General features: G+C 62.9%; 53 protein-coding genes and 1 pseudogene. 29 read left to right on the plus strand and 25 right to left on the minus strand.

All coding sequences use genetic code 11. The features are described from left to right. Positions 1–18: 18 nt before the first annotated feature. From M5C98_RS11780 to msrA, 9 genes are all read right to left on the minus strand, one after another. Complete coding sequence (locus M5C98_RS11780) at positions 19–552, minus strand: DUF3299 domain-containing protein (RefSeq protein WP_272552958.1); 534 nt, start codon at positions 550–552, stop codon at positions 19–21. 97 nt (positions 553–649) lie between these two features. Next, positions 650–910, minus strand: a complete 261-nt coding sequence (locus M5C98_RS11785) for a hypothetical protein (protein WP_272552959.1) — start codon at positions 908–910, stop codon at positions 650–652. A 95-nt stretch (positions 911–1,005) separates the two neighbouring features. Beyond that, complete coding sequence (locus M5C98_RS11790; protein WP_272552960.1) at positions 1,006–2,256, minus strand: FtsX-like permease family protein; 1,251 nt, start codon at positions 2,254–2,256, stop codon at positions 1,006–1,008. Between the two features lie 11 nt (positions 2,257–2,267). Beyond that, positions 2,268–2,939 carry an ABC transporter ATP-binding protein gene (locus M5C98_RS11795; protein ID WP_272552961.1) on the minus strand — a complete coding sequence of 224 codons (672 nt, stop codon included), beginning with the start codon at positions 2,937–2,939 and terminating at the stop codon, positions 2,268–2,270. Beyond that, positions 2,936–3,418 (minus strand): Fur family transcriptional regulator, encoded by a 483-nt coding sequence (locus M5C98_RS11800; RefSeq protein WP_272552963.1) that lies wholly within the window; start codon positions 3,416–3,418, stop codon positions 2,936–2,938. The genes M5C98_RS11795 and M5C98_RS11800 overlap by 4 nt, the downstream gene beginning before the upstream one ends. A gap of 119 nt (positions 3,419–3,537) precedes the next feature. After that, entirely contained in the window at positions 3,538–3,744 is a 207-nt protein-coding gene (locus M5C98_RS11805) for a hypothetical protein (RefSeq protein ID WP_272552964.1), read from the minus strand. Positions 3,745–3,749: 5 nt separating this feature from the next. Further along, positions 3,750–4,208, minus strand: coding sequence for a hypothetical protein (locus M5C98_RS11810; protein ID WP_272552965.1), 459 nt, complete (start codon positions 4,206–4,208; stop codon positions 3,750–3,752). Between the two features lie 207 nt (positions 4,209–4,415). After that, a complete protein-coding gene (locus M5C98_RS11815; RefSeq protein ID WP_272547916.1) occupies positions 4,416–5,399 on the minus strand; it encodes an IS5 family transposase in 984 nt (327 codons plus the stop codon). 157 nt (positions 5,400–5,556) lie between these two features. Further along, a complete protein-coding gene (msrA, locus tag M5C98_RS11820) occupies positions 5,557–6,129 on the minus strand; it encodes a peptide-methionine (S)-S-oxide reductase MsrA (RefSeq protein WP_272552966.1) in 573 nt (190 codons plus the stop codon). Positions 6,130–6,207: 78 nt separating this feature from the next. On the opposite strand from msrA, the gene M5C98_RS11825 reads away from it, so the two are divergent. The 3 genes from M5C98_RS11825 (at position 6,208) to M5C98_RS11835 (ending at position 9,501) form a co-directional block, all read left to right on the plus strand. Next, positions 6,208–7,473 carry a site-specific integrase gene (locus tag M5C98_RS11825; RefSeq protein WP_272552967.1) on the plus strand — a complete coding sequence of 422 codons (1,266 nt, stop codon included), beginning with the start codon at positions 6,208–6,210 and terminating at the stop codon, positions 7,471–7,473. Positions 7,474–7,525: 52 nt separating this feature from the next. Next, complete coding sequence (locus M5C98_RS11830) at positions 7,526–7,939, plus strand: hypothetical protein (RefSeq protein WP_272552968.1); 414 nt, start codon at positions 7,526–7,528, stop codon at positions 7,937–7,939. A gap of 1,007 nt (positions 7,940–8,946) precedes the next feature. Then, positions 8,947–9,501 carry a hypothetical protein gene (locus M5C98_RS11835; protein WP_272552970.1) on the plus strand — a complete coding sequence of 185 codons (555 nt, stop codon included), beginning with the start codon at positions 8,947–8,949 and terminating at the stop codon, positions 9,499–9,501. Between the two features lie 304 nt (positions 9,502–9,805). Here the strand turns inward: M5C98_RS11835 and M5C98_RS11840 are convergent, their stop codons facing one another. Beyond that, positions 9,806–10,135, minus strand: coding sequence for a hypothetical protein (locus M5C98_RS11840; protein WP_272552971.1), 330 nt, complete (start codon positions 10,133–10,135; stop codon positions 9,806–9,808). A gap of 175 nt (positions 10,136–10,310) precedes the next feature. Here M5C98_RS11840 and M5C98_RS11845 point away from each other — a divergent pair, with 175 nt between their 5' ends. From M5C98_RS11845 to M5C98_RS11890, 10 genes are all read left to right on the plus strand, one after another. Beyond that, the gene (locus M5C98_RS11845; protein WP_272552972.1) at positions 10,311–10,838 is read left to right on the plus strand and encodes a hypothetical protein; all 528 of its coding nucleotides are present in this window, start codon (positions 10,311–10,313) and stop codon (positions 10,836–10,838) included. Next, a complete protein-coding gene (locus M5C98_RS11850; RefSeq protein WP_272552973.1) occupies positions 10,835–11,041 on the plus strand; it encodes a hypothetical protein in 207 nt (68 codons plus the stop codon). Before M5C98_RS11845 ends, M5C98_RS11850 begins: the two co-directional genes overlap by 4 nt. After that, entirely contained in the window at positions 11,016–11,357 is a 342-nt protein-coding gene (locus M5C98_RS11855) for a plasmid mobilization protein (RefSeq protein WP_272552974.1), read from the plus strand. Before M5C98_RS11850 ends, M5C98_RS11855 begins: the two co-directional genes overlap by 26 nt. Then, entirely contained in the window at positions 11,354–12,451 is a 1,098-nt protein-coding gene (locus tag M5C98_RS11860) for a relaxase/mobilization nuclease domain-containing protein (protein ID WP_272552975.1), read from the plus strand. Before M5C98_RS11855 ends, M5C98_RS11860 begins: the two co-directional genes overlap by 4 nt. Further along, positions 12,405–12,950: a hypothetical protein gene (locus tag M5C98_RS11865; protein WP_272552976.1), complete on the plus strand. Its 546-nt coding sequence runs from the start codon at positions 12,405–12,407 to the stop codon at positions 12,948–12,950. The genes M5C98_RS11860 and M5C98_RS11865 overlap by 47 nt, the downstream gene beginning before the upstream one ends. A 217-nt stretch (positions 12,951–13,167) precedes the next feature. Continuing rightward, positions 13,168–13,887 (plus strand): TetR/AcrR family transcriptional regulator, encoded by a 720-nt coding sequence (locus M5C98_RS11870; RefSeq protein WP_272552978.1) that lies wholly within the window; start codon positions 13,168–13,170, stop codon positions 13,885–13,887. 31 nt (positions 13,888–13,918) lie between these two features. Next, positions 13,919–14,629, plus strand: coding sequence for a protein-L-isoaspartate O-methyltransferase family protein (locus M5C98_RS11875; RefSeq protein ID WP_272552980.1), 711 nt, complete (start codon positions 13,919–13,921; stop codon positions 14,627–14,629). Positions 14,630–14,657: 28 nt separating this feature from the next. Continuing rightward, on the plus strand, positions 14,658–15,002 hold the full coding sequence (locus M5C98_RS11880) for a rhodanese-like domain-containing protein (RefSeq protein ID WP_272552981.1): 345 nt from the start codon (positions 14,658–14,660) through the stop codon (positions 15,000–15,002). Between the two features lie 73 nt (positions 15,003–15,075). Continuing rightward, a complete protein-coding gene (locus M5C98_RS11885) occupies positions 15,076–16,407 on the plus strand; it encodes a TolC family outer membrane protein (protein WP_272552983.1) in 1,332 nt (443 codons plus the stop codon). 272 nt (positions 16,408–16,679) lie between these two features. Next, entirely contained in the window at positions 16,680–18,275 is a 1,596-nt protein-coding gene (locus tag M5C98_RS11890) for a hypothetical protein (protein ID WP_272552985.1), read from the plus strand. Positions 18,276–18,351: 76 nt separating this feature from the next. Here the strand turns inward: M5C98_RS11890 and xopAU are convergent, their stop codons facing one another. From xopAU to M5C98_RS11905, 3 genes are all read right to left on the minus strand, one after another. Next, a complete protein-coding gene (gene xopAU, locus M5C98_RS11895) occupies positions 18,352–19,896 on the minus strand; it encodes a XopAU family type III secretion system effector serine/threonine kinase (RefSeq protein WP_272552986.1) in 1,545 nt (514 codons plus the stop codon). A gap of 164 nt (positions 19,897–20,060) precedes the next feature. Further along, entirely contained in the window at positions 20,061–20,561 is a 501-nt protein-coding gene (locus M5C98_RS11900; protein WP_272552987.1) for a nuclear transport factor 2 family protein, read from the minus strand. A gap of 88 nt (positions 20,562–20,649) precedes the next feature. Beyond that, positions 20,650–23,343 carry a bifunctional acetate--CoA ligase family protein/GNAT family N-acetyltransferase gene (locus M5C98_RS11905; RefSeq protein WP_272552988.1) on the minus strand — a complete coding sequence of 898 codons (2,694 nt, stop codon included), beginning with the start codon at positions 23,341–23,343 and terminating at the stop codon, positions 20,650–20,652. 427 nt (positions 23,344–23,770) lie between these two features. On the opposite strand from M5C98_RS11905, the gene M5C98_RS11910 reads away from it, so the two are divergent. Further along, complete coding sequence (locus M5C98_RS11910) at positions 23,771–25,420, plus strand: methyl-accepting chemotaxis protein (protein ID WP_272552990.1); 1,650 nt, start codon at positions 23,771–23,773, stop codon at positions 25,418–25,420. Between the two features lie 112 nt (positions 25,421–25,532). On the opposite strand, the gene M5C98_RS11915 is transcribed toward M5C98_RS11910, so the two are convergent. From M5C98_RS11915 to M5C98_RS11925, 3 genes are read right to left on the minus strand one after another with little or no spacing between them, the layout of a single operon-like run. Further along, entirely contained in the window at positions 25,533–26,270 is a 738-nt protein-coding gene (locus tag M5C98_RS11915; protein WP_272552992.1) for a diguanylate cyclase domain-containing protein, read from the minus strand. 40 nt (positions 26,271–26,310) lie between these two features. Continuing rightward, complete coding sequence (locus M5C98_RS11920) at positions 26,311–27,810, minus strand: ATPase domain-containing protein (protein WP_272552994.1); 1,500 nt, start codon at positions 27,808–27,810, stop codon at positions 26,311–26,313. Then, positions 27,807–28,205: a hypothetical protein gene (locus M5C98_RS11925; RefSeq protein WP_272552995.1), complete on the minus strand. Its 399-nt coding sequence runs from the start codon at positions 28,203–28,205 to the stop codon at positions 27,807–27,809. The genes M5C98_RS11920 and M5C98_RS11925 overlap by 4 nt, the downstream gene beginning before the upstream one ends. Before the next feature lie 346 nt (positions 28,206–28,551). Here M5C98_RS11925 and M5C98_RS11930 point away from each other — a divergent pair, with 346 nt between their 5' ends. Then, positions 28,552–29,265 (plus strand): Crp/Fnr family transcriptional regulator, encoded by a 714-nt coding sequence (locus M5C98_RS11930; protein ID WP_442867266.1) that lies wholly within the window; start codon positions 28,552–28,554, stop codon positions 29,263–29,265. 149 nt (positions 29,266–29,414) lie between these two features. Continuing rightward, positions 29,415–30,158, plus strand: coding sequence for a Crp/Fnr family transcriptional regulator (locus tag M5C98_RS11935; protein ID WP_272553258.1), 744 nt, complete (start codon positions 29,415–29,417; stop codon positions 30,156–30,158). A gap of 112 nt (positions 30,159–30,270) precedes the next feature. Here M5C98_RS11935 and M5C98_RS11940 read toward each other — a convergent pair whose 3' ends face one another. The 3 genes from M5C98_RS11940 to M5C98_RS11950 are packed head-to-tail and all read right to left on the minus strand — an operon-like array spanning position 30,271 to position 33,942. Further along, positions 30,271–31,686 carry a 3-deoxy-D-manno-octulosonic acid transferase gene (locus tag M5C98_RS11940; protein ID WP_272552997.1) on the minus strand — a complete coding sequence of 472 codons (1,416 nt, stop codon included), beginning with the start codon at positions 31,684–31,686 and terminating at the stop codon, positions 30,271–30,273. Beyond that, positions 31,683–32,498: a carbon-nitrogen hydrolase family protein gene (locus M5C98_RS11945; protein ID WP_272552998.1), complete on the minus strand. Its 816-nt coding sequence runs from the start codon at positions 32,496–32,498 to the stop codon at positions 31,683–31,685. The genes M5C98_RS11940 and M5C98_RS11945 overlap by 4 nt, the downstream gene beginning before the upstream one ends. A 55-nt stretch (positions 32,499–32,553) precedes the next feature. After that, positions 32,554–33,942 carry a phosphomannomutase/phosphoglucomutase gene (locus M5C98_RS11950; protein ID WP_272552999.1) on the minus strand — a complete coding sequence of 463 codons (1,389 nt, stop codon included), beginning with the start codon at positions 33,940–33,942 and terminating at the stop codon, positions 32,554–32,556. Positions 33,943–34,181: 239 nt separating this feature from the next. Between M5C98_RS11950 and M5C98_RS11955 the strand changes: the two genes are divergently transcribed. The 9 genes from M5C98_RS11955 to M5C98_RS11995 all read left to right on the plus strand — a co-directional run bounded on the left by M5C98_RS11955 (position 34,182) and on the right by M5C98_RS11995 (position 46,301). Then, complete coding sequence (locus M5C98_RS11955) at positions 34,182–35,726, plus strand: DNA-3-methyladenine glycosylase 2 family protein (RefSeq protein WP_272553000.1); 1,545 nt, start codon at positions 34,182–34,184, stop codon at positions 35,724–35,726. 63 nt (positions 35,727–35,789) lie between these two features. Then, a complete protein-coding gene (locus M5C98_RS11960; RefSeq protein WP_272553001.1) occupies positions 35,790–36,389 on the plus strand; it encodes a methylated-DNA--[protein]-cysteine S-methyltransferase in 600 nt (199 codons plus the stop codon). After that, the gene (locus M5C98_RS11965) at positions 36,386–37,324 is read left to right on the plus strand and encodes a DMT family transporter (protein WP_272553002.1); all 939 of its coding nucleotides are present in this window, start codon (positions 36,386–36,388) and stop codon (positions 37,322–37,324) included. Before M5C98_RS11960 ends, M5C98_RS11965 begins: the two co-directional genes overlap by 4 nt. A gap of 231 nt (positions 37,325–37,555) precedes the next feature. Next, positions 37,556–41,407 (plus strand): sensor domain-containing protein, encoded by a 3,852-nt coding sequence (locus tag M5C98_RS11970; protein WP_272553003.1) that lies wholly within the window; start codon positions 37,556–37,558, stop codon positions 41,405–41,407. A gap of 676 nt (positions 41,408–42,083) precedes the next feature. Further along, on the plus strand, positions 42,084–43,103 hold the full coding sequence (locus M5C98_RS11975; protein ID WP_272553004.1) for a zinc-dependent alcohol dehydrogenase: 1,020 nt from the start codon (positions 42,084–42,086) through the stop codon (positions 43,101–43,103). Further along, positions 43,072–43,818, plus strand: a complete 747-nt coding sequence (locus tag M5C98_RS11980; protein ID WP_272553005.1) for a dihydrofolate reductase family protein — start codon at positions 43,072–43,074, stop codon at positions 43,816–43,818. Before M5C98_RS11975 ends, M5C98_RS11980 begins: the two co-directional genes overlap by 32 nt. Continuing rightward, positions 43,818–44,471, plus strand: a complete 654-nt coding sequence (locus tag M5C98_RS11985) for an HAD family hydrolase (protein ID WP_272553007.1) — start codon at positions 43,818–43,820, stop codon at positions 44,469–44,471. Before M5C98_RS11980 ends, M5C98_RS11985 begins: the two co-directional genes overlap by 1 nt. Positions 44,472–44,473: 2 nt before the next feature. Continuing rightward, complete coding sequence (locus tag M5C98_RS11990; protein WP_272553008.1) at positions 44,474–45,076, plus strand: DUF1349 domain-containing protein; 603 nt, start codon at positions 44,474–44,476, stop codon at positions 45,074–45,076. Positions 45,077–45,107: 31 nt separating this feature from the next. Next, a complete protein-coding gene (locus tag M5C98_RS11995) occupies positions 45,108–46,301 on the plus strand; it encodes an MFS transporter (RefSeq protein WP_272553009.1) in 1,194 nt (397 codons plus the stop codon). Between the two features lie 34 nt (positions 46,302–46,335). On the opposite strand, the gene M5C98_RS12000 is transcribed toward M5C98_RS11995, so the two are convergent. Continuing rightward, positions 46,336–48,273, minus strand: a complete 1,938-nt coding sequence (locus M5C98_RS12000) for a propionate--CoA ligase (protein WP_272553011.1) — start codon at positions 48,271–48,273, stop codon at positions 46,336–46,338. Between the two features lie 254 nt (positions 48,274–48,527). Here M5C98_RS12000 and M5C98_RS12005 point away from each other — a divergent pair, with 254 nt between their 5' ends. Beyond that, positions 48,528–50,147 carry a methyl-accepting chemotaxis protein gene (locus M5C98_RS12005; RefSeq protein WP_272553012.1) on the plus strand — a complete coding sequence of 540 codons (1,620 nt, stop codon included), beginning with the start codon at positions 48,528–48,530 and terminating at the stop codon, positions 50,145–50,147. Positions 50,148–50,232: 85 nt separating this feature from the next. On the opposite strand, the gene M5C98_RS12010 is transcribed toward M5C98_RS12005, so the two are convergent. Both M5C98_RS12010 and M5C98_RS12015 read right to left on the minus strand, forming a co-directional pair. Continuing rightward, entirely contained in the window at positions 50,233–50,562 is a 330-nt protein-coding gene (locus tag M5C98_RS12010) for a sulfotransferase (RefSeq protein ID WP_272553014.1), read from the minus strand. A gap of 8 nt (positions 50,563–50,570) precedes the next feature. Beyond that, complete coding sequence (locus M5C98_RS12015) at positions 50,571–50,822, minus strand: sulfotransferase (protein WP_272553015.1); 252 nt, start codon at positions 50,820–50,822, stop codon at positions 50,571–50,573. A gap of 56 nt (positions 50,823–50,878) precedes the next feature. On the opposite strand from M5C98_RS12015, the pseudogene M5C98_RS12020 reads away from it, so the two are divergent. Both M5C98_RS12020 and M5C98_RS12025 read left to right on the plus strand, forming a co-directional pair. Next, positions 50,879–51,827 (plus strand): annotated as a pseudogene (locus tag M5C98_RS12020) (IS5 family transposase). Continuing rightward, complete coding sequence (locus M5C98_RS12025; RefSeq protein WP_272553016.1) at positions 51,751–52,725, plus strand: sulfotransferase domain-containing protein; 975 nt, start codon at positions 51,751–51,753, stop codon at positions 52,723–52,725. Before M5C98_RS12020 ends, M5C98_RS12025 begins: the two are co-directional and overlap by 77 nt. 72 nt (positions 52,726–52,797) lie before the next feature. Here M5C98_RS12025 and M5C98_RS12030 read toward each other — a convergent pair whose 3' ends face one another. After that, complete coding sequence (locus tag M5C98_RS12030; RefSeq protein ID WP_272553260.1) at positions 52,798–53,400, minus strand: isochorismatase family protein; 603 nt, start codon at positions 53,398–53,400, stop codon at positions 52,798–52,800. 104 nt (positions 53,401–53,504) lie between these two features. Further along, the gene (locus M5C98_RS12035; RefSeq protein WP_272553017.1) at positions 53,505–54,611 is read right to left on the minus strand and encodes a PQQ-dependent sugar dehydrogenase; all 1,107 of its coding nucleotides are present in this window, start codon (positions 54,609–54,611) and stop codon (positions 53,505–53,507) included. 260 nt (positions 54,612–54,871) lie between these two features. On the opposite strand from M5C98_RS12035, the gene M5C98_RS12040 reads away from it, so the two are divergent. Further along, the gene (locus M5C98_RS12040) at positions 54,872–55,423 is read left to right on the plus strand and encodes a C40 family peptidase (protein ID WP_272553018.1); all 552 of its coding nucleotides are present in this window, start codon (positions 54,872–54,874) and stop codon (positions 55,421–55,423) included. A 48-nt stretch (positions 55,424–55,471) separates the two neighbouring features. Here the strand turns inward: M5C98_RS12040 and M5C98_RS12045 are convergent, their stop codons facing one another. Beyond that, positions 55,472–55,858, minus strand: coding sequence for a hypothetical protein (locus tag M5C98_RS12045; RefSeq protein WP_272553019.1), 387 nt, complete (start codon positions 55,856–55,858; stop codon positions 55,472–55,474). Positions 55,859–56,109: the final 251 nt, after the last annotated feature.

Consider the following 56,109-nt stretch of genomic DNA (forward strand, 5'->3'; position numbering starts at 1 on the left):
TTCAGCGAAGCGCCCGCATCACTGGACGGGCCTGGCGTCGACCATGCGGTAGAACAGGCCGTACTCGTCGTTGCGCAGCGTCTCGAAGCGGCCCTCGACCACCACGGGTTCGAGCGAATACGTGACGGGCGACGAGGCCTTCACCTCGACCATGCTCTCCGGCCCGCCGGGAATGCAGAAGGCGCAGGTGAGCGGCACCGAGGTGAGCAGAAAGTGCCGCTGCTGCGGCTTGGCCGTCATGGGCACCATGAAGCCCTGCACGCGCTGCACCGTCTGGTCCAGCGCCTTCTGCTCGGGGTTGAAGACGGGCTCGATGCGGGTCTTGAGGGTTTTCTTCTGCAGGTTGGTCAGCGTGGACCAAGGCACCACGTCGCTGCGCGTGGGCAGCGGCTTGATCGGGCTTTGCGGGCTGTGGTAGCCGGCGCCGTTGCCCGGCGGCAGCCCGCCGCCGCCCAGCGGGGACGACAGCGCGGCACCGGCACCGTCCGGCGCCTGCGCCCCGGCCACGCCGCAGGCCAGCAGGCCGGCGAATGCGAAGGGGATGGCTTTCATGCGGGGTCCTCAAAAAAGGCGGCGAACGGCGGCTGGGCGCCCTGCCCGGCCGGTGCGATTGTCGCAGCGCCCGGCGGGTGTCGGGCCCGGGGATGGATCAATGCTGGTGCTTCATGCCGCAGAACTTGCCGATGGCCAGGCCCTTGCACGCGGCCTGCAATTCCTTCTCGCAGGTGTCGTGGCCCTTGCCGGATTCCAGGCACTTGGCGGCGGCCTCGTGCGCGGCGGCCATGGCGCGGTGGCGCTGGATGTCGGCCTGGGTGTCGGCGTCGGAATGCGGCTGCGCCTGGGCCGCGGCGGCGGCCAGCAGGAAGAGCGGCGCGAGCGCCAGGGCGCGGAGTCGGGAGGTGGCGGTCATGGAAAAAGTCCTTTCAGGAAGGGGGGTGACGAAACAGGGGAAAGGGTTCGGGGCTGTCCGCACATCCAGGCGTCATGCATCCAGGCATTCAAGATTCAAGGCCGCGCCAGCAGGTCGGCCACGTCCACCCGGTACGCCTGCACGGCCGGCAGCAGCGCCGCCACCACCGCCACGGCCACCGCGAGGCCGGGCACGGCCCATTCCTCGGGCAGCCACAGCGCGCCGGTGACGGGCATGGCGTTCTGCGCCTGCAGCATCCAGCCCACCACCGCCGCCAGCGCATGGCCGCCCGCCAGGCCCAGGGCCGAGGCGATCAGCGCCAGCCACAGCGCCTCGGCCAGCAGCAGGCCACCCACGCGCGCGGGCGAGGCGCCCAGCATGCGCAGCATGGCCAGGTCGGCCCGGCGCTCGCGCACGGCGTTCCACAGCGCGATGAACACGCTCAGCGCCGCCACGCCCAGCAGCACCGCGCCGAAGGCCTGCAGCACGTCGGCGCCCACGCCCAGCAGCCGCAGCAGGCGCGTCACCTCGACGGCGGGCGCGGCCGCCTGCATGGGCGTGTCGGCATTGATGGTGCGCGGCAGGGTCACGGCGGCGAGCGGGCTGCGGTAGCGCACCAGCGCCAGCGTCACCTCGCGCTCCTGGCGCAGCGCCTCCAGGTCGTCGGGGTCGTCGGCCTGCGCGGTCTCGTGCACCGTCCACACCGATTCGGTGGCGGTGAGCACCAGCCGGTCCAGCACGCAGCCGCAGGGCGCGAGCACGCCCGCCACGGTGTAGGGGTGGTCGCCGTGCGCGTGCCCGCCACCTGCCAGGCCATGGCTGCCCACGAACCGCCGGCCCAGCAACGCATCGCCCTGCCCTGGCGCGGTATCCTGCGCGGCGCTGGCCATGGCGCGCGCCACTGTGGCGCCCAGCACGGCCTCCATGGGCTGCTGCCACAGGCGGCCCTGGGCCAGCGCGGCGCCGTAGTGCGCCGGGTACTGCGGCGTGGTGCCCACGATGCGGTAGCCCGAGAAGCTGTCGCCCAGGCTCAGCGGAATGGCCTCGGCCACCAGCGGCTGGCGGGCCAGCGCCTCGAAGTCGGCCAGGGCGATGTTGCCGGGCGGCACATCAATGTGGAACACGCCCGCCAGGATCAACTGCAGCGGGCTGCCCTTGGCGCCCACCACCAGGTCGATCCCCTGCACGTCGCGCTCGAACGCCTGGTCGATCTGGCGGCTGACCAGCAGCACCAGCGTGACTGCGGCCAGCCCGAGCGCGAGCAGCAGCAGGTTGAGCGCGGCCGGCAGCGGGCGCGACCACAGGTAGCGCCACGAAAGGCCCAGGACGTTTGCTATATTTTTCATAGCGGCATGCCCTAGGGTTTATTGCGCTGGAGGCCGATTTCATTCAGATCCAGCCGCTGGCTCCCCGGCCGGTCCGCCAGGGCCTGCGCTGCGCGACGGTCGTGCGTGGCGACCACCAGGCTGGCGCCGCAGGCCTCGGCGCAGGCCGTGAGCAGCGCCAGCGCATCGGCGGCGGCCTCGTCGTCCAGGCTGGCGGTGGGCTCGTCGGCCAGCAGCACCCGGGGCGACAGCAGCACGGCGCGCGCCAGGGCCACGCGCTGCGCCTGACCGCCCGACAGTTGATGCGGCCGGCGCGCCGCCAGCCCGGCGACGCCCAGGCGGTCGAGTGCGCCGTGGATGGCGGCGGCATCGCGCGGCAGCCCGGCGGCGAAGTACGGCAGCGCGAGGTTCTCGGCCACGGTGAGCGCGGCGCTCAGGTGCAGTGTCTGCGGCACGAAGCCGATTTGGCGCGCACGCCAGGCATCGTGCGCCGCACCGCCCAGGCGGTCCAGCGCCTGGCCGGCCACCTCGGCCGTGCCGGCGCTCGCGCGGCGCAGCCCGGCCACCAGGGCCAGCCAAGTCGATTTGCCCGAGCCGGAGCGGCCCTGCAGCAGCAGGCACCCGCCCTGCGGCAGGTCCACATCCGGAAACCGCAGCGGTGCGATGCCGGCGTGGGCGAATGCCAGCGCCTGTGTGCGAATCACTCGCCGTCCCCGGGATGCGCGGACTGCGCGCACACCGCGCACCGGCCGCGCACGGCGACGTCCAGCGACAGCAGGTCGTGGCCGGCGGAGGCCAGGGCCTTCAGCATCTGGCGCGCGGCCGCCTGCAGCGGCGCTGCGCCCTCGGTGACGGGAAACTGCCGGTGGCAGTCATTGCATTCGAAATGCGGCGCGGCCGGCTCGCTCTTGTGGCCCACCAGGGTGTAGCGGGCCACGCGCTGGGCATCGATGTGCCGGCGCATCAGCCCGGCGCTGGCCAGCCGGTCCAGCAGCCGGTAGACCGTGACGCGGTTGACCACCACGCCCCGGCGCGCCAGGGCGGATTCCACCTCCGCGCCGGACACCGCGACGGAGGGCTGCGAGGACATCAACGCCAGCAGCGCGCGCGTGGCGCGGGTGGAGCGCAGGCCGGGCGGCAGCGCGCGGGGCGCGGAGGGATCGGAGTGGGGAGAACGGGGCATGGCGGGCGGCCCGCGGCGCAGGCGATGGCGCCGGGAACGGGCTTTGCAAAGGGTTTGGTAACGCAAACGGGTTGCATTATGGCAGCTTTGCGCGGCCCCGCCCGCCCCGGCCCTGGCCTTTACGGGGGCGGCTGCTTTTCTTCCTGCAGCCGCTTCAGCTTGCGCCGCAGCCTGGCGTTGTCCAGGCCCAGCGCCAGCCAGGACAGCCCGAACAGCCCGTAGAACACCGCCTGCCCGAAATACGCGAATGCCAGCCACGATGCGCCCGCGCACGCCAATGCCGTGACCAGCAAGTACGTTCCGTCTTTGAAGGGGGATGGAGCCATGGGATTCACCTCAGCCGCGACAGGCTTTGCGGAGACAGCGCCAGGGTGAGCCGCCCCGCGTGCTGGCGCTGGTAGATCTGCGGGTGGGTCTGCAGCACCGTGCCCACCTGCGGGTTGAGAAAGCCGTGGCGCGACGCATAGAACAGCACGTCCGACAGGCCGGTGCCGCCCGAGATCACCCGGCCGGTGGCCACGGCCGCGCTGCCCACCGCCGCCCCGGCGAAGTAGGCCACGCCCAGCGCGCCCAGCATGGCCAGCCGCTCGGGCAGCGTGCCGGCAACGACCAGTTCGCCCACCGTCACCCGCGGCCCATGCACCCGGGCGGCGTCCACCAGGGTCTTGATGGTGCCCACGATCAACGCGTAATTCGGGAACGCGGTGGCGGGCACGGGAATACCGAGCGCCTCCATGTTCTCCCGCCAATATTCCAGCCACCGGGGTTCATTCTCTGCACCTGCCGACACGGTTCGACCTCCGCTTCGTTTTGTTTTGTTTCGACAGGCGGAAGTCTAGGGAAGGTCTGCAAAACCCCATTCGTCAGCCCGGCACAGCCTGATGTTGAACGGAAGGTCCGCCTGATTCCTGCGCAATCCGCTGCTTAGGCCCGATTGGCACGGTTTACAGGCCCGTTTCAGCCCTTGCGGCGCCACCTCGGCACCCCGCAGACGCACCTATCCCTGCAGCGCCAGGATCCGCTTCCTGGCCATCCACAGATTGCCCAGCGCAAACAGCATCATGAGGCGCGCCGTGTTCTTTTCCAGACCTCGGTAGCGCACCTTGGCGTAGCCGAACTGCTGCTTGATCACGCGGAACGGGTGTTCGACCTTGGCTCGCACGCTGGCCTTCAGGCGCTCGGCTTTGTCCAGCAGCTTGTGAAGTTCCCGCTCGGGATCAAGTGCCTTGCGTTTGCCCGGGCGCATGGCCACGTGCCACTTGATCTTGGCCTTGGCTTTGCTCCCTTGCATCTCCTGGCGCTTGTCCACGCCCTGGTAGCCTGCATCGCCCCAGGCATGCTTTTCTTTGCCATTCAGCAGGCCTGCTGCCTGCGTCACGTCGTTGACGTTGGCGGCTGTGCCGATGACGGTGTGCACCAGTCCCGAGTCGGCATCCACGCCAATGTGCGCCTTCATGCCGAAGTGCCACTGGTTGCCTTTCTTGGTCTGATGCATCTCGGGGTCTCGCTCACCCTCTTTGTTCTTGGTCGAACTGGGCGCTGCAATGATGGTGGCGTCCACGATGGTGCCTGTCTTGAGCATCAGGCCCTGCTGGGCCAGACCGGTGTTGATGGCAGCCAGCACCTGCGGAGCCAGTTGGTGCTTCTCCAACAGATGGCGGAAACGCAAGATGGTGGTCTCATCGGGCATGCGCGCTGCACCATCGAGGCCGGCGAAGCGGCGGTACAGGGGCCGCTCGTGCAGTTCTTCTTCCATGGCCGGATCGCTCAGGTTCCACCACAGCTGCAGGCAGTGGATGCGCAGCATGGTTTCGATGGGGAATGGAGGGCGGCCACCCAGGGCCTGGTGCGCGCCCCGGGCGAACGGAGCAATGAGGGCCACCAGCGTTGCCCAGGGCACAACCTGGTTCATCTCTTCGAGGAAGATCTCCTTGCGGGTCTTCTTGGGCAGTGGGTCCAGGCCCAGGGTGTATTGATCCATGGCGCCATTGTCTTGAATGCTTGGCGCTGGGGGAGGATCAGGCGGGGAGGTTTTGCAGACCTTCCCTAGACAAAAACACCGGGGTTTTGCCGATGATTTACGTAACTTTCGGTTGATTCGATGGTGTCCTGCCAGGGGCCGTGCTGGCGCCGCCGCATCAGTCCGGCTTCAGGAAACGCGTGAACGTCTTGCGGAATTTCTCCACCTTCGGGCCCACCACGAAGGCGCAATAGCCCTGGCCGGGGTGGTTCAGAAAGTAGTCCTGGTGGTAGTCCTCGGCCGGCCAGTAGCCTTTGAGCGGCACCACCTCGGTCACGATCGGGGCGCCGAACAGCTTGTCCTGCGACATCTGCCGCACCATCGCCTCGGCTTCGCTTTGGTGCTCGGGGGTCTCGGTGTAGATGCCGCTGCGGTACTGCGTGCCCACGTCGTTGCCCTGGCGGTTCAGCGTGGTGGGGTCGTGCGTGGCGAAGAAGATCTCCAGCAGGTCGCGCAGCGCGATCACGGCGGGGTCGAACGTCAGCCGCACCACCTCGGCATGGCCGGTGGTGCCCGTGCAGACGTCCTCGTAGGTGGGGTTGGGTGCGCGGCCGTTGGCGTAGCCGCTTTCCACGTCGGTCACGCCGCGAACGCGGTCGAACACGGCTTCGGTGCACCAGAAGCAGCCGCTTCCTAAAGTGATAGCAGACAATTGAGTATTTCCGCCGTCTAGCGTCGAATTTTGCGACATATGAGCTACTCCGATAAGATGTGTTTTTTGCCAAAAAATCACCAAATGACTACTACCCTACCCCGAGGCATTCAGGCCGTGGCTTGGAAGAACCAGGACGGCACCAAGTCTCTACGTTATAGAGTCAGGATACAGCGCAAGGATTTCAAGTCTGACGAGCTGTTTAAAGACATTACAGAGGCTCAACAATTCTTGTTGAACTCCAAAACGAAATCAGGTCGTGCAATGCTTCAAAGCAAGCATGAAGTGATGCAAGCGCACGAAAAAGAATTGCTTGAAAAATGGATGGAAACGCAACTTTTAAAGTCGTTCATTCGCACTTTTGTCTATCGCTATCAAAGAGATGTTGTTGAAACAATCGACACATCAACAGAGTCTCAAAAGAGAAAAAAGTCTAATCTTTTATCATTCTTGAAGACAATTAGAACAACAAAAATTGAGAGAGTTATCAACGCAAAAGTCCCGAGCATGATGCAAAACATGACTGGAGACAAAAAGGAGCTGAAAGACTTCGGAAGTATTGAAATTGAAGATTTCAGCGAGTATGACGTTAATGCTTATATAGTTGCAAGACTGAAAGAGAAAAAGAAAAGCTCAACGATCAATAGAGAGCTATCAATCATTTCTCAAATTTTTGAGCATTGCAGACACTCAACACCTGCGCTCAAAGGTTTGATGAACCCCGTTCAGCTACGAAATAAAAAGTTACTAAGTGGTAAGCGTGATCAGAAGCCAAAACGCCGCTTGACTGACCAAGACAAAGAACGCTTGTTCTTAGCTCTTGATAGTTATAGCAATCCTGAGTTAAAAACGATTTGCTTACTCAGCTTAGCTACGGCAATGCGCCGCAGTGAGATCGTTAATTTGAAGTGGTGGCAAGTAGGCCAGGGGCACATCCATTTACCAACGACGAAAAGCAACCGCCCGAGGGACGTATATCTAACGCAAGAAGCTCAGGAGCTTCTAAGCGCCCTGCCCCGAAGTGCCGATACCTCGAAGGTGTTCGGCAGCTACTCAACAGTTGCAGGATTCGAGGGCTCCTTCACTAAGCTAATGCACACGCACAGCTTAGAACACATTACTTTCCACATTTTTAGAAAAGAGGCTTTTTCAATCTTCTTTGAGCGCCTAGGGGCTGACAATGCAACGTTGTTGAGTGAATTTTTGGGAGTTAGTAGCGTGCGAAAGTTCAAAGAACTACACGCCCCGAAAGTCGTTAAAGACCTTGCAAGCGAAAAAAACATCTTGCAAAGCGGCGGGCATATGAATGCACAGACAACCAAAGATCATTATTTGACATTGAAAAAAGAAGAACAAAAACTCTTGACTAAAGAAAAAGTGTGATAGATGATGACACTAATTTAACAAAGCCCCGAGGGGCTCAGGAGTGGGAAAAATGGCAACTGCGAAGACTGATGAAAAGAAAGAACTGACACGCGAAGAGATCGAGCAAAAGCGCGAGGCGCTCTTGCAAGCTCAACGTGAACTTGATAAGCAGCTTTACGAGCTTGACAACAAGAACTTCATTGAAGCTTTTAAGTATCTTGAAAGTAACAAAATCAGCTTTTCAGACCTCGAAAAATACTATTCAGAAAATTTGGCACCTGTCATTTTTCATATTAATTTTGAAGACGGCACCGAATTCATTCGTCGCCAAGGTCAAATTGGTCAAATGTCTAACGTGATGAAAGCTAAGCTTCAAGCACTGGGTCGCCCTGCCCTGGCGCTGGGCAAGCAAAAAGGATTTGACACAGAAGGCGCAAAGGTTATTGAGTCAATCTTTAAAGCTCGCAAAACTCGCGGTAGCTAACCCACAGCTACCAAAGAAAAAAGGCCCTTTGGGGCCTTTTTCTTTTTATATCTGCAAAACGTGATAACCGATATTCTTCATTTTCATCTTAAACGAATCAGCAATATTTAAGATATATAAACTGCATCTGTGCAATAACTGCGTAGATAACAAAGTTAAAAGACACGTTCATTATGAACTTAGCAGATAGAAAAAAGACCCTCTCCCTGGGCCTTTTTCTTTTTCTCAAACAATTTTCTCTACACAAATAATCAAGCGAATTACAAACTTTCAGTAACTACAAAGAAAGATGCAGCTTGACTTGTTCTTATATTAACGATTTTTATTTAAAAGTCAAGTCTATTGATAACTAAATTATCAACAGCTTAAAGCTATTGATAAAAGCTTACGCTTACTTTAGTTCTCAACAGACAACAGCCCTGACGCGCTCATTGTGCATATGTGCACAAGTCTACGACTTGCACACATACACACAACCGCTTGCCGTTCCCATTCTTTTTAATTTCTCTTCAAGACAGAGAAAACCAAGCCACCAGAACGAGCCGCAAGGCCCGTTCTCTACGCTGTTGAGGGGTAGCCCTCACCTTTGAGCCCTAGCCCCTTGGAGGGGCTAAAAACGGCTCCTAGAAGTGCTCTTGACACTTCGCACTTTTCCTTTTAACCCTGACACCACCTTGTGACACCACCGAAACCCGCGCCAGTATTGGCTTAGCGGGGAGTGCTGACACTAGAGCGTGACAACTGGGTTTTTGACTTTGACACCACCGAAACCTAAGCCCAGCTTGGCTTAGCGGGGAGTGCTGACACCTTTTTTTTGTATTAATGACAAGATCATTGATTACAACCCTCTTTAGAGAAAAATCAATAGTATTCTATTGATATTAATAAATACTATTCAATATAAAACAAAGAAATAAAAAAGGCGCAACACGAAAAACGCAAAATATATTTGACTTTAAATAATTCTTCTGCTACTTTGTATATACAACTACAAAGAAAGAATAATTATGACAACTTCAAATAAAGAGCAATTTTTAAACGTAGATAAAAAACATTTCTATGTTTTGTTTTCAAAAAATCTCAACTGCTACGATAGATTAGTTTATTTCACAATATGCGCAAGAGCTACGTTTAAATATCAAATTTTCGGCATTTACAAAGAAGAGACTTTTACAACTCTCAAAAACTCAGTTTTTGCACAATCAAATAGTAATGACGATTTTTATAAAGACATTACAGCTTTAAAGCGCTCGCTTGCAAAACTAGAAAAAAACAATTTAATTAAAGTTTTGTCAAATAAAAACTTGATTATTTCACTCGATACAAAACAAACTATTGAGCAAGTTTTTAGAGCTATCGCATTAAACGTAAACGACTTCAACATATATGCAAAGCGTATTGCAGAATTAGAAAAAGCTTTTAATTTAAAGATATATGTAAAAACGATAGAGCAAGAAAAAGAAGACTCAAAAGAAATCGCAGAAATATTTTATAAAGAAAAGCAAGAAGAAGAAGACTTTTTCGAAGAAGCAGCAAAAGAATTTTTTAAAGGAGATAGATGATGACTAAGAAAACAATAGAAAGCATAGACGTTGACAATGTCAACAAGGTGCGCGAGGGCGCAGGTTTGCCCCCATGGGGCACTAGCACGGGCACGCAGGGCCAGGGCTCCAATAGCTCCGGCAGTTCCGGCACCCAGGGCCAGGGCTCAGGTGGAGGCCACAAGCCGCCACCAAAAAATACAACAACGGGGATCAAACACAAATGAACTACGAAGAGCTAATCGAGCGCGAACGCGCACGAAGGAAAAGAGATAAAGAAGAAGTTATCGCATACTTAAAACACACTGGAGATATGTATCACATACTAGCAATATTTATGTTTACGATGTGTCTTATAAGTATAGTTTTCATTATTTTGATAGCTAAGAGCCATCTGCATTAGTAAGTCAATGAAAACTTCCAGAAAGAGGGAGCCGGTAGGCTCTTTTTTTTCGTCTAAAACTTTGTTTTGACACGCTAAAAGTTCACGTTCGCAGCGTTCAAGCTCTCTCGTTTCAATCTCGCAAGACGCGAGATTTTCAACTTCAATAGCTTTTCTTCTTCTTTTTGTTGCTTCTAGATAAGCAACAAAAGCAGTGCGTGAAGCTTTGATTTTCCTAAAATCTCTATATTTGTATTTATTTTTGTAGTTCATATTGACTTTTAATATTCATTCTGCTATTAATAGTATATATGAAGTTTAAGAAAAAGCAAGCATACACAAATGAACTACAAAGTAGTTAATTTGTGGCTTGAAAGGGGTGACCCCTTTACCCCTCGAACTTCAAAAATTCACAACATAAAGAAAGGTATTTATTATGAGGATTATAGTGAAAGCGTATATAAAAAGTTGCATAAATTATGCAAACGATTTGGCAAATAATTCTATTTTTTACACAGATGAAGATCATAGTGATAAATTAGAAATATGCGGGGCTTTAAAATACTTGTTTATTTTTAATAAATCATTTAAACGAGAAATAGAAGTTGATATTCTATACAAATTAATTGAAGACGATGAAGCTAACGATTTAAAAGAGTTTGTTAAATATGTTGAAGAAAATCAATTTAACAAAGAAAAAATAGATGCAGCAAAAAGAAAATTCTTTGAATTTGAAGACGAAGAGTTCGAAGGGCTATTGAATGATTTTATATTTGCAGCAAAAACAATCAGCAAAGAATATTTGCAAGACTATCAACTTGACTACTTCGATTTAGACAAACGTCACTTGATAGATATAAAAACATATGACGCACAACCAGAAATTTTTTCTCTGCTTACAACGAGAGAAGCAATCGAAAAGCGTGACTTAGAAAAAATGCTTTTAGAAAAGCCAAAGAAAAAGTTCAAGCTATGACAGAAAACGACTACAAATTTTTGTCAGTCGAATTCGAGAAGCTCGCGACAGAGTGCGAGTTTCTATTAGGTGACAGACTGAACAAAGAACTAATGACACTTGAACTTTACAACGAACATATGCTGAGAATCGAAGTGTTAAGAGAGTTTATTAATAACAAAAAGAAAGAAGACAACAATGCAAGAAAAGAAAAAAGAGAGTGATTTAAGAAGAAGTCAAATACTAAATTTGCGTTTGTCAAAAGAGGAAATTGAACGCATAGACGATTTACGTCAATCGACAAATCGCAGTAGATACATACGAAGCAAAGCTCTTGACATAGAGATTAAAGACAAAAGCTACATTGCTTTAATCAGTCAATTCAAACGCTTTAACGCAAACTTCAATCAAGTTGCGCAAGCACTCAATATTATAAAAAGCAGTGCTGACAAAAGCTTTTATAACTTCTCTTTAATCGAAAAACGATTAGAAGAATGTGCGCAAGAAGTCAAACACCTCAGCGAAGAGGTGGACAAGTGATTTTAGGTTTCTCCAGCCACGGCACAGGCCCGGGAAAAGGCCCAACTTACTACATTAGCTCAGGCACGAAGTGGAATGGCGAACGCCGCTCAATAGCTCCCGTGCTCTTGCACGGCAACAGCAGAAGAACGGAAAGACTTATCGACTCTATCAGTCGTAAGCATAAATACACTTCTTGTGTAATTTCTTTTACGAAAGAAGAATACTCAAAAGAACTCGCTCAAAAAGTTTTAGCTGATTTTTTAAAATCAGCTTTTGGAAATTTAGAGAGTTCAAGCTATGACTATCTCGCTTATCTTCACTTAGACACCGAAAACCCGCATATTCATATCGTAGTCCCGCGTGTCAATTTAGAAACGGGAACTGATTTAAACATTGCGCCCCCCGGCAGTCAAAAAAACATCTGGAACTTATGGGGAATAGTCACACGCGACAAGTTCAATCTTGAACACATAGAAGAAAACAATATTGACAATCTGCCAATTTCTAGAAAAGAAAAAAGAATGATAGATCAGGGTCTTTTAAGAAAAATGTCTCACACACAGCTAAAACTACAAATTGACGAAGTGATAAGAGAAAACATTGCTAACGACTTACTGCAAAACCGTCAAGAAGTTATTGACTTTTTAAAATTCAACGGTTTTGAAATTGCACGAGTGACAGACAGTTCAATCAGTATAAAAACTGAGAGTAGAAATATAAGACTAGAGAAAGGTATATATGAAAGAAGAACAAATGACAACGAAAACACTTACACAGAGAATGCAAGACAATCAGCAATACCTCAGAGACGAGATCGCTCTGATTACGAAGCTTGGATTAATAGAATTAAAGAGCGATACAACGAAGCTCTTTACAGAAAGCTTGCTTACTTTGCGAGTAGATACAAAAGCAGAAGTGAGAAAGACAAGACAAGAGATGAAAGAGAGCTTGTTAAAACTAAGACAACAAGTGTTTGTATTGACAATCACAGCAGTAGTCACAAATCTAGCTCTTTTGACAGTTTTAGCAATAACAATATTAAAATGAAAGATAACAATAAAAATGATGAAACTCAAGCACAAAACAGAAGAAGAGCTTTTAAATTTCCATAACAAAATAAATAAACTTTACTTCAACGATGAAGCAAAGATTAAATTTGTTCGTGATAAATTTGAAGACTTCAAATTTTGGGGTCAAGCAACGTGCAAAGAAAATTTGATTACGTATCGCATAGATAGCGTTAGAGATTTAAATCAAATTTGCTTGCACGAATTCGCGCATTTATTGCAATACAAATACTTGAATTATTCAAAACACGATTTGACTTTTTCTTTAATATTTAATGCGTTGGGCTATAAAGAATTGAAATACGTCTTTATTAGTAGCTATGACATACACGAAGACAAAATTGCAAAGAATGCTTTGTATAAGTTCGCAGACTTTGAAAAGATAGTTTGTCATCTAAGCAGCTTGCCCATTGCGCAAGCCTGCCAGGACGCCCAGCGCTGGGCGATCTGGCTATGTGGTGGCATGTGGATACCCAACGACTTCGACACCCCCACGCCTGAGCCTGTGAGCGCTCAGGAGCTGGCCCAGGTGCTGGGCTATTAAGATTTGCCAAAAATTTGCCAAAGAGTGCAATTTGCACTCTCTCTTATAGCTAACGTGTTTTTGTGCACCAGAAGCAGCCTCCGCCCAAGGTGATGGTTTGCAGGGTCATGGGGTGGTCTTACAGAGAAAGAAGTGGCGATCGGGCCATTATGGAAGTCCCGCCGCGTTGACGCTCCCTTGCGGGATTGCTACATTACTAACCAGTCAGTCATTAATTATGAAGTCGTCCTCCTCCCCCGCCCCCACACTGTCCACCGAGGCCTCCAAGCGCGAGCGCCGCAAGGAGGCGCGGCCGGGCGAGCTGCTGGATGCGGCGCTGGAACTCTTCGTCGAGAAGGGCTACGCCGCCACCAAGGTGGACGAGGTGGCCGCCCGCGCCGGAGTGTCCAAAGGCACGCTGTTCCTGTACTTCCCGAGCAAGGAAGACCTTTTCAAAGAGGTGGTGCGCCAGAACATCGGCCGCCATTTCCCCGAATGGGACCTGGAGATCGACCAGTACCCCCACAGCACCGCCGAGCTGCTGCGCTATGCCTACCAGCTGTGGTGGGAACGCATCGGTGCCACGTCCGCCTCCGGCATCACCAAGCTGATGCTCGGCGAATCCAACAACTTTCCCGACATCGTGGCGTTCTACCGCAATGAAGTGGTCGAGCCCGGCCAGCGGCTCATCGGCCGCATCCTGCAGCGCGGCGTGGACCGGGGCGAGTTCCGCGTGCCCGACATGGATTGCGGCATCCACGTCGTGCTGGCGCCGCTCATCTTCATGACGATGTGGAAGCACTCCACGGCCTGCATGCCTGATCTGGAACGCCTCACGCCCGAGCGCTTTATCGCCGCGCAGGTGGACAACCTGCTGTGCGGGCTCTCCGTGCCGGGCGCTGCCGCCCCTGTCTGCGCGCCGCCCTCGCCGTCCGCGGCCCCTAAAATCGAGGGTTGACCCGATCCACGATCCCGCCCGGAGTAACCCCATGAACATGCCCCTGAACACGTCCGCCAACATCAGCGATCCCATCCTGCAGGCCCGCTACAACATGATCGAGCAGCAGATCCGCCCATGGAACGTGCTGGACATCGACGTGCTGGGCCTGCTGTCCGTGGTGCGCCGCGAAGAATTCGTGCCGCCCGCCTACCGCAGCATGGCGTTCATGGACATGGAGATCCCGCTCAATGCCTCCAACGAGCAGGCACAGCGCCTGGGCCAGTGCATGCTGGCGCCCCGTGTGGAGGCCCGCCTGCTGCAGGACCTGCAGGTCAAGCCGACCGACCGGGTGCTGGAGATCGGCGCCGGCTCGGGCTACATGGCGGCCTTGCTGGCCCACCGTGCCGAACACGTTCTGTCGCTTGAAATCGAACCCGATCTGGTCGAATTCGCCCGCGAGAACCTGCGCAGCGCTGGCGTGCTGAACGCCGAAGTGCGCCAGGCCGACGGCGCCCAGGGCGCGGCGGCGGACGGCCCCTTCGATGTGATCCTGCTCAGCGGCTCGGTCAATGAAGTGCCGCAGGCCTTGCTGTCCCAGCTGCGCGAAGGTGGCCGGATCGCCGCCATCGCCGGCCAGGAGCCCATGATGCGCGCCACATTCATCCGCCGCACCGGCGATCGTTTCGAGACCACGCAGCCGTGGGACACCATCGCGCCGCGCCTGCTGCACTTCCCCGAGCCTTCGCGCTTCACCTTCTGATCCCTTTCCGTCTTTCTCAGGAATCCGCATGATCGACCACGTCCGCCCCGCACAGCTCACCGAGTGGCTTGCCGCCACCCCCGTCGGTGCCCGACCGCTGGTGCTGGACGTGCGCGAGCCGTGGGAGCTTCAGACCGCGAGCGTCACCGCCGAGGACGGGTTCGATGTGGCCGCCATCCCGATGGGCGAGCTGCCCTCGCGCCTGGCCGAACTGGACCGCGACCGCCCCACCGCCTGCCTGTGCCATCACGGCGTGCGCAGCCTGCGCGTGGCGAACTTCCTCGACCAGCAGGGCTTCGACCGCGTGGCCAACATCAGCGGCGGCATCGATGCGTGGTCGCACGAGCGCGACGCGGCGGTCCCCCGGTACTGATCGATTCACCCGGCCGTGGCCTGGTGGCCCGGCAACGCGTGGCGCCACGCCTCCTTTTTCCTGAAAGACGTTCATGACGACCTTGCTTCGGTGCATTCCCTTGTCCCTGGCCGTGGCCGCTGCGCTGGCCAGCTTCGGCGCGCAGGCCCAGAGCCTGTCCCAACTGGTGGAGATGGCGCGCAGCTATGACGCGCCCTTCCAGGCCGCCAAGGCGCAGTACGACGCCGCCGGCAGCCGTGCCGAGCAGGCGCGGGCCGGCCTCCTGCCGAGTGCCGGCCTCTCCGCCGGGGCCAACTACGCCAACACCGAGGTCAACCGCCCGCCCGTGGACCTGAGTGCGCCGAGCCAGAGCGTGGGCCTCACCGCCTCGCAGCCGCTGTACCGGCCAGCCAACCGCATCACCTTCGAGCAGGGCCAGCGCGGCATCGATATCGCACGGGCGCAATTGGAAGGCGTGGCGCAGGACTTGATCGTGCGGGTCAGCCAGGCGTATTTCGATGTGCTGGCCGCGCGCGACACCCTCACCTTCGTGCAGGCGCAGAAAGCCGCCGTGGCCGAGCAGCTGGCCTCGGCCAAGCGCAATTTCGAGGTGGGCACCTCCACGGTGACCGATTCGCGCGAGGCGCAGGCGCGTTTCGACCTGGTCGTCGCCCAGGAGATCGCGGCCGACAACGACCTGCGCGTGAAGCAACTGGCGCTCGACCAGGTCGTGGGCCGCACGGGCGTGGCGCCGCAGCCGCTGGCCCAGCCGGTGCAATTGCCCGAGGTGATTCCAGCCGATGTCGGCACCTGGGTGCGCTCCGCCGAAGAACTGCAGCCGCAGGTGCGGCAAGCCGCCATCGCGCTCGACGTGGCGCGCCTGGAAACCAAAAAGGCCGAAACCGGCCACCTGCCCACGGTGGACCTGCAAGCCGGCTACAGCGTGTCGCGCAACCCCAAGGGCACGCCGACCATTCCCAACGTGAACTCACGCACCAACAACGCGACCGTGGGCGTGCAACTCACGCTGCCGCTGTTCGCCGGTTTCTCGGTGCAAAACCGCGTGAAGGAAACCCTGTCGCTCGAAGACAAGGCGCTGGCCGACCTGGACAACGCCCGCCGCACCGTGGCACAGGCCACGCGCGCTGCGTTCTACGGCGTGCAGTCCGGCCAGGGCCAGGTGCGCGCCCTGGAGGCCGCCGAAGCGTCCAGCCAGAGCGCGCTGGAGGCCAACCAGTTGGGCTACCAGGTGGGCGTGCGCATCAACATCGACGTGCTCAACTCCCAGAGCCAGCTCTATCAGACCAAGCGCGACCTCGCGCAGGCCCGCTACAACGTGCTGCTGGGCGCGCTCAAGCTGCGCCAGGCGGCGGGTACGCTGTCGCAGGATGATCTGCTGGCGATTGATGCGCTGATGGTGCGCTGAGAGTGCGACTGTTTTAAAAGGCAGCTGCCGAGCCTGGGACCCTTGCGTTCGAAGGCATTGGCGGTGCCGCCCCGCCATTGAAAGAAATATGACTTTTCTGCTCCCATGCAACGCCGCGTGCTGCGGCATCGACCGCGCTGCGCATCGGCAATGTGCCTGTCGGAACGCACCATGGGTGCATCCCCGGCGTTTGAAAGGTCTGCATGTCCGTTCACCGGGCGGTCGGCGGTCCTGCCCACCACTGACGTGTGGGTGCGTGACGAATGCAGACCGTGGCTGAGCCGTTCGCCGCCACACACCGCTGGTGGCTGGGCGCGTTGCTGGCCGTCTCACTGGCGGTGCTGGCGCTGTGCGCCACCCATCCGCCGCGCTGGGAGACCAATGACGACGTCGGCATGGCGATGGTGGCGCACGGCTACGGCATGGCCGCCAGCGGCTCGCCGAACCTGATTTTTTCCAATGTGGTCTGGGGCCACATCGTGCGCCTCGTTCCTTCGCTGGGCGGCATCAGCGGCTATGCGGTGGCGACGTTCGCGGTGCTCGTGGCGGTCGGCACGGCCCTGCTGTACGGCCTGCGGCGCCTCGGACACGGCTGGTGGCTGGGGGGATGCGTGGTCGCTTTCCTGCTGGTCCGGCCGGTGCTGCTTCCCCAGTTCACGGTCAACGCGGGCTTGATGGCGGTCGCCGCCGTCATCTGCTTGAACGTGTACGCTCAGGCTAGGCAGATGCAGTGGCTGTGGCTGGGCGTCGGGCTGCTGTTTCTCAGCGCGATGGTGCGCAGCCATGAATGCATGCTGGTCATGCTGGTCGCCCTGCCCCTGCTGCCCTGGCGTGCCCTCGCACGAGGGCACGCGCCACGCTGGGCTTTCGCCGTGCTCGCCCTGGCCCTGCTGGCTGCTGCATGGCTGGACTGGCAGGCCTACAGGGCGCCGGAGTGGAAGGATTTCAACGACCTGAACCTGGTGCGGGCCGCATTCACCGATTTCGGCGCCGGACAACATCTCATCGCCCGTCCCGAGATCCTGGACCGGTACGGCTACACCGCCAACGACCTGGCCTTGTTGGGCAACTGGTTCTTCTCAGACCCGCGCCTGGCCGATCCCATGAGCTTGAAAGCGATGCTGGCCGATGTCGGCTTTTTGGCGCTGCGCACCAATGCGCTGGCCTCGGGCTGGGAAGGCGTCCGCGCGCTGTGGCAGCCGGATCTTCGGGTCTCGCTGGCCGCAGCGTTATCGCTGGGCCTGCTGCTGCCCAATCGCAAGGTGGCCGCCACCTGGTTGCTGTGCATCGCGGCCGTGTTCATGATGGGGCTGCTCGGCCGGCCTGGCGTCCTGCGCGTGTATGTGCCGCTGATGGCACTGCTGGCCGTCGCGCCGTTGCTCTTCAACGATGCTGAGCGCCATCGGCGGCGCCCCGTCGTCTTCGCCACGGTGGTGCTGGCTGCCGTGGTGGGCGCCTGGATGGCCGTCGGCTTGTGGCAAGCCTTGCAGCACAAGGACGAACAGGCGCGCAGAGAACTGGATTCGATGCCGTCGGGATCGATTGTGGTCTGGGGCGCCGCCTTCCCGTTCGAGGCGGTCTACCCGCCGTTCAGCAATGCCGCCGTGCGCGAGCGATACCGGTTGTATTCGCTGGGTGCTTTCACCTTGGTTCCCGGTACCGTCGCGCGGCAGGAGGACCAGGCTGGACGCGGTTTCGTCAGCCTGCTGCAGCGCAAGGAAGGAGTGGCCATCTTTGCCTTCGAGTCGCATCTGCGATGGCTGGACGTGTACTGCAGCCAGCGTCTGCATGGCGTGCCGGAGCAATTGCAGACATGGCGGGCCGGCAACCAACTGGCCAGCCGCCGCCGGTGTACCGCCGTGCCATGACCGCAGGCGTTGCCATCCCGTATCGGGGCCCACGTTGGCGCAGTGAATCTGCCGAAATGCGCTCGGCAGTGCGCTTTCAAGCCGGGCTGCTCAACCGTTTATAGATCGCATGGACGTCATCGCGGGGCGGCAGCTCGCCGAAAAATGGGTCTTGCAGCAATGCTTCGGCGCTAGCGCGCTCTTCAGGATCTCGGGCAATCATTCGGTTGATGAGCTGGACAATGTCGGCTTTGTGGCCTGCCGGCAGCGCCTGCAACGCTTCCATGAACGGAAAGGTCTCAGCCGACGAGGCGCTGCTGAGGCCGACCAGGCCCATTGCGCGGGCGGGCGTTTTCAGGAAGTGCACGAGCAACTGGGCCACGCTGTAGACATCGCGCTTGTGGTGGCTGGCCGATGGCCGCATTTCAAAGTAGCCCGCCGTGCCAAATTGGCTGGGTTCGCCCTCCTCGCAGCCCAGACCCATGTCGATCAGCCGGAACATCTTCTGGTGTTCGTCGTAGATAACGTTGTTGTGCGAGATGTCCTGGTGCACCAGGCCTTCGTCGGCAAACCGGGAAGCGCCGATCAGGACGTCCGCCACCATCTGCCGCCCGAGGGCCAGGTAGTCCAGCGGTTGGATGGTGCCTTGGTCCAGCGCGTGGCGGGACTGTCCGATCACCTGGAGGACCGTGGGCCCCTCGATTTTCTCCAGGAGGATTCCGAACAGGGCATCGATCTGCACCAACCCATACACGCGCATGATCTGGGCGGTGTCTCCGAGCGAAGCCGCTACCTGGTATTCCTTGCAGATCTTGGCTTTCTCCTGTTCGATCGCATCGGACAGGCTGTTCTCGCCTGCGGGCAGCGTGTGGAAAAACTTCTTGAACACCGGGTTTTCAGGGTCGGTGCACAGCATCGCCTTGAAGACGAAGTCTCTCCCGCAATCCTTGCCATCGCGCCAGAAGTTCTCGGCCAGACTCACCGCGTACGCCGATGCGAAGGCACCCGAGCCGAGTCGGCGCATGCCCTGGGCGGAGTCGGAAGAGCCTTCCCACGAACGGTCCAGTGCAACCGCAGTGAATCCATTGCTGATTTCCGCTGCGCCCGGTTTTAACGCGGCCAGTCTTTCCGCCAGGTCCGGAATGTTCGATTGCAGGCTGAGCCTTCGCACCAGGCGCGGGCTGATCACCACGCCCGGGCTGGTCGAACGCATGATGCTGTGCAGCCGCCGCTCGTTCCCCAGTGCCATGGGCGCATTCCACGAATCCGACGGCTTGTGCCGGGACACCGGCGTGGGCGGGTCCAAAAGCGCAGCGAGCATCGAAGGCGGACTGGGAAACGCTTTCGCGCCCGGGCTGAAGCGCGGCGTCGACAACGGACTTGCCCCACCCGGCAAGGAGCGTGGACTGAATGCCCCCGCCATGCGATCGGCCAGCGATGGAAGCTGCGCATTGAACCGCAGGCCCTCGCCCGCCTGCTCGCCCAGTCGGAGGCGCCGCCGCTTCAGCAGGGGCGCAGGCGGGTCGTCCGCTTCCGCTTCAGGCGGGCGGGGATTCGCCGCGGGACCAGGTTCCGGGCTGGCAGGCGTTCGACTCTCTTGCGCGCCCGGTCGGGGACTGGCCGAAAGCGGGTGAGAAATCATGGTGGCTGGGCGGGCTCCAAGGGCCGTACGACAGGAGGACGCCCACTAGACCCCAATTGGGACCATTTCGTACGCGCAGACCCGAAGCGCCGAGCGATCTTCCGAACCCGGCAGCAACCGGCAGGTACCAGCAAAGGATGACCCGCCGCCGCCAGCGCAAGCGTTCAGGGATTGACCGGTTTCACCGCGCCGTCCCAGTGCTCGGCGATCTTGCCGTTCTCGATGCGGAACATGTCGAACCAGGTGGTCGTGTATTTGCGGTCAGGGTCCTTGGGCTCGGGGTATTCGCGAACGAAGCTCAGGATCACCATGTCGCGCTCGGCGACGATCGAAACCAGCGGCGCCTTGATGCGTTCTTCCACCGGCTGGGGCGAGGGATTCCTGCGCTGCACGAAACCGACCATGGCGGCGCGGCCAGTCGGCACGTTCGGGTTGTGCTGCACATAGGACTCGGCCACGTATTTTTCGGCCTGCGCCACCTGCCCGGCCTCGAACACCTCGCGCCAGAAGTCGTAGACCAGCCGTTTGTTCGCGCGCAGCACCGGGTCCGCGCTGGCCAGCAGCGCCTGCTGATCGGCGGCCGGCTGAACGGGAACCTGTGCGAATCCGGCCAGGGGCAGCGCGACGCCGAGGGCGAAGATCCAATGGGCGAGGTGTTTTTTCATGAAGGGCCGTGCGGTGCAGTGCGGTTGAAGATCAAAGGTTTGCCGAGCCATGGCGGGATGGCGAAAGAAGACCCGCTCGAGGCCAGGCTCAAAGCTGGTGCGTCACCAGCTTGAAATCCGGATCGTCCGGGTACGCCTTCACCTCGAACCCCAGGCGCCGCATCAGCTTGAGCATGCTGGGGTTGTTGGCCAGCACCAGCCCGTCAATCTCGGACAGGCCACGGTCGCGGGCCACGTCCATGATGCTGAGCATCAGGCGCGAGCCCAGGCCGCGGCCGTTGAAGTCGTCGGCCACCACCAGCGCGAATTCGCAGCTGGACTGGTCGGGGTTGGTCACGTAGCGCGACACGCCCACGATGCGCTCGGTGCCGATGATCTCGCCGTCCTCGCCCGCGCTGCGCTCGCGGTACACCGCCACCAGCGCCATCTCGCGGTCGTAGTCGATGAGCGTGAAGCGCGCCAGCATCGAGGCCGGCAGCTCGGCGATCTGCGAGATGAAGCGAAAGTACCGGCTCTCGGGCGACAGCTCCTTGACCAGCTTTTGCAGCATCTGCGCGTCGTCGGGGCGCACCGGGCGCACCAGGTATTCGCCGCCGCCGCGCAGGGGCCACACCTGCTCGTAGCGCGCCGGGTACGGCAGGATGGACAGGTGGCTGTAATGGTCGCTGCGCCCGCCCATGGACTGCGCGGCGTGGCCGACCACGATGCGGGCATCCACCGCGACGGCGCCCTGCTCGTCCACGATCAGCGGGTTGATGTCCATCTCGCGCAGTTGCGGCAGCGCGCACACCATTTCTGACACGCGCAGCAGCACCTGCTCCAGCGCTTCGCGGTTGGCCGCGCTGGCGCCGCGCCACTCGCCCAGCGTTTCGGCCACGCGCGAGCGCTCGATGAGCCGGCGCGCCAGGAACTGGTTGAGCGGCGGCAGCTCCATGGCGCGGTCGTCGATCAGCTCGATCATCGTGCCGCCCGCGCCGAAGGTGATCACCGGGCCGAAAGGGTCGTCCGTCACCAGGCCGATGCAGATCTCGCGCCCGCGCCGGGCGCGCGCCATCTTCTGCACCGTCACGCCCTGGATGCGCGCGCCCGGCTGCAGGCGGGCTACGCGCTGCACCATGTCGGTATAGGCATCGCGCGCCGCCGCGCCGGTGTGGATGTCGAGCGCCACGCCGCCCACGTCGGACTTGTGGCTCACGTCGGGCGAATCGATCTTGAGCGCCACCGGAAAACCGAGCTGCGTTGCGATCATCATCGCCTCGTGCGCGCTGCGCGCCAGCAGTGTCTTGGTGACCGGCACGTTGAACGCGGCCAGCAGCGTCTTGGACTCCATCTCGGTCAGCACATGCCGGCGCTCGGCCAGCACGCTTTCGATCATCAGCCGCGCGCCCTCGATGTCGGGCTTGGCCAGCGAGGTGAGCGGCGGCGGCGTCTGCTGCAGCAACTGCTGGTTCTGGTAGAACGACGCGATGTTGCCGAAGGCGCCCACCGCCGCCTCGGGCGTGCGGAAGCTGGGAATGGCGGCCGCGCGCAGCACCTCGCGCGCCGGGCCCACCGAGGCATCGCCCATCCAGCAAGCCAGCAGCGGCTTGCCCATCAGGCGCTTGGTTTCGGCCAGCGCGGTGGCGACCGCCGCGGCATCCGTGCCGGGCTTGGGTGAGTAGATGGCGAGCACGCCGTCGATCTGCCGGTCCTTCTCGGCCGCCTCCACCGCGCGCCGAAAGTGCTCCGGCCCCGCCTCTTCCGACACATCGATCAGATCGGCCAGGGACGCCAGCGGCGGCAACTGCGGGGCCAGCGCCTCGGCCGAGGCCGGCGACAGGCGGCCCAGCTCCAGCAGGATCTCGTTCACCCAATCGGCCGCCAGCACGCCCGGCCCGCCGCCGTTGGTGACGATCGCCAGCCGCCGGCCCACCGGCCGGTAGCGCGAGGCCAGGCACTTGGCCGCCGAGAACAGCTCCACGAACGAGCGCACCCGCACCGCGCCCGCGCGGCGCAGCGCCGCATCGAACACGTCATCGCTGCCCACGATGGCGCCGCTGTGCGTGTGCGCCGCCTCGTTGCCCGCGGGCTTGCGCCCGGCCTTGAGCACCACCACCGGCTTGGCGTTGGCCGCCGAGCGCAGCGCGCTCATGAAGCGGCGCGCGCTGGAGATGCCCTCCATGTACACCACGATGCTCTGCGTGCGTGCGTCGTTGGCCAGGAAGTCCAGCACCTGGGCGATGTCCACGTCGGTGTTCGGCCCCAGCGACACCACCGTGGAAAAGCCCACCGCGTTCTTGGTGCCCCAGTCGAGGATGGATGCGGTGAGCGCCCCCGACTGGCACACCAGCGCCAGCGACCCCTCCCGCGCCAGCGGCCCGGCCGCGCTGGCGTTGAGCTGCAGGTGCGGGCGCTGCAGGCCCAGCGAGTTGGGGCCCAGCAGGTGCATGCCCTCGCGCCGGGCGATGTGCTTGAGCCGCGCCGCCTGGTCGGCGTCCATGCCGTGCGACATCACCAGCGCCGCGCGGCAGCCGATGCGCCCCGCCACCTCCAGCGCCGCCACCACATCCTCGGGCGGCAGCGCGATCAGGGCCAGGTCCGCGCGCGTCTGCGCCAGGTCGGCCAGCGTGCCGCTGGTGTGGATGTCCAGGAACTGCAGCGTGCCGGTGAAGCGCTGCGCCCGCAACGCGGTGTGCAGAGCGCGGGCGCACGGCGTTAGCGACTCGGGCGCATCGGCCCGGCCGGCCAGCACCACGATGGAACTGGGGGCGAAGAGCGGGGTGAGGTAGTGTTTTTCGATCATGGCAGGCAGGCAGCGGGCAAGCAGACAGGCAGGCAGGCAGGCAGTCCCTCGCATCGGTCGGCGAGGACGGACGAATGGGCGCCAGTGGCTGGCATTTTGCGGCATCGCGGCCACGGTGGGGCGCCGACGCCGGGCGACGTGCGCTGCCAGCGCGCTCAACCGCATCGCCCCCGCGGACGCGGCGATGGCAACGCAGGCCAGAAAGCAGGCAAACACGTCCCCCAGGCCCCACTTGAAAAAATCGCTTTTAGCCGTTCTACGCCGTAGAGGGTTTTTCAGCAGCCTGTTCGGAGAGACGGAATCAATTCTCAGCCGATGGCTGCCATGTGCGCCACAGCACATACAAGGTTCAGAGTCGCTCCGACAATGATCCATACCAGCAGTCGGCAGGGATGACTCCCGGTTGTCCGGATAAAAGGGAAACTTCATGAAATTCACTGACTGGAAAGTCCGCTCTTGGCTAGCGCTGGCATTTGGCACGCTTGTAGTTCTTGCGGCCGCGTCCGCCGCGTTGTCCTTACGTAGCCTGGCCTCCATTCAGGACAACCTCGAAGACATCGTGCAGGACAACAATGTCAGGCTCCAGTTGAACAACAGCATGTCGGAATCCGTGCACATCGTTGCACGGGTGATTCGCACGGCAGCACTGCTTGAAAGCAAGGAAGACGTCACCCAGGAGCTGAAAAAGGTGACGCAGGCGCGCGATGCTTATGACAAGAGCTGGGCCTCTATACAAGCAACACCAGCCGAAGGTGCGGGCAAAGCCCGTCGAGCCACGACCGAGCAAACCGCGCAGGTAGCGCGGGCCTTGAACAGCCGCGTCATCGAGTTGATCCAGGCCAGCAAGAAAGGCGAGGCCACGGCCTTGCTTTTGCGCGAAGCCGGTCCGGCGACAGAGCGCTGGCAATCTGCCATCGACGCCAGCATTGATGCGCAGGAGAAAAACAATCAACAGCAATTTGTCGATGCGCAGTCGGACTATGCGGCGGCCAAGACGACCATGCTCATGGTCAATCTCGTCATTGTTGGCATAGCCGTGATTCTTGCCACGCTCATCACCCGCGGTCTGACCCGGGCACTGGGCGCTGAACCCGGCGATGCCGCCGGATTGGCGCATGACGTCGCCAGCGGAGACCTCACCACGGCTATCACTCTGCGACCCAATGACAGCATCAGCATGATGGCCCAACTTCGCACCATGCAGCGCAGTCTTGCCGATGTCGTGACAACCGTCCGACAAGGTTCGGACGGCGTGGCTACAGCCTCCTCGCAGATCGCACAGGGCAATCACGACCTGAGCCAGCGCACCGAAGAGCAGGCCAGCGCCTTGCAGCAGACGGCCGCTTCGATGGAGCAGTTCAGTGCGACGGTCAAGCAGAACGCGAGCCATGCGCGCGAGGCCAACGAACTGGCGCTGCGCTCCAGTCAGGTCGCCCAGAAGGGCGGCCAGGTGGTCGGGCGCGTCGTGGCAACGATGCGCGGCATCAGCGAGAGTTCGCGCAAGATCAGCGACATCATCAGCGTGATCGACGGGATCGCCTTTCAGACCAACATCCTGGCGCTGAACGCCGCTGTCGAAGCGGCGCGCGCGGGCGAGCACGGTCGCGGCTTCGCCGTCGTGGCGACCGAAGTGCGCACCCTCGCCGGCCGCTCCGCGTCGGCCGCGAAGGAAATCAAGACGTTGATCGGCGCGAGCGTACAGCAGGTCGAACAAGGCGCGCAGCTGGTTAACGAGGCAGGCCAGACGATGTCGGAACTGGTCGACTCCATCCGGCGCGTCACCGAGTTGATGGGTGACATCACGGTGGCCAGCAACGAGCAGAGCCAGGGCGTTCAGGAAATCACCGAAGCCGTAACCCAGATGGACCAGGTGACGCAGCAAAATGCGGCCTTGGTCGAGGAAATGGCCGCGGCCGCGGGCAGCCTGCAATCCCAGGCCGATCATTTGGTGCAGGCGGTGGCGGTGTTTCGGTTGCCAGGGATGGAGCCGCAAGGCGCCTATTCCAGGGCGAAATCAAGTTTGCATAGAAAGCCAGCCTTGCTCGTCCAGGTCGGATACCTTGCTGGGAAGCACTGACGCATTTCGATATCGTCAGGCTCTTTCTCTTTCTCGCACGTCTGGGCGAGTGAGCGCTTGGCCATGGGCACTTGCTGCGGCGTCCATTGGCTGGTCCTCTAAAGGGGCCCCATCAGGTTGACGGCGGCACTTGCGCTTCCTTTGTTTTCTTCGCCATGTACATCGCGGCATCTGCATGGATCATCAGATCCTCCAACTCGAGTCCATCGTCCGGATAAACGCACACCCCGATGCTGGCGGAAACCACCAGTTGCCCAGTGCTCAACTGCATCGGCGTGGCAATGGCCGCGGCTACCTTTTCCGATACGAGGTGAGCCGCCGAAACATCAGCGATGTCGGTCAATAAGATGACGAACTCGTCCCCGCCGTAGCGGCTCACCGTGTCCACATCCCGGATCGAGGCCTCCATCGATCGGGCGGTCTGCTTGAGAACGGTGTCCCCCACCGCATGGCCGAGGGTGTCGTTAATTGCCTTGAACTTGTCCAGGTCTATAAACAGCAGGCCCAGTCGGTTTTGGTGCCGCTTGGCGTGCGCAATGGCCCTCACGAAGCGGTCATTCAGCAGCGCCCGGTTGGGCAGCTGTGTGAGCGCGTCGAGCTCTGCCGCGCGCGATAGCGCGGTCAACTCCTGCGCGACCTGCTCGGCATCGGCCTGGCTTTGCAAGGCGGTGACAACCAAATGCGCGTTGGCCTCCACCAACTGCTGGCTGATGCCGGGTTCGATTTGCGCTCTGGCATCCTGCAACTCGGTGCGCAGTTCAGCCAGCAGGCCGCGCGCGTTGTCGATTTGCAGCGCCAGCTCGTTCATCTCCTGCGACGTCGTACGCAGGACTGTGGCGACCTGCGCCATGGCACAAGCCACCGGCTCCGCGTGTGCCTCGCGATCCGTGTCAGACGGCGGCATCGCGTTGCTCGCCAGTGCCGTTTTTGCAGGGGGCCGGTTGCCGCGTGGGGCGCGCGCTCAACAGGCCTTCGTAGCCTTCTACCGGCTCTTCGATGTGGAGGCCATCGTCGCGGATGCTGAACAGGCGCATTTCATCGGAGTGCGAGCTGGCGCGGATTTTCACCACAGAGATCATGCGACGCAGCCGGCTGTCGATCTCGATGTAGCGCTGCATGATGATGGCATCGGTCAAAAATGCCGTGCCGTAAGGGCTGAAGCGGAGGTCCGTGTGGCGGTCTTCCAGTTCGGACGTCATGAGTACCGTGACCCCCGTGCTTGCCAATGCAGCGACCATGTGCGACAACGATTCGCGAAAGTCCTGCTTGAACGCGGGGGCCAGTGCCAGTTCGAACCCCGATAACGAATCGATTACGACTCGGACGGCCTTCAGGCGTTCGATCTCGGCAACAAGCTGATGCACGATCTCCTCAATCGATAGATCGGCTGCGCGGCTGTCCACGATGCCGACCAGCCCTTGCGCAATGAGTGCGGCGACGACAGGGTTGCGTGAGCCGCTGGGCTGCTGCTCGAAGGCGGCGATCACGCCAGTTTCTCCCTGCCGTGCGCCCTCGGCGAGAAAGGCCGCCGCCAGAATGCTCTTGCCCGAGCCTGAGGGGCCCGCTACCAACACCGAGTAGCCGCGTGGCAAGCCCCCGCCCAGCATCGCATCGAGCTCCGGCACACCGATGGACAGACGGTTCGTGCGGCCCACCGGCTCGTTCTGCAGAGCCCCAGTCTTCCGACCCTGCCCCACGGGGGCAAAGACGCAGATGCCCTCGCGTCCGATGCGAAAGGTGTGAAGCCCTGCCAGCGTGGACTGGCCACGCATCTTCAGAATTTCCATTTTCCTGACCACGGAGTTACGCTGCACGCTTTGGCACAGCGAAATGACCCCGTCCGCCACGGTGCTGACCGGATTGGCCTCGGTTTTGTTGAGGTACTCGCCGATCAGGAAGGTCGTCGCCTGCCAGCTTGTCATCAGCATGCCCAGCTGATGAACAAACTGTTGAAGTTCTGCCTGTGATTTGCCGTGCACTTGGCTGGACAGCACGACGGAGCGAAATGAGTCGATGAAGACGAATGCAGGATTCTGCTTTTGTACTTCCTCGGTGATGCTCCACAGAACCGTGTCCAGGTCTCCCTTTACGGTTGCTTCGGACAGGTTGATGAACCGGATCGCGTGATTCACCTTCTCGCTATCGAAAAAATCGAACTGCTGTTGGTAGCGCAGCATTTTCAACGGCGGCTCACCCAATACCGTGAAATACAACGCCGGGCGCTCCGGCGTGGCCAAGGCAAACATGATCTGGTGCGCCAACGTGGTTTTCCCCGAGCCGGGCTGGCCCGCAATCAAGTTGAAGGAGAACTCATTCAGACCACCGCCAAGCACTTCGTCCAGGCCTGGAACTCCAGTCGCCAGTTGCCTGATCTTCACTTTGCTATTCATGTATTGGAGTCCTGAGCGGGCGAGCCGCTGAAGATAGGGGACCATACGGAGCCAAGCAGCCGCTGGGTGAGGGAGGTTCCGATCAGACTGTCCAGCAGCTGATGGAAGGTTTCCAGAGACGCATCGGTGGCAGCGGCTGCAGCATCGGGACTCTGCCGGGCTAGAACGCGTCGCAAGTGCTTGAAACTGACGGATTCCTCACTTTCGTGCGCCTCGATCAGGCAAGGATGTGAACTACCAGCCACGTTGAGGGTGCGGCGATACAACGCGGCCATCCCCCGCCGGCCCAGGAGGGGGGTTAGAACACCGTCGATCTTTTCCCAGCGGGCCACGGCGGCCATGGCGACGAACTGTGCCCGTTCAGCGGCTTGACTTTCAGATTCCGTGGGCGGCATGTGGCTTGTCTTTCACAGATGTCCTGGTTCGCAGGTGCGCTTGAATTTGGTCGTTACAGCACGACCACAGCAGCGGGTTCGTGGCGCAGGCCGTAATCCTTGAGCGGTGCAACAGCCCTGTATGAAGAATGCGGACGCAGGGCTGCTCCGTCTGTGCGCTGCCGCACAAAGTCAAAACGAAGGACATGGGCCACCGCAACTCGCCAGCGTCGCGAACAATTTCCGGTAGCCGGTGGCTATGTGCGATACCGTACAGACCATGGTGCGGCAAATCGGCAACCTCAAAGACTACAACGCGCGAGTTTGTCTGCCTTCGATTTAACCTATGAACGGATTGCCTGTGACCTTGTCCCATCCTGCTTTGCAAAACCAATTACTGGCGGCCCTTCCCAAGGAAGAGTGGCTTCGTTGGTTGTCCGAGCTGGAGTCCGTTGAGCTTCCGCTGGGAATGGTGCTCTACGAGTCAGGTGGCAAAACTCCGTACGTCTATTTCCCGACCGATGCCATCGTGTCGCTGCTCTACGTGCTGGAAGACGGTGCTTCGGCTGAGATCGCCGTGGTGGGGTTCGAGGGGGTCGTGGGCATCTCCATCTTCATGGGGGCTGGGTCAACGCCGAGCCGTGCCGTCGTGCAAAGCGGCGGATCTGGCTACCTGCTGCGAGCCGACGCGGTGAAGGAAGAGTTCGCCCGCTCGGGGCCGGTCATGCACCTGATGCTGCGCTACACCCAGGCCCTGATTACCCAGATGGCCCAGACAGCGGTATGCAACCGCCACCATTCGCTGGACCAGCAGCTGTGTCGCTGGCTGCTGCTGAGCCTGGACCGCTTGCAAGGCAACCAGTTGGTCATGACGCAGGAACTCATCGCCAACATGCTCGGCGTACGACGCGAGGGCGTGACGGAAGCGGCGCTCAATTTGCAGAAGGCCGCGCTGATCAGCTACGCGCGGGGCCATATCCGCGTGCTTGACCGGCCGGGTCTTGAACAGCGCACCTGCGAGTGCTACGGCGTCGTCAAAAGAGAATATGACCGGCTGCTGCCGGGCAACATCGCGACTTAGGCTCTCCCGCCAGAGCCCATGTGCGCTAGCAGACGGTCCGGTCTTCCCGCTGCACTCACACTGGTCCTCCGCACACAGTGAAGGGCCGCTTTGAGAAGACAGGCGGCGCGCCTGTCCGAGGGCGCTGCATGACACGAGCAAAGAAGGCTATGCCAACCACAGAGAACCAATTGATCGAGCGGCTTCCCGAAGCCGCACGCAAGCGACTGCTTGACCAATGCGAACCTTTCAAGCTCATCCTGTCGGACGAGCTGAGCATTCCTGGTACCCCCCTGAGCTATGCTTATTTTCCCCGCGAGGGCTTTGTGTCGCTCGTCGTGGGCGTCGACAAACACCCCTCTCTGGAAGTCGGCATGATAGGGCGCGAAGCCATGCTAGGTGCCGAACTCATCCTGGGGTCTGCCAGTACGCCCTGGCGGGCTTTGGTTCAAGGGGCGGGCACTGGCTGGCGCATCGGTGCCGAGGCGCTGCGCGCAGAATCCGCGAACAGCCCCGCCTTGCTGCATTTGCTCCAGGCCAGCGTATTGGTGCGGCTGCACCAGCAGGCGACAGCCTCTGCATGCGAGCGCTTTCACACCATACGCCCCCGCTTGGCGCGTTGGTTGCTGATGAGCCAGGACCGTTCAGGCACCGACCGCTTTCCCATCACCCAGGAGTTTCTGGCGCTGATGCTGGGAGTGCGCCGCGTTGGAATCACTGTGGCGGCCAGTGAGCTGCAGGAGATTGGACTCATTTCCTACCGACGAGGCGAGATGACGATGCTTAACCGCGGGGGAATGCAAGCCCAGGCCTGTGATTGCTATGCCGCCGACAATGCAATCTACACGGAACTGATGGGCGTTGCGGCATGGCCCGGCACGCCACCGCTTGGCGGTTCAGCGCTTGATCAATAGCTTGTCATGCATCGATAGGCTCCCGGAGGGCAGGTCACATCACCCCTTGATCGTAGAAACCGCTTCCAAGCCGCTGGTGACGAGTGACCTGCGCTGGTTCTTCATCGGGTATTTACGGCGCCTGACGGACTTGGTTCACTGAAGTCCCCAAGCCCTCCACCTGCGCGCGCAACATCTGCGCCACCGCCAGCGCCGTCGCCAACGCCGCCCCCCGGTGCGCCCCGGTAAACGCCACCGCCCTGCCCTGCGCCTCCACGAGCCTCGGCCCATTCCCCACCAGCGCCTCGGCCGCCGCGACCCCCTCGGCCATGTCCGCCACCCGCAGCGCCGCCCCCGCTTCGCACGCCAGCCGCGCCGCCTCGGCAAAGTTGAACGTGTGCGGCCCCGTCACCACCGGGCAGCCGCAGGCCGCCGCCTCGATCAGGTTTTGCCCGCCCAGCGGCGCGTAGCTGCCGCCCAGCAGGGCCGCGTGCGAGAGGCCGTAGTACAGCGCCATCTCGCCCAGCGAGTCGCCCAGCCACACATCAGCGGCGCCGGGCGCCGCGCCCCAGGTGCTGCGGGGCGAGACGGTCAGGCCGGCGGCTTCGATCAGTTCCCGCACCTGGGCGAAGCGCTGGGGGTGGCGTGGCACCACCAGCCATTGCACGGGCAGGCCGGCTGCCGATGCCGCTACCGCTGCGCCGGATACTCCTGAATTGATAGCAACATGCCCTAGTGGAATATGCGCTGGAGGCCGTTTTGACTGCAAGGCCTCCAGCCACATCGCTTCTTCTCCTTCGCGGCTGCTGGCCAGCAGGACCACGCGGCGGCCGGCGGCGTCGCGCCATTCGCGGCCCTGCGCCAGTTGGGCGGCATCAGGCACGACGTCGAACTTGAGATTGCCGAACACGCCCTGCACGCGGGCGCCAGCAGCGCGCAGGCGTTCGGCGTCGGCGTCGGTCTGGGCCCAGGCGGCAGCCAGGCCTGCGTAGGCGGGGCGGGACAGCCACGACAGCCGGCGCGCCCCGGCAAGCGATTGGGCGTTCAGCCGGGCGTTGGCCAGCACCACGGGAATGCCGCGCTGGCGGCAGCCGGCCAGCAGGTTGGGCCAGATCTCGGTTTCCATGAGGATGCCGATCTCGGGGCGGAACTGCTGCAGAAAGCGCCGCACCGCGCCGGGCGTGTCCCACGGCTGCCAGACCTGCACATCGCCGGGCTGAAGCAGTTTTTCGCCCTCGGCGCGGCCGGTGGCGGTGCCATGGGTGAGCAGCAGGCGCATGCCGGGCAGCAACTGGCGCAGCTCGGCCAGCAGGATGGCCGCGGCCCGGGTCTCGCCCAGCGAGACGGCATGCACCCAGACGAAGGGGTTGCCCAGGCCGGTGGTGCTGATGGGCCCCAGGCTGTCCATCGCCTGCGGGTAGTGGCCGAAGCGTTCTTCCACGGCCACGCCGTAGCCGGGCTCGGTGGCGGCGCGGCGGCGCAGCTTGGCGCGCAGCAGCGGCTGGGCCAGCCAGGTGATGGCCGAGTACAGGGCGCGGGCGGGGGTCACTGCCCTGCCACGCCCGCGGTGCCGGGCCGGCCGGGTTGGGTGTGGAGCACGCGGCCCCGCCACCCGTCGTCGCCGTTGCGCTCCGCGATGACCAGGCAGGTGCCCGTGCCCGGGGCGGCCACCACGCACGCGCCGCCCGGCGCCCAGAAGGCGCTGCGGCCCGCGCAGGCGTAGCCGCCGGTGGGCGCGCCGTGGTTGGCCAGCAGCACGGCCATGCCCCACTCGGTGGCGTAGCCCTGCAGCTGCGCGGTCTCGCGCGCATGGGCGCCTTCGGAGATCACCGAGCCGCAGGCGTACAGGGCCGCACCGCCCCCGCGTGCGGCGCGGGCGTGTTTAGGGTGCGTGGTGTCGGCGCACACGGCCAGCGCGGTGGGTTGGCCGGCCAGGGGCCGCACATGGAAATCCTCGGTGCCCGGGCTGGCGAAGGTGTTTTCGCCGGGGTGCAGGTGGCGCTTGCGGTACAGGGCGGCGCGGCCATCGGGCTCGAACACCCAGGCGCCGATGGCCGGCAGGCCGCCCGGCACGGCGGGCGCCACGGGCGCGCCGACCACCACGGCCATGCCGTGGGCGCGGGCGGCCTCGCGCAGCGGCGCCAGCACGGCATCGTCCGCGCCGAGCACATGGCGGGCCGCCAGCTCGAGCTCATAGCCCGTGAGCGACAGCTCGGGGAAGACGAGCAGTTGCACGCCTTCAAGGGCCGCGGCCTGCACCATGGCCAGGTGCGCCTGCACGTTGGCCGGTACATCGCCGGGGAGGGAGATCGACTGCGCCGCGGCCACGGTGTACAGCGGTGGGAACGCGCGGGGATTCAAGGGCGGGTGGTCCGTGAAGCGGGCGGTGGATGGCGGGCGGTTGCTGGCCAAGCGATCAGTGGGCCGCGGCACCCACGTGCGCGTCGGGCTTGACCCGGTGCAGCAGCGCGAGCATGGCCGCTTCGATGCGCGCCAGCGCCTCGGGCGTGTGGCCTTCGAAGCGCAGCACCAGCACGGGCGTGGTGTTGCTCGCGCGGATGAGGCCGAAGCCGTCCGGCCAGTCCACGCGCAGGCCGTCGATGGTGTTGATCTCGGCCGGGGCGGCGAAGGTTTCGGCGGCCAGGGCCTGCAGTTCGGCGGTCAGGCGGTGGGGTTCGCCCTCGGCGCACGACACGTTCAACTCGGGCGTGGAATGGCTGGTGGGCAGGCCGTTCAGCACGGCGCCGGGGTCGCTTTCGCGGCTCAGGATTTCGAGCAGGCGGCAGCCGGCATAGGTGCCGTCGTCGAAGCCGAACCAGCGCTCCTTGAAGAAGATGTGCCCGCTCATCTCGCCGCCCAGGGGCGAGTCGAGTTCCTTCATGCGCGCCTTGATGAGCGAGTGGCCGGTCTTGTACATGACGGGTTGGCCGCCCGCTTCGGCGATGGCGGGCGCCAGGCGCTGGGTGCACTTCACGTCGAAGAGGATGTGGCCGCCGGGCACGCGCGAGAGCACGTCGCGGGCGAACAGCATCATCTGGCGGTCGGGGAAGATGTTCTGGCCGTCCTTGGTGACGATGCCCAGCCGGTCGCCGTCGCCGTCGAAGGCCAGGCCCAGTTCGGCGTCGCTCGACTGCAGCGTGGCGATCAGGTCGCGCAGGTTCTCGGGCTTGCTGGGGTCGGGATGGTGGTTGGGGAAGTTGCCGTCCACCTCGGAAAACAGCTCGATCACCTCGCAGCCCAGCGCGCGGAAGATGCCGGGGGCCGAGGCGCCGGCAATGCCGTTGCCGCTGTCCACCACGATCTTCATGGGGCGGGCGAGCTTGACGTCGGAGGTGATGCGCTCCACGTAGGCGGGCAGCACGTCGGCCTGGCGCACGCGGCCGCCTTCGGCCAGCTTCCAGCTTTCTTCTTCCATGGTGCGGCGCAGGGCCTGGATTTCTTCGCCGTAGATGGCGCGGCCGGCCAGCACCATCTTGAAGCCGTTGTAGTCCTTGGGGTTGTGGCTGCCGGTGACCTGGATGCCGCTGTGGCACAGGGTGTGGGCGGCAAAGTAGAGCATGGGGGTGGTGGCGGGGCCGATGTCGATGACCTCGATGCCGGCGTCCACCAGCCCGGCGATCAGCGCGGCGGCCAGCGAGGGGCCGGACAGGCGGCCGTCGCGCCCCACGGCCACCACCGTCTGCCCTTCGGCCCGCGCAGCGGTGCCGAAGGCGCGCCCCAGGCCCCGGGCCACTTCGTCGTTCAGGGTGCTCGGCACGATGCCGCGGATGTCGTAGGCCTTGAAGATGGCGGGCGTGGGCTGCACAGGGGGTTCCTTCGCGGTTCGGGAGAAATCGCGGGGCGCGGCGGGCGCATGGTGCGCTGCGGCGCCCCTTCTCGTTGGACGGGGTCGCGGCATTGTAGGCGCGGGGTCGGGCGCCGCCGGGGCCGCGGCGCGTAGGCCGGCGCCGCATCTTCGGCCGCGCCGGGCGCGTCGCCGGCGCGTCAGGCACATGTCCGGAAACGGCCAGCGCTGCCCTATCGCCGGCCTATGATGGCCCTCCAATGACTACCCCCCGCCCTGCCCTGGCCACCGACGCCGACGATGCACGCTACCGGGCGATGGCGGCGCGGGATGCACGCTTCGACGGGCGGTTCTTCACCGGCGTGACCTCCACCGGCATCTACTGCCGGCCGGTGTGCGCGGTGCGAACGCCGCGGCGCGAGAACTGCCGTTTCTTCGCGCTGGCCGCCCAGGCCGAGAGCGCGGGTTTTCGGCCCTGCCTGCGCTGCCGGCCCGAACTGGCGCCGCGCGCGCTGGCCTGGTCGGTGCAAGATGCGCCCGACATCCTGGTGCGCGAGGCGCTGCGCCTGCTGGAGGGCGAAGGCGCCTGGGAGGCCGCGGCCACCGGCCCGTCCCCCCTGCAGCGCCTGGCCGCCCGGCTGGGCGTGAGCGACCGGCACCTGCGCCGCATCTTCGAGACGGCCCTGGGCGTGTCGCCCCTGCAATACCTGCAGACGCGCCGCCTGCTGGCCGCCAAGCAGTTGCTGACCGACACCGACCTGCCCGTCACGCAGGTGGCGCTGGCCAGCGGCTTCGGCAGCGTGCGCCGCTTCAACGCGGCGTTTGCCGGGCACTACGGGCTCAATCCCACGCAGTTGCGCAAGACCGGCGCCGGCGCGGCGGCGGGTGGCGCCAGCAGCACGGTGCGCCTGGCCTACCGGCCGCCGCTGGACGTGCCGGCCCTGCTGGCGTTTTTCGCCAAGCGGCAGATCCATGCGGTGGAGTCGGTGTCCACCGAGGGCGAGCAGGCCCTGCGCCGCACGGTGCGGCTGGTGGTGGGCGGGCAGGTGCATGCCGGCTGGCTGAGCGCCCGGTTCGACCCCGACCGCCCCCAGGTGCTGCTGCAGACCAGCGACAACCTGCACCCGGTGCTGCCGATGGTGATCGCGCGGGTGCGCGCCCTGCTCGACCTGGACGCCGACCCGCAGGCCATCAACGCCGTGCTGCACGGGGCCTTCCCCGAGGGCGACGGGCTGCGCGTGCCCGGCGCGTTCGACGGGTTCGAGCTGGCGGTGCGCGCCGTGCTGGGCCAGCAGATCACGGTGGCTGCCGCCCGCACGCTGGCGCAGCGGCTGATGGAGCGCTTCGGCGAGCCCATCGGCACGCCCTGGCCCGCGCTGACGCGGCTGTTCCCCTCGCCCGCGGTGCTGGCGGGCGCAGCGGGCGATGCGCTGGGCCAGCTGGGCATCGTGCGCCAGCGGCAGGCCGCCATCGTGGCGCTGGCGCAGGCGGTGGACAGCGGGCGCCTGGCGCTGCACGGCGCGGCCGATGTGACGGCCACCACGGCGGCGCTGTGCGAGCTGCCGGGCATCGGCGACTGGACGGCGCAGTACATCGCCATGCGCGCGCTGCGCTGGCCCGATGCGTTTCCGGCGGGCGACGTGGCGCTGCACAAGGCCCTCGGGGTGCAGGGCGAGCGGCGCGCGGCCCAGGCGGCCACGGTGGCGTCGCAGGCCTGGCGGCCGTGGCGCAGCTATGCGGTGATCCGCGCGTGGACGCTGGGCGGGGCCGTGGCACCCACGGCACCCGAACCGCCCTCACTATAAAAACAATAGCAATGTGCCGGCGTTTCGATTGCGCTGGAGCCCTTTTTTATTGGATACCCCATCATGCAGTTCCATCCCCTCACCGTGCAAAGCCGCACGCCCACGCCGTTGGGCGATGTGCGCCTGTCCGCCTCCCCGCTGGGCCTGTCGGGCCTGTGGTTCGACGGCCAGCGCCACCAGCCCGAGGCGTTGCTCGGCGGCCCCGGTGCCTGGCCAGTGGACGACGCCCATCCGCTGCTGCTGCGCGCCGCAGCGCAGCTCCACGAGTACCTGGACGGCCGGCGCACCCGCTTCGACCTGCCGCTGGACCTGTCGGGCGGCACGCCGTTCCAGCAGGCCGTGTGGCAGGCGCTGCTGGGCATTCCCTGCGGCGCCACCACCAGCTACGGCGCCCTGAGCCGCCTGCTGGAGCGCCCGCTGGCCGTGCGCGCCGTGGGCGCGGCGGTGGGCCGCAACCCGGTGAGCGTGATCGTGCCGTGCCACCGCGTGGTGGGCGCGGCGGGCAGCCTGACGGGCTATGCCGGCGGCCTGCCGCGCAAGGCGTGGCTGCTGCAGCGCGAGGGCGCCATGCCCTCTGCTGGTGGGTGGCACGACGGCGGCCCCGGCAAGCTGCCGCTGTTTGGCAGGGAGACGCACATGGCCGCCGCAGGGGCCGCGGCATGAGCGCGCGGGCATCCGCCGCGCCCGGGGCCGCGCCAGGCACCGCACCCAAGGCGTGGCTGGGCGAATTCATCTTGCTGTCGGCGCTGTGGGGCGCCTCGTTTCTGTTCATGCGGCTGGGTGCGGCGGAGTTCGGCGCATTGCCTGCCGCGGGCCTGCGCGTCGGGTTGGCCACGCTCTTTTTATGGCCGATCCTGCTGCGCCAGGGCCAGTGGCCGGCGCTGCGCCAGCACTGGCGGCCGATCATGCTGGCCGGGGTGGTCAACTCCGCCATTCCGTTCGCGCTGTTCGCCTGGGCGGTGATGCATCTGGCGACCGGGCTCACATCCATCCTGAACGCCACGGTGCCGCTCTTCGGTGCGCTGGTGGCCTGGGTGTGGCTGGGCGACCGCATCACGCGGCTGCGCTGGCTCGGGCTGGCGCTGGGGTTCATCGGCGTGGCGCTGCTGGCCTGGCGTGCGCCGGCAGGCATGGGTCTCAAGACCGGGCATGCCGGCTGGGCGCTGGCCGCCTGCCTGCTGGCTTCGTCGTGCTACGCGGTGGCGGCCAGCTTTGCGCGGCGCTATCTCACCGGCATTCCGCCGCTGGCCACCGCGACCGGCAGCCAGTTGGGCGCCACTTTGGGCCTGGCGCTGCCGGCCCTGTGGTTCTGGCCCGCGCAGGCACCCGGCCTGCGCGCCTGGGCCGCAGTGGTGGCGCTGGCGGTGCTGTGCACCGGCATTGCGTACATCCTGTACTTCCGCCTGATCTCGCACGCCGGGCCCAGCCGGGCGCTGGCGGTGACCTTTCTGGCGCCGGTGTTCGCGGTCTTCTACGGCGCGGTCTTTCTGCACGAGGCCGTCACGCCGTGGATGGTGGGCTGCGGGATGGTGATCGTTTGCGGCACGATGCTGTCCACCGGGCTCATCGGGCCGCGGCGGCGCACGGGTGCGGGCTAGGCCAGGGTGAGGTAAGCCCGTGGATCGGGCGCGGCCCAGGCGCCCCTGCGCGTTCCGCTCCGCAGAAGCTTCCACTCGGCCCTCCGTGGCCCGAAAAGCCGCTCCGGCCTGGGCCGCGCAGGCCCTAAACTCCGTCCATGCCTGTCGCGCCCGCGTCCCACTTCCGCCCGGATTGCCCTCCATCGGCGCGCGCCATGGGCCGCAGCGATTCCCCTCTGCCGGCGCTGCACGATGGGCTATGAAATCTTCTTTCTCGGCGGGCTGCATCTTCTGCTGATCGCCGTACTGGCGCTGCTGCCCGGCAGCGAGCTGCTGCAGCCGTCGCGGCGCACCCGGGTGCAGGCCGGCCTGGTGGCAGGGCTTGCCTCGGTGCTGATCATGGTGTTCACCCGGGCATTCGATCCCCTGTATGCCGATCTGCCCCACCCCACCGTGACGGCCGTGTGTGCGCTCATGTTCGGCCCGCTGGCCGGTGCCCTTTGCGCGGCGGCCACCGCCGTCGGCTTTTGGGTGCTGTCCGCCGGCCCGCTTAACGCAGGGCTGGGCGTGATCGCCTCGGTGCTGGCCGTGAGCCTGCTGTGGCGTGCGGTGCGCCAGGGCACGGGGCTGAATCTTTGGGTGGCGATCGTTGCCCTGGCCGCCTGCCTGCCGCCACTCATGCTGTGGTGGCGCGAAGGGTCGGCGGGCTTCTTGCCGGACGGAGACCTGCTGCCCTGGCTGCAGCAGATGCCCTGGCGCTATGGCATGGGCTTTTTGATCCTGGGCGGGGGCACGCAACTGCTGTGCGGCCGGGCCCAGTCGCTGCAGACGCTGCTCCGGCAGGAGCAAGAGCTGCTCATGGCGCTCGATGCCACCGGCGGCGGCCGCTGGGAGTGGGACGTGCCCCAGCGCCGGTTCTCCTACCGCGGCAGCTTCTATCAGGCCTTCGGGCTGGAAGACCGCGACACCCGCCGTGGCGCCGGCTCGGCGGCTCGGGATGCGAGCGACTGGCAGCGCTGGAACGAGCGCCGCCACCCCGACGACGCCGCCCGCCTGGCCACCTACCTGCAGCGCGCGATGGAGGGGCAGGAAGACAGCTTCAACGCCGAGTTCCGCATGCAGGACATAGAGGGCCGCTGGCGCTGGGTGATCGCCCGGGGCCAGGTGGCCGAGCGCGACGCGCACGGACGGCCGGTGCGCCTGGTGGGCATGGACCTGGACGTCACCTCCCTGCACGAGATGCAGGAGGCGTTGCGGCTGTCGGAGATCAAATACACCACCATCTACCAGATGCTGCCCGACCCCGCCGGGGTGACGCGGCTGGCCGACGGCTGCTACCTGGACGTGAACGAGGCCTTCACCGAACTGCTGGGCTACACCCGGGAAGAGACCTTGGGCCGCACCTCGCTGGAGCTGAACATCTGGGTCTACCCCGAGCAGCGCGCGCAGATGGTGGCGATGCACCGGCGCGACGGCTACGTGGACCGCATGCCCATGGTGGCCCAGCGCGGCAACCGGCCCATTCCCGGCCTGATGTCGGCGCGGCCCGTGACGATGTCGGGCGAGGAGTGCATCGTCTTCGTGTTCCACGACATGACGGCCGAAGAGCGCAGCCGCGCCCAGCTCATGGACGCCAACCGCCTGCTGCAGCAGGCCGGACGCATGGCCCGCATGGGTGCGTGGGAGCACATCGTGGGCGAGGGACTGGTGTACTGGTCCGATGTGTCGTACAGCATTCACGGCCTGCCGCCCGACGCGCCGCTGCCGCGCAACGATTACCTGGAGCGGTTCGTGGCACCGCCATTCCGCGAGATGCTGCGCGAGCGGTTCCGCCAGTGCATCGTCGATCAGGCCGAGTGGAGCATGGAGGTGCAGATCGTGCGGGCCGACGACGGGCGGAGCGTCTGGGTCAGCGCCAGCGCCGAGCCCGTGCTGGAGAACGGCCACGTCACCCGCGTGCGCGGCGTGATCCAGGACATCGACGAATCCCGGCGCGCTACCGAACGGCTGAGCCAGTCCGAGGACCGCTTCGCCCGCGTGTTCCGACTCATGCCCTACCCCATGGGCCTGTCGCGCCGCGATGACGGCGCCTACATCGACGTCAACCCCGCCTGGGAGGCGATGCTGGGCATTCCCCGGGACGAGGCCATCGGCCGCACCTCCGTCGAGCTGGGCATCGTCACGCAAGAAGAGCGCGCGGCGCTCGTGAAGTCCGTGCAGGACCGCACCGCCATCAACGGCGTGGAAATCACGATGCACACGCGCCACGACGGTTCGCGCACGGTGCTGCAGTCCATGCACTCCACCGAGATCGACGGCGTGCCGGCCTGGCTGTTCTCGGGGCATGACATCACCGAACGCAAGCGCATGGAAGACCAGGTGCGCGAGCGCGAGGCGCTGCTGTCGCTCACCATCTCGGCCGCCTCCATCGGCCTGTGGGACTGGAACCTGCAGACCGGCACGCTCACCGGCGACCGCCGCTGGCGCGACCTGCAGGGCCTGCCACCCGCCGGCGGCGACCCGTCGCCGGTGCACTGGACCGCCGGCATGGCGCCCGCCGACATCGAGGCGGTCACCACCGAACTGGCACGCCACACCGCCCACCCCGCCACGCCGTTCGACGCCACCTGGCAGATCGCGCTGCCCCAGGGGCCCGGCCGCTGGGTGCGCAACCTGGGCAAGATCGTGGACCACGACGAGGCCGGCCGGCCGCAGCGCATGCTGGGCGTGGGCATCGACGTGAGCAGCCAGCGCGTGCAGGAAGAGCTGCTGCAAAAGCTCGCCCATTTCGATGCGCTCACCGGCCTGCCCAACCGGGTGCTGCTGGCCACGCGGCTGCAGCAGGTCATGGCGCGGGCGCGTGAGCGGGGCCAGTTGCTGGGCGTGGCCTACCTCGACCTGGACGACTTCAAGCCCGTGAACGACCGGCTCGGCCACGACGCGGGCGACCGCCTGCTGGTGATCGTGGCCGGCCGTCTCACGCGGGCATTGCGCCCCGTGGACTGCGTGGCGCGGCTGGGCGGCGACGAATTCGTCATCCTGCTGCCCGACCTGGCGACCCGCGCCGACGGCGAGCGCCTGCTGCGCCGGGTGATGGAAAGCGTGGCCGCGCCCTACACCCTGGGCACTGAGCGCGTCGCCGTGACGGTGACGGCCAGCGTGGGCTACACCATCTACCCCGACGACGACGCGGACGCCGATGCCCTGCTGCGCCATGCCGACCAGGCCATGTACGCGGCCAAGCAGTCCGGGCGCAACCGCTTCCACGCCTTCGACGCCGCGCAGGAGCGCGCGCTGCAAAGCCACCGCGAACAGGGCGAGAAGGTGCGCGATGCCATCGCGGCGGGCGAATTCGCCCTCTTCCTGCAGCCCAAGGTGGACATGCGCCTGGGCACGGTGGTAGGCGCCGAGGCGCTGGCACGCTGGCACCACCCGCAGCGCGGCACCCTGTCGCCCGGCGCCTTCCTGCACCTCATGGACGGCACCGACCTGGAGACCGTCTTCGGCGAGTGGGTGGTGGACACGGCGCTGGACTGCATCGCCGCCCTGCTGCGCGCCGGCCTGCGGCTACCGGTGAGCGTTAACATCTCGGCCCAGCACCTGCAGCGCGAAGGCTTTGCCGACTGGCTGGCCGGCCGCCTGGCGCAGCGGCCCGACGTGCCCGCAAACCTGCTGGACATGGAGATCACCGAAAGCGCGGCGCTCTACGACATCGGCCACGTCGCGCTGCAGCTGCAGCAGTTGCGCGACCTGGGCGTCACGGTGTCGCTGGACGATTTCGGCACGGGGTACTCGTCGCTCACCTACCTGCGCCGCCTGCCCATGGACACGCTCAAGCTCGACCAGAGCTTCGTGCACGGGATGATGACCGACTCGGGCGACCTGGCCATCGTGCAGGGCGTGATCGGGCTGGCGCGCTCGTTCGGCTACTCCATCGTCGCCGAAGGCGTGGAAACCGTGGAGCAAGGGCAGATGTTGCAGCAGATGGGATGCGCGCTGGCGCAGGGCTACTGCATCGCCCGGCCCATGCCGGCGGATGAACTGCCGCAGTGGCTGGCGCAATGGCATGCGCCCGAAGGCTGGCAACCGCGGCGCGGGCTTTGACGGCAGGCCGGTTCCGCCAGAAACCGGCCACCGTGGCACCGAACGGCGCCGCGTAGCGCACCGCTGCATGCCGCGTGAGGCTTGGTGTCAAAAAGGCCTCCATCGCAATATCCACTAGGGCATATTGCTATACAAATAATAGCAAATGGCTGCACCGCCTGGCGACGATTCCAGCCGAGTCACCGGCTCGGCCCACCGCGGGGGCCGACAAGGCGCCCCGTTCAACACCCCTTTCGCTCGCGCAGCACGGCAAGCGCAGGGCTGCGCCTCGCCGGCACCACCCCGCCCTTGCCATTTCATTCTGAAAAACAAGAATGATTTAAATACATATAAGGCAATATTGATTAATGCCATAAGAATATCGTTGATATTTAAAATACTCATTCTCTGAATAAAATATTCTGGGCATCAACTGAGATAAAGTATTGCCGGACAGTTCATTTAAAGCAGGCTCGAATGCGATTGTTTTAAATGCCATTGATTTAAATGCCATTGGCATGGGGGCGATTTTTGGCAGCGTACGAATGACATGGCTGCATCCCTGTCGATACAAAGGTTATCAATGGATCACTGACGCCGCAACTGGCGGTTTTCACCTATGTTCTGCGACGCAATGCCAATGCGGATTCCGCCCTGGCATTTCGCACCAAAAATAATTCGGAGGTATGAAGAAGGTATGCACGCAATTGGTTTGATCGATAAGCAAAAACTGGGTTTGATCACCCACCACGACATCGATGCGTTTGCAGCCGATGGCGTGGAAATCGACATCGTCCTGTCAGGCATCTGCGGAACGGACCTGGCGGTCCTGTCCGGCCGGGAGGAAGGGCAAATCGGCGTCGTTCGCGGCCACGAAGCGGTCGGCGTGATCACCCAGGTGGGCGCAGGCGTCAAATACCTGCGCGCAGGAATGCGGGTGGTGGTGGACCCCAACGAATATTGCGGAACCTGCGAATTCTGCTCGTGCGGCCAAACCCACCTGTGCAATGGCGGCGCCAATGCGGCGCTGAATATCGCGGGGGTCAACAAGCATGGCACGTTTGCCGAACGCTTCGTCACCCGCGAGCGGTTCGTCTATCCCCTGCCGGACGACATGAGCTGGGAAACCGGCGTATTGATCGAACCCGTCGCCTGCATTTTGAACAACATCGACCAGGCAGCGATTCAGGCAGGCGAAAGGGTTTTGCTGCTCGGCTCGGGGCCCATGAGCCTGGTCGCGCAACTGCTTTTGCGCGCGATGGGGGTCAATACCCTCGCCACCGATCTGAACCCGCACCGGATCGAATTCGGCCGTTCGCTCGGACTGGAGGTCGTGCATCCCGACGACCTCGATGCCCGCATGCAGCAGGGCCACGTGGATGCCGCCATCGACACCGTTGGCAATCAGCTGGGAACGGCCGCTCGGTATATTCGCCGGGGCGGCAGAATCGTCCTTTTCGGATTCAACGGCAATTATCAATACCCGTTGCCCGTCAAGCATTTTCTTGTCAACGCCATCAGCATTATTTCCGCCGGTGAATATAACCAGCATTTTCCCCGTGCACTGCGCATGGCAAAAATGTTGCCCGAACTGGGCCGCCTGGTAACGCACCGCTACGGACTGGAGGCTTACGCCACGGCATTCGATGGGCTGCTGAACGACCCGTCCGTGCCCACGATCAAGGGTGTTTTCACGCCGAACCCGCAATACCTGTGACCTCGGCCATCAATCAAAAAAACCAAAGGGAGTTACCGTGAAGGTCACTGTATTCAGCCAGATTTCCATCGACGGCAAATTGACATTGGGGGGCAATGGGGCATCGAGCAAGGCGCTGTTCCAGCGTTTCAACGATGACGACATGCGCTTCATCCATAAATTTCGCGGCGAGGTGGACGCCATCATGGTCGGCCGCAAAACCATCGTCACTGACGACCCCCAGTTGACCAACCGTTATGAGGCCGGGCGCAACCCCATCCGCATCATTCCGACGGCATCGCTGGACTTCCCCGTGTCCGCCAAGGTCCTGAGTTCGCCCGAAGAAACCATCATCGCCACGACGGAGCAGGCGCGTGACCACGAGATGGTGGAGCAGATTCGCACCCAGGGAAAAGAAGTGATTTTCGTCGGCGCATCGCAGGTGGATTTCAAGCTGCTTTTCCCCTTGCTCGAAGCGCGCGGAATCAAGCACATCATGGTCGAGGGCGGTGGCCAGTTGAACTGGCAGATTTTCGATCTCGACCTGGTGGACGAAATCATCCTCATGCAATTGCCCATCATCATCGGCGGCTCGGAAACGACCACGCTGACCGACGGCGAAGGCTATCGAAACATCGAAATGACCAAGTCATTCAAGCTGCATGCCTTCGATGCGCGCTCCAACTACAACCTCATGCATTTCAAGCGCGAGCTGGCACCGCAAAGGACGCATTGATGCCGGAAATCCGCGCTGTCATTTTCGATATGGACGGGGTACTGATCGACAGCGAACCCCTTTATATGGAGCAGGAAAGGCTTTCCTATGCCCGCTACGGCGTGACCCTCGACACGGCAGGGCTGTCGCGTTTCGTGGGAACCACTCAGCGGTACATGTGGAGCACCATCAAGGCGGAGCATGGCCTGGCCGAGCCGCTGGATTTCTTGATGGCACAACACCAAAAGCAGGTGGTTCAGGCCATGGGTAATGCCCCTCTTTCGGCCATGCCCGGGGTGCCGGATTTTCTCGGTACGTTGAAAGAAGCGGAAATACCTTGCGCCGTGGCCTCGTCTTCTCCCGCTGAACTGGTGGGGGTGATTTTGCAGAAAACCGAACTGCGGCCTTTTTTCGATCATGTGGTGTGTGGAACGGACGTCAAAAACAGCAAGCCCGACCCTGAAATCTTTCTTTTGGCAGCCGGCCGGCTGGGTGTCGCTCCCCATGAATGTGCGGTGATCGAAGATTCGAGCCACGGCGTGGCCGCTGCCAAAGCCGCAGGCATGTTTTGCATCGGATTCGTCAATCCCCATTCGGGACTGCAAGACTTGAGCGCGGCGGATCGGTGCGTGCGCCACCATGACGAAATCGCGAAATGGTTTCTTGAGCAATGACAATGAAAAAATTCAATATCGCGGATTTGAACTGGATCAATCAGCCGGCGTCATCTTCCATCACCGAACAGGAAATCGTCATTCGCACCGCCCCGGATACGGATTTTTGGCAGGGCACCTACTACGGGCTGGAATATGACAACGCCCCTGCGCTCGTTCTTTCCAGCGAGGAAAAATTCTGGACCTTGAAAGCCAAGGTCGCCTTCGATTCCGCAGTGCACTTCGACCAATGCGGCCTGTTCATCTATCAGGACAGAAACCATTGGATGAAGAGCGGCATCGAATACCAGAGCAACGGCTATCAGCAATTGTTCGCCGTCGTGACGAATCATGGGTTTTCAGACTGGTCGATGGCCAATTTCGACCAAACCACGCAGACCATGCATTACCGGCTAAGCCGCCGGGGCAGCGATTTTCTGCTTGAAAACTCCCTCGATGGAATCCGCTTTAGCATGATGCGCATGTTCCATTTATTCGAAGCGCAAGGCGCGGTTCGATTCGGGTTCTTCGCCAGCAGCCCGGGCGACTCGTCATTCGACGCGCATTTCTCGGACATCGAGTGGACGGAATGCCTTTGGAAAGAGCACGGCTCCAACCGCTTCTAAGACATAAGCCATACCCATATCCATATTCACAATGAAAACTTCCGTCGATCAGAACCGCCGCGCGCTCTACGCCTGCTACGCGGCCATGATGTGCTTGGCCATCGCCCTGAACTTTCTGCCGGTGTATCTGACCACGTTCAGCGACACCTTCGGAAACCAGGGCGGGCTGACTGCGGAGCAGCTGGGGCGAATCCCGGCCATCATGTTCCTCAGCTTCATCATTGCCATCTTGGTGACCGGGCCTTTGGCGGACCGGGGCGATGCCAAGCGGATCATTCTTTTCGGGCTCGTCACCACCACTGCCGGCTTGGTGCTGGTCGGTTTTGCTCCGTCCTATGCCTTTTTGCTGTTTGCGGTCGCCGTGATGGGATTCGGCGCGGGCGTGCTGGACATGATCCTCAGTCCCATCGTGGTCGCACTCCAGCCCGACCGGCGCAGCGCCGCCATGAATTGGCTGCATGCGTTTTTCTGCGTCGGAGCGGTGGGTGCCGTGCTGATCGCCAGCATCGGCCTGAAATGGGATGTGTCCTGGCGCATGGTTGCCCTGGGCATCACGATCGCGCCGGTCGTCACCTTTCTGCTGTTTCTCGGATTGAAGCTGCCGCCCCTGATCCAGGAAGACGCGCAACGGGAATCGATGCCCCAACTGATCAAGCAGCCCTACTTCATCGCATGCCTGATCGCCATCTTTCTCGGGGGCGCCACGGAAACGGGGCTGTCGCAATGGCTGCCCACCTATGCGGAACAGGGCCTGGGGTATTCGAAGGAAGTGGGTGGCTTTGCCCTGGCCGGGTTTTCCGTCGGCATGGCGCTCGGCAGGATGGCCGCGGCCCTGCTGCATGAGCGCATCGCGCCGATTTCCCTGATGCTGGGCTGCTGCGCCGTGACCATCGGCCTTTTCTTCATCATCAGCTTTCCGCCAAGCCCGGCCGTGGCCATCGCCGCCAGCATCGCCGCCGGGTTTTCGGGCAGCTGCCTGTGGCCCACGATGCTGGCCATCACGGCGGACGCCTACCCTCGTGGTGGGGCAACCATGTTCGGCGTGCTGACCGCTTTCGGCAATGCCGGATGCAGCCTGATCCCCTGGCTGGTGGGGATCATCATCGAATACTCGGAAATCCACATCGGGCTGCTGGCCGTCGCCCTTTGCCCGGCGGGCATGATCGGCTTGCTCTTGTGGATGTCCCGACGGTCACGCAGGCAAGCACCGGCCCTGGCGCATTAGCGCAAAAGCCGGTTTTCATTAGCGAATCGGTGCATCAGCCCACCATTTCCTTCACCTGATGCAGTGCCGCCGGGTCTTCCATGGTGGTCAGGTCGCCGGGGTCGCGCCGCTCGGCCACGGCCTGCAGGGCGCGGCGCAGCAGCTTGCCGCTGCGCGTCTTGGGCAGTGCCGCCACGAAGTGCACGCGCGCCGGCCTCGCCACGGCGCCCAGGCGCTGGACCACCTGCTGCATCACCTCGCCCTCCAGCCGCAGGCGCGCCGCCTCGTCCGTGAGTACCGCCGCATCGCGCACCACGGCGAAGGCCATGGCCACCTGGCCTTTGAGCGCGTCGGCCACGCCCACCACCGCCACCTCGGCGATCTGCGGGTGGCCGGCGATGCTTTCCTCGATCTCGCGCGTGCCCAGGCGATGCCCGGCCACGTTGATCACGTCGTCGGTGCGCCCCAGGATGAAGTAATAGCCATCGGCATCGCGGATGCCCCAGTCGAAGGTGCTGTAGCGCATGGGCCCGGGCAGGCTTTGCCAATAGGTCTGCACGAAGCGGTCGTCGTCGCGCCACACCGTCTGCAGGCAGCCGGGCGGCAGCGGCCCCTCGATGGCGAGCACGCCCTTCTGGTTGGGCTCGGTGAGTTCGTCGCCCGTGGCCTCGTCGATCAGCTTCACGTCGTAGCCGTACATCGCGCGGCCCGGGCTGCCCAGGCGCGCCGCCTGCGGCTCCACGCCGCGGGCCAGGGTGAGGATGGGCCAGCCGGTTTCGGTCTGCCAGTAGTTGTCGATCACGGGCACACCCAGCGCATCGGCGATCCACTCTGCGGTCGGCGCGTCCAGCGGCTCGCCCGCCAGCCACAGGCCCTGCAGGCTGGACACGTCGTGTCTGCGCAAGAAGGCCGGGTCCTGCTTCTTGAGCACGCGCACGGCGGTGGGCGCCGAGAACATGTGCGTGACGCGGTACTTTTCCACCAGACCCCACCACACGCCCGCATCCGGCCGCGTGGGCAGGCCCTCGTACACCAGCGTGGCCATGCCGGCGATCAGCGGGCCATAGACGATGTAGCTGTGGCCTACCACCCAGCCGATGTCGCTGGTGGCGAAGAACACGCCCGGGCTCGGGCCGGCGCCTTCGGCCGCTGCAGCAGCCACGCCCACGCCCACGCCCACGCCGAAGATGTGCCGCATGCTGGCCGCCAGCGCCACCGCGTATCCGCCCGTGTCGCGCTGCACGCCTTTGGGTTTGCCGGTAGTGCCGCTGGTGTACAGCGTGTAGCTGGGGTGCGTGGCATCCACCCACTCGCAGGGCACGTCGGTGTGCAGGTGCTGCTCGCGCAGCGCCGCCCAGTCATGGTCTCGGCCGGCTTGCAGTGCCATGGGCGACAGGCCCCGGTCGATCAGCAGCACGGCGGCGGGCTGGTGGCGCGACTGGCCGATGGCCTCGTCCAGCAGTGGCTTGTAGGGCACCACTTTGCCGCCGCGCGAGCCGGCATCGGCGCTCACGATCGCCACGGGCTCGGCATCCTCGATGCGGGTGGCGAGCGACGCAGCCGCGAAACCGCCGAACACCACGGAGTGCAGCGCACCGATGCGCACGCAGGCCAGCATGGCGAACACCGCCTCGGCCACCATCGGCATGTAGATCAGCACCCGGTCGCCCTGCCCTACGCCCAGCGACCGCAGCGCGGCGGCCATGCGCTGCACTTCGGCATGCAGTTCGGCGAAGGTATAGGTGCGCTCGGTGTTCGTTTCGGTGGAGATGGCGATCAGCGCCGGCTGGTCGGCCCGCTGTGCCAGGTGCCGGTCCACCGCGTTGTGGCATAGGTTGGTCGTGCCCCCCACGAACCAGCGGGCGAACGGCGGCCGGGTGTCATCGCAGATCTGCTGCGGCGGGGTGTGCCAGTCGATCAGTCGGGCCTGCTCGGCCCAGAAGGCGTCGCGGTCGTCGAGGGACCGGCGGTGAAAGTCGGCGTAACGGGGCATGGCTTGTCTCCTTGGGATCGTTTTTTTGCCAGGACGAAGCCATTCTGCCCACCGATTCCGACGCCGCCCTGACGGCGGCAGGCCCGGCGCCACCTGTCTCAATGGGGCGAATTCCGCCACAGAGGCGCCATGCTCTCGTTTGCCCTCCCCAATTTGGCGCATGGCACGCATACACTTTGAAACATCGGGGCAAGGCGCCAACCCAAGTCACCCGAAACCCCTCCCCCTTTGCTCAGCGTCTGGAAGGCCCCTTCATGACCCCTACCCGTTTCACCATCGGACGCCGCCTGGCGCTGGTTCTTGGCACCATTTTGGTGCTGTTTTTGATCAGCTGCCTGTACGGAATCTTCCAACTGCGGGCTGTCACGCAGGAGATGAACGCCATGCTGACCACGTCGCTGGCGACGGAGCGGGCCGCCAGTGACTGGTATCGCAACATCACCAACGGCGCGCAGCGCGTGGCCGCGATCGCCAAGAGCAGCGACCCGGTGCTGGCCGACTTCTTTGCCGCCACTGCGGCCGAGTCGAGCAAGCAGTCGTCCGCCCTGCAGCAGCAGATCGAAAAAATGCTGGACAGCGATGCCGACCGGGCGTTGTTCGCCCAGATCGGCGAGCACCGCAAGGCCTACCTCTCCACCCGCGACGAGGTCACGCGCCTCAAGAAAGAAGGCAATGCCGAGGCGACGGCCCGCGCGTTCGCCGAGCGGTACGAGCCAGCCTCGATCAACTTCCAGCAGACCATGGGCAAGATGGTGGAGCTGCAGCGCAGGGAACTGGACGCGGCGGGCCAGCGCATCCGCGACGCCAGCCAGGCCGCCACCGGATTGCTGACGGCCCTGTGCGTGGGTTCGCTGCTGCTGGCGGCACTGCTGGCCTGGCGCCTCACGGTCAGCATCACGCGGCCGCTGGCCGAGGCGCGCCAGGTGGCCGAGCAGATCGCCGCCATGGACCTCACCGGCCAGGACCACGGCCGCCATGCCACCGACGAAACCGGCCTGCTGCTGCACGCCCTGGCCTCCATGCGCGGCGCGCTCGAAGGCTCGCTGATGGAAGTGCGCAACGTGGCCGACTCCATCTCCACGGCCACGCGCGAGATCGCCACCGGCAATGCCGACCTGAGCCAGCGAACCGAGCAGACCGCCAGCAACCTGCAGGAAACCGCCAGCTCCATGGAAGAGCTGACCGCCACCGTGCGCCAGTCGGCCGACTCCGCCGCCACCGCCAACAAGCTCGCCACCTCGGCCGCCGAAGTCGCCGCGCGCGGCGGGCAGGTGGTGACGCAGGTCGTCTCCACGATGGATGAGATCAACCAGAGCTCGCGCAAGATCAGCGACATCATCGGCGTGATCGACGGCATCGCCTTCCAGACCAACATCCTGGCCCTGAACGCGGCGGTCGAGGCCGCGCGCGCCGGTGAGCAGGGCCGCGGCTTTGCCGTGGTGGCCAGCGAGGTGCGCAGCCTGGCCGGCCGATCGGCCGACGCGGCCAAGGAGATCAAGGCCCTCATCGGCAACTCCGTCGAGAAGGTGGCGGCCGGATCGCGTCTGGTGCAGGACGCAGGCACGACCATGGAAGAGATCGTGAACAGCGTGCAGCGCGTGAGCGACATCATCGGAGAGATCACCGCCGCCACCTCCGAGCAGTCGGACGGCATCCGCCAGGTGAACACCGCCGTCAATCAGCTCGACCAGATGACCCAGCAGAACGCGGCGCTGGTGGAGGAGTCCGCCGCTGCAGCGGAAAGCCTGAACGACCAGGCCAGCCGCCTGGCTGCGACCGTGGCGCGGTTTCGGCTCAATGCGATGGGGAGCGGGAGCCTGGCGCGATCATCCATTGCCCTTGCTGGCAGTAACGTGCCGCGCCAGCTTCAATAAGAGCGAGAGGCGAGCCACAGAACTCCGCGTCCACAAGGCGAACGCATCAAGTCTCGGGCTTTCTCCATCACGCGCCCTGCGGACTTCACTGCGGCGGATCGCCTTCCGCCAGAGCCGGCCCAGTCGCTGCAGCCAGTCGATCCAGATACGCCCTCATCCGGGTTTCAAGTTCTGCGGGATCGGACGGTACGCTGCGGCTGGCGCCTTCCTTATCGCTTCGCTCATGGCTGCGCGGATATGAAATTGCGGGAACCGGCACGTCCAAAAAGGCACACAGCGCCTCCCAGCCATCATGGGCGGAAAACACCAGCAGGCGTTCGGCAGGCACTTCGTCGATGACTTGCTGGTTCCATCGATTGAAATAGTCGGTCATGAATGCTCGGTTGCCGATCTGCGGCCCGAAATCGCGCCTCATGAATTGGCTCAGGGCTTCCCCGGCAGTACCCAAAAGCGGTTTTCGTCCCTCAGGAGCAAAAATCGTCGCATCACCGATTCAAACCATCCCTCCGCATCTCGAACCGTCAAAATCACCTTGGCCTGCGGATAGTGGCCAAGCAGCTCGCGCCAGAAACAGCATCCCGGATAGTCGGTAGTGGCGGCATAGCCATCGAAGATCGCATCCCAGTCGGGACGCCCCTGGATGGCCTCGTTCCACAGGGGAAGGGATCTGCGCACAGTCGCGGCAGGCTTTGTTGCACAAACAGGCTCCATGACGCTGGTAGCGTTGGGGCATGAATGAAAGCCAAGGGCCAAAGACGCGCTACAAGACCACCAACTGGGCTACGTACAACGCGGCGCTCAAGGCCCGAGGGACGCTGACGATCTGGCTGGACAAAGACATGCAGTGGTACGCCTGCGGCAGTGGCAAGCGGGGTCGCCAGCAGACGTTCACGGATGCGGCGATAGAGTTTTGCCTGAGCATCAAATGCTTGTTCGGTCTGGCACTGCGCCAGGGTCTGGGATTGGTGCAAAGCTTGCTGCAACTGGCCGAACTCGATTGGCGGGTTCCCGACTTGCGGCACCATCAGCCGTCGCCAAAAGACGCTGCAGGTGCGGCTGCCTTATCGGCGCAGCAGCACAGCGCTGGATTTGCTGGTGGATAGCACGGGCATAAAGTTTCTGGGGGAAGGGGAATGGAAAAGAAAGAAGCATGGGGCTGAATACCGCAGGCAGTGGCGCAAGGTGCACTTGGGTATCGATGCCCACACGCTGGAGATTCGGGCCATAGAGGTGACGGACAACAGCGTGGGCGACGCACCCATGCTGCCTGAATTGTTGGCCCAGATACCGCCCGATGAGGCGGTCGCCAGCGTTGGAGGGGATGGCGCGTACGACACCAGGGGGTGCCATGCGGCAATAGCCCAAAGGGGGGCGCAGGCGGTGATTCCCCCGCGCAAGAACGCAAAGCCATGGAAAGAGACTTGGGAGGGAGCGTCTGTGCGCAATGAAGCGCTGCGGGCCTGCCAAAAGCTGGGGCGCGGTATCTGGAAGAAATGGAGCGGCTACCACCGAAGAAGCCTGGCGGAGACCAAGATGCACTGCTTCAAACGCCTGGGCGAACGGGTGATGGCACGCACGTTCGAGCGCCAGGTGACTGAATTGCATGTGCGTGTGGCACTGCTCAATCGCTTCACGCAGTTGGGACGCCCGACAACGGTACCTGCGGCTGCTGTGGCGTAGCTGCGTCTGGGGTAGGGGTTATCTCGGCCTGTTTCTGGTTTATGCAACAAAGCCATACCGGGACGGAGATATCGTTATTGCGAGCTACGCCAAGGCAGGCACGACATTTCTACAGCAAGTCGTGGCCCAGTTGCTATTCGCCGGGGATGAAGCTGTAGAAATATCAAAAATATCGCCTTGGCTGGACTCCGTATATCCCGATAAGGCCACGAAAATCAAGCTCGTGGAAGCGCAGAGCCATCGCCGCTTCCTTAAAACACACCTGCCTGCAGATGCTCTCGTCTTTTCCGAAACGGCAAAATACATCTACATAGGCCGCGACGGGCGCGACATTGCATGGAGCCTCCACGCCCATCAGGCTGCAGTCAGCCAGAACGCACAGGCATTGCTCGATCCAGGGGCCAACCCTTCGGGCCGCCTGCGGGTTGTTCCGCCGCCGCCGGCTTCTGTCATCGAGTACTTCAACGATTGGCTCGAGAAGAACGGCCATCCCTTCTGGCCGTTTTGGGAAGGGGTTCGTTCATGGTGGGCCATACGGAACGCACCAAACGTCCTGCTGGTCCATTTTTCCGATCTTCTCGAAAACCTGCCTGGCGAAGCGCAACGCATTGCTGACTTCATCGGCACGCCGATCGAAGAATCCCAATGGGACCGCATCTTGTCCCATTGTGCGTTCGACTATATGAAGGAAAACGCAGCCCGGTATGTTCCACAGGGCACCGGCCTGTGGAAGGACGGCGGCAAAGCATTCTTCCACCAAGGACGCAACGGTCGATGGCAAGGCCTGCTGCCAGCAGAAACCAACCAAAAATACCAGCAGCTCGCCATCGATGAACTGGGCAGTGAATGCGCCCGGTGGTTGGCTAGCGGCGAATGCCACCCGTCCCGCCAGCGCTGAGAGAGGGGCCTGCTGACCACCTCGCTCCTCTGCCTGGGGTCATGAAAGGCGTGCATCGCAGCAGCGCGAGGCTTATCGCACCAGCGCCAGCAAATCCTTGAAAGCCGGGTGTTCCGCCGTGCGGGCCCATTCGAAGATCACCATCTCGGTCGTCACCAGTTCGGCACCCGCGCCAGCAAGGCGGTCGAAAGCAGCGTCGCGGTTGCGCTCGGTGCGGGAGCCACAGGCATCGGTCACCACGCACACGTCGAATTCGTCTTCCAACAGGTCCAGCGCGGTCTGCAGCAGGCAGATATGGGCCTCGCAGCCAGCGATGACGATGGCGCCGGGCTCTTGCGCCGTGGGCTGGGGTTTCTGCAGGTGCTTGGGCAGGCTTCGCGCGTTGCCGGCGGGTGGCTTGGGCTCGGGGCGCAGCCATTCGCCCAGGCCTTCCTCGGCAGCGCTGAAATGCATCTTGGCCAGTGTCTTGCGGCACAGCGCGCGCAGCGCCGGGTCGTTGGGCCCCAGGCGCGAGGGGTTTTGCTCGGTGCCCCACACTGGCACCTCCAGCAGTTGGGCTGCCCGCGCCAGGCGCAGCGCATTGGCCAGCACAGCCGGGCCTTCGTAGATGACCGGCATCAGGCGTTCCTGGTAGTCGATCAAGACGAGTTGGGATTCGGAGGCATCGAGCAGCATGGGCGGGGTGCACAAGGCAAAAGGTGAAAGATGCGGGGATTGTCGCAGCCGCACCTGGCGGCGCGGGTTCCTTGGGGCAGCGCGCGCGCCCCTTCGCCGAGCGTTCAGCGCGTCAGGCGCAGCAGCCGGCCTTGGGGGCCATCGGTCAGCAGGTAGATCCAGCCGTCAGGGCCCTGGCGCACGTCGCGAATGCGCTCGCCCACGCTGCCGAGCAAATATTCGTCGCGAACCACTTTGCCATCCGCGACTTCCAGCCGGTGCAGACGGCTGAACTTGAGCGAGCCGATGAACAGGCTTCCCCGCCAGTCGGCGCCGTAGCGGTCGCTGGTCAAAAACGCCATGCCCGAAGGGGCAATGGATGGCACCCAGTAGTGCAGCGGCGGTTCCATGCCTTCTTTTTGCGTCAGGCCTTCGCCGATCTTGCCGCCGCCGTAGTTCTCACCATGGGTGACGACGGGCCAGCCATAGTTGCGGCCGGCCTGCGGCACATTGATCTCGTCGCCTCCCTGCGGGCCATGCTCGTGGACCCACAGGCGGCCGTCCGGGGCGATCGTCGCGCCCTGCGGATTGCGATGGCCCCAACTCCAGATTTCGGGCAGCGCGCCGGCCACGGACGGGTTGCCCGGGCCCGGCGAGCCGTCCGGTTGCACGTGGATGACCTTGCCCAGGTGGCCGTCGAGCTTTTGCGCGTCTTCCTTGCGGGAGGAGCGCTCGCCGACCGCCATAAAGATCGATCCGTCACGCGCCTGTGCGATGCGGCAACCGAAGTGCAGCGAACTCTGCACTTTGGGCCGCTGGCTGAAGATCACCCGCACATCGCTCAAAGCGGTTTCGCCGGGGGGCAGTATCGCGCTCGCCAGGGCGGTGCTGTTGCCGGAGTCTCCCTTGGCCGCGGGCTCGGAATAGCAAAAGAAAATGCGCCGGTTGCGCTCGAAATCGGTGTCGGTCACCACATCCAGCAGCCCGCCCTGCCCGCCGAACACGACCGGCGGCACGCCGGCAATGGGCGGGTTGAGCCGGCCATTGGCATCGACCACGCGCAGGCGCCCGGACCGCTCCGTCACCAAAAATCGCCCGCCGGGTAAGAACGCCAAACCCCATGGGTTGGCCAGATCCTGCGCGACGGTGATCGTGTTCGCCTGCGTCTTGGCAGCCTGGGGAATGACGGGGGGCGCAGGCTGGGCACCTGCCGATCTCCATCCCGCAGCCATGGCGACGGCAGCGCCCGATGTCAGCGCAATTCGCAAAAAACGGCCCAAACGTGCAGATTTATCAAATTTCATGGGGCGGAAATTTTGTAACGATGGTAGCCGCTGACGCAGCGTAGCTATGAAAGGGACGTGAAAAGGCTTCGAGTGCCCCGTGCAGAAGATCGTACGCGAGCTGATCCATAGCCAAAAGCCATGGGGCATGCCATTTGCGACATTTCTTGCTAATGGACGCGCAAAGACGCGTGTTACCCTCGCGCCCCATGTCTAGATGGATTTGCCTATTGTTGCTGGCTTGCGCCAGCGCCCACGCCGCCCCCAACAATGCGCCCTCTGATGATTTGGACCGACTCGTTCGCGAGAAGACCATGCTTTCGCAGTTGCAGGAAGCCCGGCACAACGTGCAGGACAAGGCCGGTGAACTCGTCGCGACCGCGATGGGATTTCTCGGCGTGCCCTACCGCCGGGGTGGCAACAACGTGGAAACGGGATTCGATTGCAGCGGATTCATCCGCACGATCTACGGGCAGGCCGCAGGTCTGATACTGCCCCGCCGGGCCGACCAGCAGGCGGCGGCCACCGAGACGATCGAGAAAAAAGACCTTCAGCCCGGCGATCTCGTCTTCTTCAACACCATGCGCCGCGCCTTCAGCCACGTGGGCATGTATGTCGGTGACGGCAAGTTCATTCATTCGCCCCGCAGTGGCGCCGAAGTCCGGGTGGAGGACATGCAAGCGTCGTACTGGCAGCGCCGTTTCAATGGTGCACGCCGCGTGAGCATCGAAGAAACCGACGCGAAAACGTCCACCAACTGACCTTTTTTGCGCCGGGCGCCATGCGCGCATGTTGCTGTTCAAAGCCGCTCAGGGCTTGATGACGGTGGTGGTTTCAGTGCTGCGGATGGGCTCGCCCACCACGTTCACCGGCTTGGCATCGGGGTTGCGGAGCATTTCGCGTGCGGCGGCCATATCGGCCTGATAGCGTGCGCGTGCCTGGGATTCGCACGACTTGCGCGCCGCAGTCGTCTCTGCGCTGCGGCACTCTTCCATAGCCACCTTCAAACCACCGCCCGCTTCGCGTATCGCTGTCTGGTAGCGCTGCGCGGGCGTGGTGTCGGGCCGTGCGCCACGGTCCAGCGATGCCTGGTCGCTTTGCGCCAGAGCCGTGGCAGGCAGCAGGCCTCCCCCGGTAACGGCAGCCAGCGCCAAGACGGTGACGGACAAGAAGGTGCGGGTGGAACGGATGGGCATGAGCTGTCCTTTCTTTTCTTATGGAAGAACCCTGACCTTATCCAGCCGGGAATCGGCCTGCCGCGGGATTCGCGCGCGTCGGTCTGTCGGCGCGCTCCCACATCGGTCGCCTCGGGTTGGGCCATTTGATGACCAGCCGTCTTGCACCCCGGGTCGCTGGGCCGTTTCTCCTAAAAAAACCTTATTTTTTGTCAAAGCCACAGTGCGTTTCGTCCGACATGAAGCCTTGTGACCGGCCGGGTAGATTCGCC

The organism is Acidovorax sp. NCPPB 3576 (assembly GCF_028473605.1).
Classification (GTDB): domain Bacteria; phylum Pseudomonadota; class Gammaproteobacteria; order Burkholderiales; family Burkholderiaceae_C; genus Paracidovorax.

What these genes read in the sequence shown, in the direction of transcription:
- M5C98_RS11780 (WP_272552958.1), bottom strand. Translation starts at nt 552, where the DNA reads ATGAAAGCCATCCCCTTCGCATTCGCCGGCCTGCTGGCCTGCGGCGTG.
- M5C98_RS11785 (WP_272552959.1), bottom strand. Translation starts at nt 910, where the DNA reads ATGACCGCCACCTCCCGACTCCGCGCCCTGGCGCTCGCGCCGCTCTTC.
- M5C98_RS11790 (WP_272552960.1), bottom strand. Translation starts at nt 2,256, where the DNA reads ATGAAAAATATAGCAAACGTCCTGGGCCTTTCGTGGCGCTACCTGTGG.
- M5C98_RS11800 (WP_272552963.1), bottom strand. Translation starts at nt 3,418, where the DNA reads ATGCCCCGTTCTCCCCACTCCGATCCCTCCGCGCCCCGCGCGCTGCCG.
- M5C98_RS11805 (WP_272552964.1), bottom strand. Translation starts at nt 3,744, where the DNA reads ATGGCTCCATCCCCCTTCAAAGACGGAACGTACTTGCTGGTCACGGCA.
- M5C98_RS11815 (WP_272547916.1), bottom strand. Translation starts at nt 5,399, where the DNA reads ATGGATCAATACACCCTGGGCCTGGACCCACTGCCCAAGAAGACCCGC.
- msrA (WP_272552966.1), bottom strand. Translation starts at nt 6,129, where the DNA reads ATGTCGCAAAATTCGACGCTAGACGGCGGAAATACTCAATTGTCTGCT.
- M5C98_RS11830 (WP_272552968.1), top strand. Translation starts at nt 7,526, where the DNA reads ATGGCAACTGCGAAGACTGATGAAAAGAAAGAACTGACACGCGAAGAG.
- M5C98_RS11835 (WP_272552970.1), top strand. Translation starts at nt 8,947, where the DNA reads ATGACAACTTCAAATAAAGAGCAATTTTTAAACGTAGATAAAAAACAT.
- M5C98_RS11840 (WP_272552971.1), bottom strand. Translation starts at nt 10,135, where the DNA reads ATGAACTACAAAAATAAATACAAATATAGAGATTTTAGGAAAATCAAA.
- M5C98_RS11850 (WP_272552973.1), top strand. Translation starts at nt 10,835, where the DNA reads ATGACAGAAAACGACTACAAATTTTTGTCAGTCGAATTCGAGAAGCTC.
- M5C98_RS11855 (WP_272552974.1), top strand. Translation starts at nt 11,016, where the DNA reads ATGCAAGAAAAGAAAAAAGAGAGTGATTTAAGAAGAAGTCAAATACTA.
- M5C98_RS11865 (WP_272552976.1), top strand. Translation starts at nt 12,405, where the DNA reads ATGAAACTCAAGCACAAAACAGAAGAAGAGCTTTTAAATTTCCATAAC.
- M5C98_RS11870 (WP_272552978.1), top strand. Translation starts at nt 13,168, where the DNA reads ATGAAGTCGTCCTCCTCCCCCGCCCCCACACTGTCCACCGAGGCCTCC.
- M5C98_RS11875 (WP_272552980.1), top strand. Translation starts at nt 13,919, where the DNA reads ATGAACATGCCCCTGAACACGTCCGCCAACATCAGCGATCCCATCCTG.
- M5C98_RS11880 (WP_272552981.1), top strand. Translation starts at nt 14,658, where the DNA reads ATGATCGACCACGTCCGCCCCGCACAGCTCACCGAGTGGCTTGCCGCC.
- M5C98_RS11885 (WP_272552983.1), top strand. Translation starts at nt 15,076, where the DNA reads ATGACGACCTTGCTTCGGTGCATTCCCTTGTCCCTGGCCGTGGCCGCT.
- xopAU (WP_272552986.1), bottom strand. Translation starts at nt 19,896, where the DNA reads ATGATTTCTCACCCGCTTTCGGCCAGTCCCCGACCGGGCGCGCAAGAG.
- M5C98_RS11900 (WP_272552987.1), bottom strand. Translation starts at nt 20,561, where the DNA reads ATGAAAAAACACCTCGCCCATTGGATCTTCGCCCTCGGCGTCGCGCTG.
- M5C98_RS11905 (WP_272552988.1), bottom strand. Translation starts at nt 23,343, where the DNA reads ATGATCGAAAAACACTACCTCACCCCGCTCTTCGCCCCCAGTTCCATC.
- M5C98_RS11910 (WP_272552990.1), top strand. Translation starts at nt 23,771, where the DNA reads ATGAAATTCACTGACTGGAAAGTCCGCTCTTGGCTAGCGCTGGCATTT.
- M5C98_RS11915 (WP_272552992.1), bottom strand. Translation starts at nt 26,270, where the DNA reads ATGGCGCAGGTCGCCACAGTCCTGCGTACGACGTCGCAGGAGATGAAC.
- M5C98_RS11920 (WP_272552994.1), bottom strand. Translation starts at nt 27,810, where the DNA reads ATGAATAGCAAAGTGAAGATCAGGCAACTGGCGACTGGAGTTCCAGGC.
- M5C98_RS11925 (WP_272552995.1), bottom strand. Translation starts at nt 28,205, where the DNA reads ATGCCGCCCACGGAATCTGAAAGTCAAGCCGCTGAACGGGCACAGTTC.
- M5C98_RS11935 (WP_272553258.1), top strand. Translation starts at nt 29,415, where the DNA reads ATGCCAACCACAGAGAACCAATTGATCGAGCGGCTTCCCGAAGCCGCA.
- M5C98_RS11955 (WP_272553000.1), top strand. Translation starts at nt 34,182, where the DNA reads ATGACTACCCCCCGCCCTGCCCTGGCCACCGACGCCGACGATGCACGC.
- M5C98_RS11960 (WP_272553001.1), top strand. Translation starts at nt 35,790, where the DNA reads ATGCAGTTCCATCCCCTCACCGTGCAAAGCCGCACGCCCACGCCGTTG.
- M5C98_RS11965 (WP_272553002.1), top strand. Translation starts at nt 36,386, where the DNA reads ATGAGCGCGCGGGCATCCGCCGCGCCCGGGGCCGCGCCAGGCACCGCA.
- M5C98_RS11970 (WP_272553003.1), top strand. Translation starts at nt 37,556, where the DNA reads ATGGGCTATGAAATCTTCTTTCTCGGCGGGCTGCATCTTCTGCTGATC.
- M5C98_RS11975 (WP_272553004.1), top strand. Translation starts at nt 42,084, where the DNA reads ATGCACGCAATTGGTTTGATCGATAAGCAAAAACTGGGTTTGATCACC.
- M5C98_RS11985 (WP_272553007.1), top strand. Translation starts at nt 43,818, where the DNA reads ATGCCGGAAATCCGCGCTGTCATTTTCGATATGGACGGGGTACTGATC.
- M5C98_RS11990 (WP_272553008.1), top strand. Translation starts at nt 44,474, where the DNA reads ATGAAAAAATTCAATATCGCGGATTTGAACTGGATCAATCAGCCGGCG.
- M5C98_RS11995 (WP_272553009.1), top strand. Translation starts at nt 45,108, where the DNA reads ATGAAAACTTCCGTCGATCAGAACCGCCGCGCGCTCTACGCCTGCTAC.
- M5C98_RS12000 (WP_272553011.1), bottom strand. Translation starts at nt 48,273, where the DNA reads ATGCCCCGTTACGCCGACTTTCACCGCCGGTCCCTCGACGACCGCGAC.
- M5C98_RS12005 (WP_272553012.1), top strand. Translation starts at nt 48,528, where the DNA reads ATGACCCCTACCCGTTTCACCATCGGACGCCGCCTGGCGCTGGTTCTT.
- M5C98_RS12010 (WP_272553014.1), bottom strand. Translation starts at nt 50,562, where the DNA reads ATGAGGCGCGATTTCGGGCCGCAGATCGGCAACCGAGCATTCATGACC.
- M5C98_RS12025 (WP_272553016.1), top strand. Translation starts at nt 51,751, where the DNA reads ATGTGCGTGTGGCACTGCTCAATCGCTTCACGCAGTTGGGACGCCCGA.
- M5C98_RS12030 (WP_272553260.1), bottom strand. Translation starts at nt 53,400, where the DNA reads ATGCTGCTCGATGCCTCCGAATCCCAACTCGTCTTGATCGACTACCAG.
- M5C98_RS12035 (WP_272553017.1), bottom strand. Translation starts at nt 54,611, where the DNA reads ATGGCTGCGGGATGGAGATCGGCAGGTGCCCAGCCTGCGCCCCCCGTC.
- M5C98_RS12040 (WP_272553018.1), top strand. Translation starts at nt 54,872, where the DNA reads ATGTCTAGATGGATTTGCCTATTGTTGCTGGCTTGCGCCAGCGCCCAC.
- M5C98_RS12045 (WP_272553019.1), bottom strand. Translation starts at nt 55,858, where the DNA reads ATGCCCATCCGTTCCACCCGCACCTTCTTGTCCGTCACCGTCTTGGCG.